46 protein-coding genes and 3 pseudogenes are annotated in these 57076 nt (G+C 73.2%); 30 read left to right on the plus strand and 19 right to left on the minus strand.

The window, feature by feature from the left end; genetic code table 11:
- The first annotated feature begins 299 nt into the window (after nucleotides 1-299).
- From ACH5AO_RS01735 to ACH5AO_RS01755, 5 genes and pseudogenes are all read left to right on the plus strand, one after another.
- Nucleotides 300-1097: a pectate lyase gene (locus tag ACH5AO_RS01735; protein WP_398920686.1), complete on the plus strand. Its 798-nt coding sequence runs from the start codon at nucleotides 300-302 to the stop codon at nucleotides 1095-1097.
- Nucleotides 1098-1244: 147 nt separating this feature from the next.
- Nucleotides 1245-1422: pseudogene (locus tag ACH5AO_RS01740) on the plus strand (DNA alkylation response protein); the annotation flags it as partial.
- Nucleotides 1423-1725: 303 nt separating this feature from the next.
- Entirely contained in the window at nucleotides 1726-2403 is a 678-nt protein-coding gene (locus tag ACH5AO_RS01745) for a uracil-DNA glycosylase (protein WP_398920688.1), read from the plus strand.
- On the plus strand, nucleotides 2400-3407 hold the full coding sequence (locus ACH5AO_RS01750) for an N-acetylglucosamine kinase (protein WP_398920689.1): 1008 nt from the start codon (nucleotides 2400-2402) through the stop codon (nucleotides 3405-3407). The genes ACH5AO_RS01745 and ACH5AO_RS01750 overlap by 4 nt, the downstream gene beginning before the upstream one ends.
- A gap of 84 nt (nucleotides 3408-3491) precedes the next feature.
- On the plus strand, nucleotides 3492-4415 hold the full coding sequence (locus ACH5AO_RS01755; protein WP_398920691.1) for a sirohydrochlorin chelatase: 924 nt from the start codon (nucleotides 3492-3494) through the stop codon (nucleotides 4413-4415).
- A 64-nt stretch (nucleotides 4416-4479) separates the two neighbouring features.
- On the opposite strand, the gene ACH5AO_RS01760 is transcribed toward ACH5AO_RS01755, so the two are convergent.
- On the minus strand, nucleotides 4480-5532 hold the full coding sequence (locus ACH5AO_RS01760; protein WP_398920694.1) for a lactonase family protein: 1053 nt from the start codon (nucleotides 5530-5532) through the stop codon (nucleotides 4480-4482).
- A gap of 94 nt (nucleotides 5533-5626) precedes the next feature.
- A complete protein-coding gene (locus ACH5AO_RS01765; RefSeq protein ID WP_398920696.1) occupies nucleotides 5627-7114 on the minus strand; it encodes an FUSC family protein in 1488 nt (495 codons plus the stop codon).
- 206 nt (nucleotides 7115-7320) lie between these two features.
- On the opposite strand from ACH5AO_RS01765, the gene ACH5AO_RS01770 reads away from it, so the two are divergent.
- From ACH5AO_RS01770 to ACH5AO_RS01785, 4 genes and pseudogenes are all read left to right on the plus strand, one after another.
- A complete protein-coding gene (locus ACH5AO_RS01770; protein WP_398920698.1) occupies nucleotides 7321-7797 on the plus strand; it encodes an Lrp/AsnC family transcriptional regulator in 477 nt (158 codons plus the stop codon).
- A 20-nt stretch (nucleotides 7798-7817) separates the two neighbouring features.
- A complete protein-coding gene (locus tag ACH5AO_RS01775) occupies nucleotides 7818-8513 on the plus strand; it encodes an HAD family hydrolase (RefSeq protein ID WP_398921074.1) in 696 nt (231 codons plus the stop codon).
- Nucleotides 8514-8534: 21 nt separating this feature from the next.
- A pseudogene (locus ACH5AO_RS01780) lies at nucleotides 8535-9235 on the plus strand (glycosylase); the annotation flags it as partial.
- A 92-nt stretch (nucleotides 9236-9327) separates the two neighbouring features.
- Nucleotides 9328-10077 (plus strand): DUF4142 domain-containing protein, encoded by a 750-nt coding sequence (locus tag ACH5AO_RS01785; protein WP_398920700.1) that lies wholly within the window; start codon nucleotides 9328-9330, stop codon nucleotides 10075-10077.
- A gap of 5 nt (nucleotides 10078-10082) precedes the next feature.
- On the opposite strand, the gene ACH5AO_RS01790 is transcribed toward ACH5AO_RS01785, so the two are convergent.
- Entirely contained in the window at nucleotides 10083-10856 is a 774-nt protein-coding gene (locus ACH5AO_RS01790) for a LysR family substrate-binding domain-containing protein (RefSeq protein WP_398920703.1), read from the minus strand.
- Nucleotides 10857-10914: 58 nt separating this feature from the next.
- Here ACH5AO_RS01790 and ACH5AO_RS01795 point away from each other — a divergent pair, with 58 nt between their 5' ends.
- On the plus strand, nucleotides 10915-11313 hold the full coding sequence (locus ACH5AO_RS01795; protein WP_398920705.1) for a DUF5997 family protein: 399 nt from the start codon (nucleotides 10915-10917) through the stop codon (nucleotides 11311-11313).
- A gap of 101 nt (nucleotides 11314-11414) precedes the next feature.
- A complete protein-coding gene (locus ACH5AO_RS01800; RefSeq protein ID WP_398920707.1) occupies nucleotides 11415-11903 on the plus strand; it encodes a hypothetical protein in 489 nt (162 codons plus the stop codon).
- On the opposite strand, the gene ACH5AO_RS01805 is transcribed toward ACH5AO_RS01800, so the two are convergent.
- A complete protein-coding gene (locus ACH5AO_RS01805) occupies nucleotides 11869-12204 on the minus strand; it encodes a hypothetical protein (RefSeq protein WP_398920709.1) in 336 nt (111 codons plus the stop codon). The genes ACH5AO_RS01800 and ACH5AO_RS01805 overlap by 35 nt on opposite strands.
- A gap of 175 nt (nucleotides 12205-12379) precedes the next feature.
- On the opposite strand from ACH5AO_RS01805, the gene ACH5AO_RS01810 reads away from it, so the two are divergent.
- Nucleotides 12380-13465: a MerR family transcriptional regulator gene (locus ACH5AO_RS01810; RefSeq protein ID WP_398920710.1), complete on the plus strand. Its 1086-nt coding sequence runs from the start codon at nucleotides 12380-12382 to the stop codon at nucleotides 13463-13465.
- Nucleotides 13466-13495: 30 nt separating this feature from the next.
- Here ACH5AO_RS01810 and ACH5AO_RS01815 read toward each other — a convergent pair whose 3' ends face one another.
- Together ACH5AO_RS01815 and ACH5AO_RS01820 are read right to left on the minus strand one after the other, a co-directional pair.
- On the minus strand, nucleotides 13496-14743 hold the full coding sequence (locus tag ACH5AO_RS01815; protein WP_398920712.1) for a cation:proton antiporter: 1248 nt from the start codon (nucleotides 14741-14743) through the stop codon (nucleotides 13496-13498).
- 4 nt (nucleotides 14744-14747) lie between these two features.
- Nucleotides 14748-15218, minus strand: a complete 471-nt coding sequence (locus ACH5AO_RS01820) for a cation:proton antiporter regulatory subunit (protein ID WP_398920714.1) — start codon at nucleotides 15216-15218, stop codon at nucleotides 14748-14750.
- A 286-nt stretch (nucleotides 15219-15504) separates the two neighbouring features.
- Here ACH5AO_RS01820 and ACH5AO_RS01825 point away from each other — a divergent pair, with 286 nt between their 5' ends.
- From ACH5AO_RS01825 to ACH5AO_RS01865, 9 genes are all read left to right on the plus strand, one after another.
- Nucleotides 15505-16341 (plus strand): universal stress protein, encoded by an 837-nt coding sequence (locus tag ACH5AO_RS01825; RefSeq protein WP_398920716.1) that lies wholly within the window; start codon nucleotides 15505-15507, stop codon nucleotides 16339-16341.
- Nucleotides 16342-16384: 43 nt separating this feature from the next.
- A complete protein-coding gene (locus ACH5AO_RS01830) occupies nucleotides 16385-16531 on the plus strand; it encodes a hypothetical protein (RefSeq protein ID WP_398920718.1) in 147 nt (48 codons plus the stop codon).
- Nucleotides 16532-16697: 166 nt separating this feature from the next.
- A complete protein-coding gene (locus tag ACH5AO_RS01835; RefSeq protein ID WP_398920720.1) occupies nucleotides 16698-18110 on the plus strand; it encodes a cytochrome P450 in 1413 nt (470 codons plus the stop codon).
- Nucleotides 18094-19095 (plus strand): (-)-alpha-amorphene synthase, encoded by a 1002-nt coding sequence (locus tag ACH5AO_RS01840; RefSeq protein WP_398920722.1) that lies wholly within the window; start codon nucleotides 18094-18096, stop codon nucleotides 19093-19095. Before ACH5AO_RS01835 ends, ACH5AO_RS01840 begins: the two co-directional genes overlap by 17 nt.
- Nucleotides 19096-19268: 173 nt before the next feature.
- A complete protein-coding gene (locus ACH5AO_RS01845; RefSeq protein WP_398921077.1) occupies nucleotides 19269-22178 on the plus strand; it encodes an ATP-binding protein in 2910 nt (969 codons plus the stop codon).
- Between the two features lie 358 nt (nucleotides 22179-22536).
- Nucleotides 22537-22941, plus strand: a complete 405-nt coding sequence (locus ACH5AO_RS01850) for a hypothetical protein (protein WP_398920725.1) — start codon at nucleotides 22537-22539, stop codon at nucleotides 22939-22941.
- Entirely contained in the window at nucleotides 22931-23056 is a 126-nt protein-coding gene (locus ACH5AO_RS01855) for a hypothetical protein (RefSeq protein ID WP_398920726.1), read from the plus strand. The genes ACH5AO_RS01850 and ACH5AO_RS01855 overlap by 11 nt, the downstream gene beginning before the upstream one ends.
- Nucleotides 23057-23058: 2 nt before the next feature.
- Entirely contained in the window at nucleotides 23059-27831 is a 4773-nt protein-coding gene (locus ACH5AO_RS01860; protein WP_398920728.1) for a putative T7SS-secreted protein, read from the plus strand.
- Between the two features lie 29 nt (nucleotides 27832-27860).
- Nucleotides 27861-28298: a hypothetical protein gene (locus ACH5AO_RS01865; protein WP_398920730.1), complete on the plus strand. Its 438-nt coding sequence runs from the start codon at nucleotides 27861-27863 to the stop codon at nucleotides 28296-28298.
- A 446-nt stretch (nucleotides 28299-28744) separates the two neighbouring features.
- Here ACH5AO_RS01865 and ACH5AO_RS01870 read toward each other — a convergent pair whose 3' ends face one another.
- The 6 genes from ACH5AO_RS01870 to ACH5AO_RS01895 form a co-directional block, all read right to left on the minus strand.
- Complete coding sequence (locus ACH5AO_RS01870; RefSeq protein ID WP_398920732.1) at nucleotides 28745-30703, minus strand: hypothetical protein; 1959 nt, start codon at nucleotides 30701-30703, stop codon at nucleotides 28745-28747.
- Nucleotides 30700-31860 (minus strand): VWA domain-containing protein, encoded by a 1161-nt coding sequence (locus ACH5AO_RS01875; protein WP_398920734.1) that lies wholly within the window; start codon nucleotides 31858-31860, stop codon nucleotides 30700-30702. The genes ACH5AO_RS01870 and ACH5AO_RS01875 overlap by 4 nt, the downstream gene beginning before the upstream one ends.
- Nucleotides 31857-34190, minus strand: a complete 2334-nt coding sequence (locus ACH5AO_RS01880; RefSeq protein WP_398920736.1) for a DUF5682 family protein — start codon at nucleotides 34188-34190, stop codon at nucleotides 31857-31859. Before ACH5AO_RS01880 ends, ACH5AO_RS01875 begins: the two co-directional genes overlap by 4 nt.
- The gene (locus tag ACH5AO_RS01885) at nucleotides 34187-35284 is read right to left on the minus strand and encodes an AAA family ATPase (protein ID WP_202274100.1); all 1098 of its coding nucleotides are present in this window, start codon (nucleotides 35282-35284) and stop codon (nucleotides 34187-34189) included. Before ACH5AO_RS01885 ends, ACH5AO_RS01880 begins: the two co-directional genes overlap by 4 nt.
- Before the next feature lie 8 nt (nucleotides 35285-35292).
- On the minus strand, nucleotides 35293-38592 hold the full coding sequence (locus ACH5AO_RS01890) for a DUF4132 domain-containing protein (RefSeq protein ID WP_398920739.1): 3300 nt from the start codon (nucleotides 38590-38592) through the stop codon (nucleotides 35293-35295).
- 429 nt (nucleotides 38593-39021) lie between these two features.
- A complete protein-coding gene (locus ACH5AO_RS01895; RefSeq protein ID WP_398920741.1) occupies nucleotides 39022-39444 on the minus strand; it encodes a secondary thiamine-phosphate synthase enzyme YjbQ in 423 nt (140 codons plus the stop codon).
- Nucleotides 39445-39527: 83 nt separating this feature from the next.
- Here ACH5AO_RS01895 and ACH5AO_RS01900 point away from each other — a divergent pair, with 83 nt between their 5' ends.
- Nucleotides 39528-40607: an NAD(P)-binding domain-containing protein gene (locus ACH5AO_RS01900; RefSeq protein WP_398920743.1), complete on the plus strand. Its 1080-nt coding sequence runs from the start codon at nucleotides 39528-39530 to the stop codon at nucleotides 40605-40607.
- Between the two features lie 18 nt (nucleotides 40608-40625).
- Here the strand turns inward: ACH5AO_RS01900 and mltG are convergent, their stop codons facing one another.
- Both mltG and ACH5AO_RS01910 read right to left on the minus strand, forming a co-directional pair.
- Nucleotides 40626-41519 carry an endolytic transglycosylase MltG gene (mltG, locus tag ACH5AO_RS01905; protein WP_398920745.1) on the minus strand — a complete coding sequence of 298 codons (894 nt, stop codon included), beginning with the start codon at nucleotides 41517-41519 and terminating at the stop codon, nucleotides 40626-40628.
- A 43-nt stretch (nucleotides 41520-41562) separates the two neighbouring features.
- Nucleotides 41563-43365: an ABC transporter ATP-binding protein gene (locus ACH5AO_RS01910; protein WP_398921079.1), complete on the minus strand. Its 1803-nt coding sequence runs from the start codon at nucleotides 43363-43365 to the stop codon at nucleotides 41563-41565.
- 102 nt (nucleotides 43366-43467) lie between these two features.
- Between ACH5AO_RS01910 and ACH5AO_RS01915 the strand changes: the two genes are divergently transcribed.
- The 5 genes from ACH5AO_RS01915 (at nucleotide 43468) to ACH5AO_RS01935 (ending at nucleotide 48901) form a co-directional block, all read left to right on the plus strand.
- Entirely contained in the window at nucleotides 43468-43941 is a 474-nt protein-coding gene (locus ACH5AO_RS01915; protein WP_398920747.1) for a MarR family winged helix-turn-helix transcriptional regulator, read from the plus strand.
- Between the two features lie 185 nt (nucleotides 43942-44126).
- Complete coding sequence (locus ACH5AO_RS01920; protein ID WP_398920749.1) at nucleotides 44127-45935, plus strand: ABC transporter transmembrane domain-containing protein; 1809 nt, start codon at nucleotides 44127-44129, stop codon at nucleotides 45933-45935.
- Nucleotides 45932-47713 carry an ABC transporter ATP-binding protein gene (locus tag ACH5AO_RS01925; RefSeq protein ID WP_398920751.1) on the plus strand — a complete coding sequence of 594 codons (1782 nt, stop codon included), beginning with the start codon at nucleotides 45932-45934 and terminating at the stop codon, nucleotides 47711-47713. Before ACH5AO_RS01920 ends, ACH5AO_RS01925 begins: the two co-directional genes overlap by 4 nt.
- Nucleotides 47714-48154: 441 nt before the next feature.
- Nucleotides 48155-48631, plus strand: a complete 477-nt coding sequence (locus ACH5AO_RS01930; RefSeq protein ID WP_398920753.1) for a DUF5709 domain-containing protein — start codon at nucleotides 48155-48157, stop codon at nucleotides 48629-48631.
- A 15-nt stretch (nucleotides 48632-48646) separates the two neighbouring features.
- Nucleotides 48647-48901 carry a type B 50S ribosomal protein L31 gene (locus ACH5AO_RS01935; protein ID WP_085572959.1) on the plus strand — a complete coding sequence of 85 codons (255 nt, stop codon included), beginning with the start codon at nucleotides 48647-48649 and terminating at the stop codon, nucleotides 48899-48901.
- Nucleotides 48902-48921: 20 nt separating this feature from the next.
- Here ACH5AO_RS01935 and ACH5AO_RS01940 read toward each other — a convergent pair whose 3' ends face one another.
- Complete coding sequence (locus tag ACH5AO_RS01940; protein ID WP_398920755.1) at nucleotides 48922-49716, minus strand: metal-dependent hydrolase; 795 nt, start codon at nucleotides 49714-49716, stop codon at nucleotides 48922-48924.
- A gap of 145 nt (nucleotides 49717-49861) precedes the next feature.
- On the opposite strand from ACH5AO_RS01940, the gene ACH5AO_RS01945 reads away from it, so the two are divergent.
- Both ACH5AO_RS01945 and ACH5AO_RS01950 read left to right on the plus strand, forming a co-directional pair.
- Nucleotides 49862-52375, plus strand: coding sequence for a DEAD/DEAH box helicase (locus tag ACH5AO_RS01945; protein WP_398920757.1), 2514 nt, complete (start codon nucleotides 49862-49864; stop codon nucleotides 52373-52375).
- A gap of 19 nt (nucleotides 52376-52394) precedes the next feature.
- On the plus strand, nucleotides 52395-53261 hold the full coding sequence (locus ACH5AO_RS01950; protein ID WP_398920759.1) for an acyl-CoA thioesterase: 867 nt from the start codon (nucleotides 52395-52397) through the stop codon (nucleotides 53259-53261).
- Between the two features lies 1 nt (nucleotide 53262).
- Here ACH5AO_RS01950 and ACH5AO_RS01955 read toward each other — a convergent pair whose 3' ends face one another.
- The 3 genes and pseudogenes from ACH5AO_RS01955 to ACH5AO_RS01965 all read right to left on the minus strand — a co-directional run.
- Complete coding sequence (locus tag ACH5AO_RS01955; RefSeq protein WP_398920761.1) at nucleotides 53263-54183, minus strand: DUF6397 family protein; 921 nt, start codon at nucleotides 54181-54183, stop codon at nucleotides 53263-53265.
- A 127-nt stretch (nucleotides 54184-54310) separates the two neighbouring features.
- Complete coding sequence (locus ACH5AO_RS01960) at nucleotides 54311-54718, minus strand: roadblock/LC7 domain-containing protein (protein ID WP_398921081.1); 408 nt, start codon at nucleotides 54716-54718, stop codon at nucleotides 54311-54313.
- Between the two features lie 180 nt (nucleotides 54719-54898).
- Nucleotides 54899-55172 (minus strand): annotated as a pseudogene (locus ACH5AO_RS01965) (ATP-binding protein); the annotation flags it as partial.
- A gap of 313 nt (nucleotides 55173-55485) precedes the next feature.
- Here ACH5AO_RS01965 and ACH5AO_RS01970 point away from each other — a divergent pair.
- Nucleotides 55486-56085 carry a class I SAM-dependent methyltransferase gene (locus tag ACH5AO_RS01970; protein WP_398920763.1) on the plus strand — a complete coding sequence of 200 codons (600 nt, stop codon included), beginning with the start codon at nucleotides 55486-55488 and terminating at the stop codon, nucleotides 56083-56085.
- 24 nt (nucleotides 56086-56109) lie between these two features.
- On the opposite strand, the gene ACH5AO_RS01975 is transcribed toward ACH5AO_RS01970, so the two are convergent.
- Nucleotides 56110-56991, minus strand: coding sequence for an oxygenase MpaB family protein (locus ACH5AO_RS01975; RefSeq protein ID WP_398920765.1), 882 nt, complete (start codon nucleotides 56989-56991; stop codon nucleotides 56110-56112).
- Nucleotides 56992-57076: the final 85 nt, after the last annotated feature.

Genomic DNA, 57076 nt, shown 5'->3' on the forward strand with positions numbered 1-57076 from the left:
CCCGGGGCCGGTGGGGGGGGCGGGGTGGTCCCCGGCCGGCCCATTACCACCGGCTGGGTTTGCCCCCTACCGCCATGCGGGCGGGGGGCGGGGGGTGCCCCCCCCCGGGGGCCCCCCCGGCGCCGGTCTTTCCTGGCCGAATGTGATGCGCGCGAGACGTTGACTAGAAAGCGCTTACCCCATACCTTCCGTTCAGCAGCATGACCCGCTCACGTCAATTCGGCGGGCCGACTGCGCACCATCCCGAACGTCGTTCACGTACATGGCTCACACCCCCACACCACGACAGAAGGAACGACATGACCTCCGTGAAACGACCACGCGCCCGCGCGCTGACGGGCGCACTCGCCACCCTCGGCCTCTCCGTTGGCATGCTCATGACCACCGGTGCGTCCCCGGCGAGCGCCGCCACCTGGCCGACCGCCAACGGCAGCCAGGGCGTCTCCTCCACCATCTCCGTGTCCGGCACCAAGGACTACGGGATGAAGCGCCTGTACGGCACCGGCGACCTGGGCTCCGGCAGCCAGGACGAGGACCAGGGCCCGATCCTGGAACTGGCGGACGGCGCGGTCCTGAAGAACGTCATCCTGGGCGCCCCCGCCGCCGACGGCGTCCACTGCAAGGGCTCCTGCACGCTGCAGAACGTCTGGTGGGAGGACGTCGGCGAGGACGCCGCCACGTTCAAGGGCAAGTCGTCGGGGTCGGTCTACACCGTCAGCGGCGGCGGCGCCAAGGAAGCCAGCGACAAGGTGTTCCAGTTCAACGGCGCCGGAACGCTGAACGTGTCGAACTTCGCGGTCAAGAACTTCGGCACCTTCGTCCGCTCCTGCGGCAACTGCTCCACGCAGTACAAGCGGACGATCAACCTCAACACCATCGAGGTGAACTGGAAGGGCAGCAGGCTCGCCGGCATCAACACCAACTACGGCGACAGCGCGACCCTGCGGAACATCACGATCATCGGGGACAGCAGCAAGAAGATCGTCCCCTGCCAGAAGTACATCGGCAACGACGACGGTGACGAGCCGAGCAGCAACGGCTCGGGCGCCGACGGCACGTACTGCAAGTACTCGTCGTCCGACATCACCTACAGGTAACCCCCCACGGGCAACGGCCGTACGAGGCGTCCCACGCGGCGTCTCGTACGGCCGCCGCCCGTGTACGCCCCCATGCCCCCGCGCGGGAACGCACCTCTCCCGCCGGTACTCCCCGCGGGCGGATCGCGGCACGTCTCCCGGCCCGGTCGGCGGCTGGTGGAGCGGACGGCCCCGGCCCTCCAGGGCTCCCTCCTCGTCCGGCACGCCCCGCCCGCCGTCGCCGACGCCTTCCGCGCGACGCGGCTGGACGGCTCCCGGGAGGCAGGCCCTCGGCGCCCTGCCCACGACGGCCGACCCGGACGCGGTCCTCGGCCGCGCACCGCCGGACGGCGGCCGGCCTGCGGGCGTCCGGATCTTGCCGGAGTCGCGGGGTCCGGAACCGCACCTCGCCGCGTCGTCGTCGGTCACCGGGACTCCGCACAGGCCCCGACCTGCGGCGACGCTGACCCCGGGGTGACTGTCAGTGGTGGGGTGCAGACTGGCCGGTGTCCTGGATCGAGGGCGTCGACGAAGACGTCGCGGAGGTAGTCGACATGAGCCACCTGAGCCACCCGAGCCGTATGAGGATCCCGTCCGGTCCCGGCCACTGGTTGATCTCCACCGACGTCGCGGCAGTAGGGTGACGCCCGTGGCACCACGACCCTTGAATGAAATCGTCGAAGCGGGCTGGGCGAAGGCCCTGGAGCCGGTGGCCGAACGGATCGCCGGGATGGGGGACTTCCTGCGCGCGGAGATCACCGCGGGACGCACCTACCTCCCGGCCGGGGCGAACGTCCTGCGCGCCTTCCAGCAACCCTTCGACGAGGTACGCGTTCTGATCGTCGGGCAGGACCCGTACCCCACCCCGGGGCACGCGGTGGGACTGTCGTTCTCCGTCGCGCCCGAGGTGCGGCCGCTGCCGGGCAGCCTCATCAACATCTTCCGGGAGCTGAACACCGACCTGGGCCTGCCCCAGCCGTCGAGCGGCGACCTCACTCCGTGGACCCAGCAGGGCGTGCTGCTGCTGAACAGGGCGCTGACGACGGCCCCGCGCAAGCCGGGCGCCCACCGCGGCAAGGGCTGGGAGGAGGTCACCGAGCAGGCGATACGGGCGCTGGCCGGGCGGGGCAAGCCCCTGGTCTCCATCCTGTGGGGGCGGGACGCCCGCAACTGCCGTCCGCTGCTGGGCGATCTGCCCGCGGTGGAGTCGGCCCACCCGTCGCCGATGTCCGCCGACCGCGGCTTCTTCGGCTCCCGCCCGTTCAGCCGGGCCAACGACCTGCTGATCCGCCAGGGCGGCCAACCGGTGGACTGGCGCCTGCCGTGACCGGACCCGGCTTCCTCGCCGTGGACTCCGGGGGCTCCGGCCTGCGGGTCGCCGTCGGGGCCGCCGGGCGCGGGCCACTGGCCCGGGGCGCCTCCGGGGAACCGGTGCGGACGGGGGCGCGGGGCCTCGACCCGGGGCACCTCATGGAGCAGCTGGTCCCGATGGCGCGGTCCCTGTGCGCGGAGGCCGGGGTCGAGGGGCTGGAGGCGGCCGTCGTCGGGGCCGCGGGACTGGCCGGCCTGGGGGACGCGCTGCGCGCGGAGCTGCCGGACGCGCTCCACCGTGAGCTGGGCGTACGGCGGGTGGTGCTGGCCGCCGACGCCGTCACCGCGTACGTCGGCGCCCTCGGGGTGCGGCCCGGTGCCGTGATCGCCGCCGGTACGGGGGTGATCGCGGTCGGCACCGATCTGACCGGCTGGCGCCGGGCGGACGGCTGGGGGCACCTTCTGGGCGACTGCGGCGGTGGCGCCTGGATCGGGAGAGCCGGTCTCGAGGCGGCGCTGCGCGCGCACGACGGGCGGGAGGGCGGCTCCGCGCGGTTGCTGGCGAGCGCCGAGGACCTGTTCGGTCCGGCGGCCGGACTGCCCGGCCGGCTGTACCCGCGGACCGACCGGCCGGCCGTGCTCGCCTCCTTCGCGCCCCGGGTCGGCGCGTGCGCGGCCGACGGCGATCCCGTCGCCGTGGCGGTGCTACGGGTCGCGGCCCGGCACCTGGCCGACTCCGCCGCGGCCGTGTGCCCGGCCGCGGACGCACCGGTGATCGGTCTCACCGGAGGCCTGTTCCGGATGGGTGCCGTGCTGCTCGGCCCCCTGGACGAGGAGCTGGCCGAGCGGCTGCCGGGGGTGCGGCGGATCACGGCCGCAGGGGACCCCCTGCACGGGGCGGCCCGCATAGCGGAGGACCTCACCACCGGCTCGTTCACTCTTCCGGGTGACGAGAAGATGTTGTGGGTGACGGGTCCGGCAGGTGAGGACGTCACCCGCGCGGCCGACGTCCGTACGTAACTCATCAGACAAAACCGGACGGATACCGCTCACCTGCACCCTCCCCGAACAGGGGAGCCCAGGAAACCACTAACATGCGGCAGCATGAGCACCCCCACTGGGCCCGCGTCCGGCCTGCCAGTACGAATGCCGCGCCCCCGTCAGCCGGGGCGGCACCGCCGTCCCGAGCCGCTGGTGGCTCCCGAGGACGCGCCCGCGCTCGTCCTCGCCGTGCCGGGTGCGCCCAGTAGTGCCACCCGCTCGCTCTCCGACGAGGTCGTGAGCATCGCCCGTTCCGAGCTGCCCGGCCTGGACGCCCGGATCGGTTACCTCGACGGCGACGACGAGGAGTTCCCGACGCTGCGGTCCGTCCTCGCGTACGCGGCCGAGGAGCGCACCGCCCGCTTCGAGCAGGCCCGCGCCGCCGGCATGGACGTCAAGGAGCCCGACGGTCCCGTCGCCGTCGTCGTGCCGCTGCTCGCCGGCCCGGACAGCTCGCTGCTGCGCCAGATCCGCCAGGCCGTGATGGACAGCCGTGTCGCCGCCGAGCTGACCGATGTGCTGGGCCCGCACCCGCTGCTCGCCGAGGCACTGCACGTGCGGCTCTCCGAGGCCGGTCTGGCCCGCGCCGACCGTGCCCGCCTGTTCACCGTGGCGACCGCGGCGGACGGCATCATCCTGGCCTCCGTGGGCGGTGACGAGGCCGTGCAGGCGGCCGGGATCACCGGCATGCTGCTCGCCGCGCGCCTCGCCGTGCCGGTGATGGCGGCGGCCCTGGACCAGGAGGGTTCCATCGCCTCCGTGGCCGAGCAGCTGCGGGACTCCGGTTCGCAGCAGCTGGCGCTCGCGCCGTACCTGATCGGCCCGGAGATCGACGCCGGCCTGATCGAGGAGGCCGCGAAGGAGGCGGACTGCTCCGCCTCCGAGGCGCTCGGCCCGTACCCGGCGATCGGCAAGCTGGCGCTGGCCAAGTACACAACCGCGCTGGGCATCGCCCCGCAGCAGGCGCAGAGCACCCCGGCCCACTGACCCGGCCGCCTCTCCCTCACGACGCCGAAAGGGCCCGCTCCACGTACGTGGAGCGGGCCCTTCGTCATGTCCCTTCGGGCTCCGGCCGGCCGGTGACCACGCAGGACGCCGCGGGCACCGGGACCGAGCCGGCGCGCCGCGGCACTCCCGTGTCCGGGTCGAGCGCGAACCAGGTCACGTCCCCGGAGCGTTCGTTGGCGACGTACAGGACGCCGTCGAAGACGGTGATCGCGCGGGGCCAGTGACCGCCGCAGGGGACGGTGGTGAGCGGGGTCAGCGCCGTGCCCTCCCCCTCGACCGCGAACACCGACAGGACGTCCTCGCCGCGGGTCGCGGTCCACACGAAGCGGCCGTCGGGCGAGACGGCCACCCCGGACGGATAGGCGTCGCCGGCCGGGGCGCCGGGCAGGACCGGGATCTCGGCGAGCGGCCTGAGCGTGCCGCCGGCGGCGTCCCAGCGGCAGACGACGAGGGTGGGGCTGAGTTCGTTGAGGACGTACGCGTGGGTCCCGTCCGGGTGGAAGGCCAGGTGCCGGGGGCCCGAGCCCGGGCGCAGGGCGATCTCCCGGTGCGGTGAGAGCGTGCCGTCGGCCAGGGTGCAGACCCGTACCGAGTCCGTGCCGAGGTCGACCGTGACCGCCCAGCGGCCGCTCGGGTCGGGCTGCACCTGGTGGGCGTGCGGGCCCTGCTGGCGCTGTGGATGGGGACCGGAGCCGCTGTGCCGCAGCACCCCGGAAGCCGACCGCGCGAGGCCGCCGTCCGGGCGGACGGGGACGGCGCTGACGCTGCCGGAGCCGTAGTTCGCGGTGAGGACGTGTCCGGCGAAGAGGCTGAGGTGGGTCGGCCCGTTGCCGTCCACCCGCACCTCGCGCCCGGCCGGCACCAGGCCCTTCCCGGTCACGCGGAACGCGGCCACGGCGCCCTCGGCGGTCTCGCTGACCGCGTACAGTGTGCGGCCGTCGGGCGCCAGGGCCAGGAAGGACGGGTCGGGTACGGCGTTCACGGTGCTCAGTACGGTCAGCGCGCCGCTGCCGGGGGCGACGGCCGCGGTGACGACGCCCGGGCCCCCCGCCGCCGTGAACGATCCGATGTACGCCCGCCGTCCGCCGTCCGCCACGACTGTCCCCTCTCGTCCGTCACCGACCGGGGCGACGGTAGCAGCCGGCCACGCCAGGTCTAGACCAAAACCCCGTCCGGTGCGTCCGCGCGGGTCAGGCCCCGACCAGCGGGGAGCCGGACGGCGCCCGCAGCGGCGCGGCCAGCTCGGCGAGGGCGCGTTCCAGACCGTGCAGATGGGCCAGGGCGGGTTCCGTGCCGGCCGGGGAGGTCCGTACGGGGATGTCCCGGCCGCCGGTGAGCGCCTCGACGGCGGCCTCGACCCGCCAGCAGGCGGCGGCCAGCCGGGCGTCGTGCGAGGCCTCCGGGTCGGCGGCGACGGCGACGAGGCCGCGGATCTCCCGGGCGCAGTCGTCGAGCAGGGCGAGCACCCGCCGGGCGCGCCGTTTGCGGCCGAGCATGGGGTTGAGCGGATGCACCAGCGGGGCGACCGAGAGCCGTACCCGGGCGAGCAGCCGCTCCAGCTCCGCCACCACCGGCGCCGGGTCGGCGTCCGCGGTCCCGGCCAGCCGTGCGGCCGCCTGGGCGGTGCACGCGTGGACGCAGCGCAGGGCCCGCTGGATCCAGGCGTCGGTGACGCTGTGCGTGGTCACGGGCAGGACGAACACCACCGCCAGCACGGCGCCGAGCGCGCCGACGGCGGTCTCCGTGAGCCGGAGCGCCAGCAGACCGGGGGTGAGCACGCCCAGCAGGCCGTAGAGCATGGCGGCGAGCACCGTCACCCAGAGCATCATCCAGGTGTAGGACACGGCGGCCGTGTAGAAAACGCCGAAGACGGCGACGGCGACGACCAGCGCGGTCACCGGTCCGTTCCCGTGCGCGGGGACGGCGACGAGGAACGCGAGCCCGACGCCGATGACGGTGCCGAGCACCCGCCGGAAGCCGCGGACCAGGGTCTCGCCGCGCGAGGCGGTGTTGACGAAGACCCACCAGGTGGCGCCGACGGCCCAGTACCAGCGCTGCCCGGACACCAGCTGGCCCACGACCAGGGCGAAGCCCGCGCCGGCGGTCGCCTGGACCGCCTGGCGGGTGGTCACCCGGGCCAGCCCGGTGCCGCCGGGCGGCGCCGGCACGACGGCCGGGGGCAGCCGGCGCTCGTAGCACCACAGCCCGAAGCGCACCGCGGCCGCGGCGAGCACGGACAGCAGGACGGAGGCGTACAGCTCGGGCAGCTGGGCGGTCCTCGCGTGCAGGAACTGCGCCACGAAGTAGGTCATGAAGGCGAAGACGCCGAGGCTGTGGCCGCGCGGGCCCCAGCGGCGCGCGTACACGCCGAGTCCGACCACGGCGAGGAAGGTGAGGTCGCGGGCGACCGGGTGGTCGTGCAGCACGGCCGCGGCGGCGAGCACCGGCAGGCCGACGGCGGGCAGCAGCGCCGTGGTGAGGGCCTGTCCGCGGACGGTGGCGTCGGTGACGGTGAACAGGGCGAGCAGCGCGGCGAGCCCGCCGGTGACGGCACCGGTGAGCGAGTGCCCGGCCAGGCCGCAGACGACGACGGCCAGGCCGATGCCGAGCACGGCCCGCGCCGCGAAGCGCAACCGGATCCGGCCCGGGTCCGGAGCCATGAACACCCTCTTCAGCACGTACCGCCCCCTGGGATTCGTTGGTGTGTGCCGTGGCACGAAAAAGGCGCCGCGGAGGTCCGCAGCGCCATCGACGCCTCCATATCAGCATCTCCTCCACCAGTGGCTCAACCGAGCCTTGCCGGAGTGGGCCGTTGGTACAGTGTTCGCGGCATTCCTACGGCCACTGAAGTGCCAATGGCCGACGCGAGGACACTTCGGATCCCATGGCCGTGGACGAGCTCGACACCCGCATCCTGCGGCTGCTGCTGGAGCAGCCGCGCACCAGCGTGCGGGAGTACGCCCGGATCCTCGGCATCGCCCGCGGCACCCTCCAGGCCCGCCTGGACCGCATGGAGCGCGAGGGCGTGATCACCGGCACCGGCCCCGCCCTCTCCCCCGCCGCGCTGGGCCACCCCGTCCTCGCGTTCGTGCACATCGAGGTCACCCAGGGGCACCTGGACGAGGTGGGCGACGCGCTGGCCGCCGTACCGGAGATCGTCGAGGCGTTCTCCACCACGGGCGGCGGCGATCTGCTGGCCCGGGTGGTGGCGCGCGACAACGCGCACCTGGAGGACGTGGTCCAGAAGCTGATCAGCCTGCCCGGCGTGGTCCGCACCCGCACCGAGGTGGCGCTGCGCGAGCGCGTCCCGCACCGGCTGCTGCCGCTGGTGGAGTCGATCGGCCGTACGGCGCGGAAGTGAGCCCTGCCATCCTGGAGCCCATGAACACCCTCGGCGCCCTCTCGGTCATCTTCGATCTCGACGGAACGCTCGTGGACAGCGAGCCGAACTACTACGAGGCGGGCCGGCGGACCCTCGCCGCGTACGGGGTCCCGGACTTCTCCTGGGCCGAGCACGAGCGCTACGTGGGGATCAGCACCCGGGAGACGCTCGCCGACTGGCGGGAGCGGTACGGGCTGTCCGCCCCGGTGGAGGAGCTGCTCGCGGTCAAGGACCGCCACTATCTGGAGCTGGCCCGCGCCGCCACGCGGGTGTACCCGCAGATGCGGGCGTTCGTCGAACTGCTCGCGGCCGAGGGCGTGCCGATGGCCGTGGCCTCGGGTTCCTCGCCCGCCGCCGTCAAGGCGGTCCTGGCCGGCACGGGCCTGGACGCGCACCTGCGCACGGTCGTCCCGGCCGACGAGGTCGCGCACGGCAAGCCGGCCCCCGACATCTTCCTGGAGGCGGCCCGCAGGCTCGGCGCGGACCCGGCCGACTGCGTGGTGGTCGAGGACGCGGCCCCGGGCGTCGTCGCCGCGCACGCGGCCGGGATGCGCTGCATCGCGGTCCCCTACGTCGCCGCCCAGGCCGACGCCCCCGAGTTCGCCACCGCCGGTCTGCTGCTGCGCGGCGGGCAGGAGGAGTTCACTGCGCGGGCCGCGTACGCCTGGCTGGTGGACTCCGCCCGGCACCCCTGACCGGCTCCCGCCGTCCGCACGTCCCGGCTGACCCGGGCCGAGAAGGGCGTCACGGTCACGCGGACCACCCGCTGCCCCGAGGAGCAGGGCAGCACGCTCACCACCGGCGGCGGCCGGGCCTCCTCCACCCTGCTGCCGCGGGTGCCGTCCCGGGCGACCGCAGGTTTCCGGGTGACCGTCAACGGACGTGCCGTGCCGGGCACTCCGGTTCCCGGCCGCTGCTTCGGGGGCGCGCGGAACCGGCGCGACGGCGACACCGTACGGATCTCCGTGCCCTTCCGGCCGCGGGTGGAGCCGGCCCCCAACGATCCCGCGCTACAAGCCCTGTTCCACGGCTCGGGCTGTACCGCGCTGCCGGCCTCTCCGGCGATCTGCCGCCCTCCCCCACCCCGGTCCCGGACAAGCCCCTGCACTACACCCTGGACGGCGTCGAGCCGGCGCCCTTCGCGGAGGGGACCGAGGACCCGGCCCACGTCTGCTTCCGGCGCTCGGAACCACGTGTGATCTTCGGCACGTCCGACTCCGGAGTCGCCGGCCCGGCCCGGAGCGACGGCACGACGCCGCTCGACGGGATCTGGGCCGGGGCGCCCTTCCGCGACTAGGGAGCGCCGGTGACACGGGTGCGGTCCACCGTGGCGGCCTGGGTGTCCGAGGGTCTGCTGAGCCGCGCCGACGGCGACAAGGTGGTGAGCACGGCGCGGAAGGCCGTCCACGCCCGCTGACACCGGCCGAAAATTCTTTCCCGGACGGTGATTGTCTCGCGCCCGGCGTCCGTACTTCCTGCTGTTGGGCCGTTCACATCCCAGGAGGCACGATGCGCATCTCGCGCAGCACGGCAGGAACCGCGTTCGTGGGCGGAGCCATGATCCTCACCCTCACCGCGCTCGCCTATCCCACCATGCTGGGCGTACAGAACACGTCGACCAAGCAGGACCGGGTGGTGGCCAACACGAACTACGGCCCGCTGACCGAGGCGGACCGCGACTTCGTGGTGAAGGTGCGCGCGGCGGGGCTGTGGGAGCACCCGCTGGGGCTGCTGGCGATGGAGCGGGGGACGACTCCGGAGATGAAGGAGGCGGGCGAGCACCTGGTCGTCGGTCACGGCCGGCTCGACGAGAGCTGCCGCAAGATCTCCCTGGAGCTCGGCATCACCCTGCCGAACCAGGCGTCACCGCAGCAGCAGGGGTTCGTGGAGACCGTGAAGTCCACCAGCGGCAAGGAGTTCGACTCCACGGCGGTGAACATCATGCGCGTGACGCACGGGCAGATCTTCCCCGTCATCGCCAACATCCGGGCCAACACCAGGAACACGCTGGTGCGGCAGCTGGCCGACCAGGCCAACGACACGGTCCTCGACCACATCACGGTGCTGGAGAAGACGGGTCTGGTCAATCAGGAGCAGGTCAACTTCCAGCAGACCAGCCCGCCCAAGATGCCCGCGGAGCAGGTGACCCCGCCGGCTCCGCAGGCGGGTGCGCCGGTCCTCGCGCTGGAGATCCCCAAGAACCTGGAGGACCTCGACACGGCGTCCCCGGCGCCGTCGCCGTCCCCGACGGTCAGGTAGCCGGGTCACGACCCGCGGCGGGGCCTGCCCCGTCGCGGGTTCCTCGTCGCGCCGCCGGTGCTTCCCCGGCGGCCGCGGCCGGCCGATCCGCCGGCCGGCTGCTGCCGCCGGGCGGTGGGTCCGGGCTTCTTCTCCCGCGCCGGCTTCTTCTCCTGCGCCGGCTGCTGGGTGCGGCCCCTGGTGCTGTTGACGGTCCGGCCGCGGACGATCCCGATGAAGTCCTCGACCCGGTCCGTCGTCGCCGCCTCGGGCCAGGACAGCGCCACGCCCGACTCGGGGGCCCCTTCGAGCGGCCGGTGGGTGAGGTCCTTGCGGTGGTGCAGCCGGGCGAGCGACAGCGGGACGACGAGCACGCCGATCCCGGCCGCGACGAGCTCGATCGCGTCGGCGGTGGTCGCGGGGCGTTCCAGCGCGGGCCGTCCGGGCAGGCTCTCCCAGGTGAGGACGTCGTCCAGGGGGTGCAGCACGATCTCGTCGGCCAGGTCCTCCGGGGACACCGTGTCGACCGCCGTGACGAGGTGGTCCTTGGGCACCACGACGACCGTCCGCTCGGTGTAGAGGGGGATCGCGCTGAGGACCGTACGGTCGACGGGCAGCCGGACGAGGCCCGCGTCGGCGTCGCCGCCCAGCAGCAGCCCCTGCGCCGATCCGGCGGGGACCTGCGTGAGGGTCAGCGGGACGTCGGGCAGCCGCTCGTTCCAGATGCGCACCCATTTGTCGGGCATCACCCCGGGTACGTACACGAGCCGGAACGGGGAGGACACTTCCGAGCCTGTCACCCGGCCAGGTTACCGGCCGTGGTCGGCGGCCGCGCACACGCTCGATACCCTGGACGCCATGACGCAGCACCAGAGCACCCAGACGATGAAGCCCGCGACCGCGGCGAAGAAGCTGGGTGTGTACCTCGACGCCACCCCCGCCGACTTCCGGGACGGGGTCGTCTCACGCGCCGAGCTGAACGCGCTCCAGGCGGACCCGCCGCAGTGGCTGCGGGACCTGCGGCGCGACGGCCCCCACCCCCGCCCGGTGGTCGCGGCGAAGCTGGGCGTGTCCATCGCCGGCCTCGCGCGCGGCGGGGTCACCGAGGCCCTCACCACCGAGCAGATCGAGGCGCTGAAGGAGGAGCGCCCCGAGTGGCTGGAGCGGGAGCGCGCCACCCAGGCCGAGGTCCGCAAGGAGGCCGCCCGGATCAAGAAGCGGGACGCGGAGCGCGCGGCGGGCGACGACACCCCCTAAACGCCAGCCCGCGCCACCCTTCCGGTGGATAGAAATATCTACCAGCATGTCCGTACCTCACGCGCCCGCAGCGGCGCAGCCGACCGTGCCCGGGGTGGGACATGCACAGCGCCATGTGGAAGCAAGCCGTCGAGTGGCTGGCCGCGGCGGCCACGGACCCGCAGGAGTGCAAGCGCGAGTGGGACCACGGCAGGGGCACGGCGCTGCTCGCGGCGGGCCGGTACTGGGACGTGCTGAGCGTGCCCGACCGCCTCGGGCTGCTCGCCCTGGACATCCTGTGGCGTGACCCCCTGAAGGTGCCCGGACCCACGCTGGTGGACGTCACGGCCCGCAGGGTGGGGTTCTTCCTGCCGCCCGACCCGGTCAGCGAGTGGGTCGGCTTCGGGGTGCGGCACGTGGGCCGGGGGTCCTGGGTCGCCGTACCGCCGCCGTACCGGCCGGCCGGGCGCCTGGAGTGGCTGGTCCCGCCGGACGGCACCGGCGCCCTGCACGCCCCCGGCCCGCTCGAACGGGCGCTGCGCGGGGCGACCGGCACGCTCGCCGTGCTGGCGCCGGTCAGCGCGGAGCCGGCGGGTCCGGAGGGCTGGTGAGTTCCTCGCGGGTCTCCTCGGCGGTGTCCTCGCGGGTGTCCTCGGCGGGCGGCCGCAGCAGGGGGACCGGAACGGGGAAGGGCACGGGCAGCACCGTCGCGCGCTCGCCGACCGTGGCGGCGGCGAAGGAGGCCCACAGGCCGTCGCGGTGTTCCGGAACCGTGTACCCCCTGGCCCGCCACTCCGCGACGAGGGCCGTGTAGATCGGCGTGTGACCGCCGTACCCGCTGGTGAGTTCGGCGTACACCCGGCCCGCAGCGTCGTGCCCGAGAAGGCGCCGCGCCGTCTCAGTGCTGTCCATGCCGGTCCAACGCGCCCCCGTGCGCCGGTGGTGCGCCGGTGGCCGCGGGTCCCCCGGGCCGGGTGAAGCCGTCACCCGTACGGCCCTGGCCGGACGGCCGTCGCCGGGCAGGAAGCGGGCCGGGATTGACCCTCGACCTGGTCGAGGGACCAGGGTCACGGGTGTGGAGAGCGAGATGCGCAGCATTGGTGAGATGGCCCGGGACAGCGGGCTGGGCGTGAGCGCCCTGCGGTTCTACGACCGCGCCGGTGTCCTGGTCCCCGACCGGGTGGACCCGGTCAGCGGCTACCGCTGGTACGCCCCCGGGCAGCTGGAGGAGGCCCGGCTGCTGGCCCGGCTGCGCCGGGCCGGGATGCCGCTGGCGGACATCCGGCTGGTGCTGGCCGGCTGGGCGGGCGCCGACACCGATCTCGTACGGCAGCTCCTCCAGGCGCATCTGCGCCGGCTGGAGCGGGGGCTGTCCGATGCCCGCGCCGAGTTCTCCGCGCTCCGAGTCCTGCTCGATCACAGGGAGAACCCCATGACCTCGCTCCGCACCGACACCGCCGTACGGCTGTCCCTCTCCGGCACCGGGCTGGCCGCCGCGCTGGACGCGGTCCGGTTCGCGGCCGCCACCGACCCGGAGCTGCCGATGCTCGGCGGGATCCTCTTCGACGTCGAGGCCGACGCGCTGCGCCTGGTGGCCACCGACCGGTACCGGATGGCCGTGGCGCGCGTCGCCGCCGACGGACACGACGGGTCCCGCGTCCAGGTCACCGTGCCCCTTCCGCTCGCCGACGCGATGCGGGCGCTGCCGGCCGGCGAGGAACGGGTCCGGCTCACCGTGGACGGTGACCGCGTGACCCTGGAGGCCGGGGACCGGCAGACGGCCGGCCGGTGCCTCGGCCACGACTTCCCGGACTACCGGCGTCTCCTCCGCCTCCCGGCCGGGCGGCGCGCCGTGGTGGACGTGCCGGCCTTCCGGGAGGCGGTGCGCACCGGTCCCGTCCGCGCGAGCGAGGCGGGCGGGGAGGGCGGGACGTCCTGCGACCTCAGCGTGCTGGAGGTGGCGGAGGACGGCTCGGTCGCCCTGGCCGGGGACGGCGCCGACGGCCGGGACCTCGTCGCCGTGAACCGCGCGTTCCTGCTGGAGGCACTCGCCGCGGGAGCCGCCGACCGGCTGGTCCTCGAGTTCGGCGCCCCCACGGCGCCCCTCGCGATCCGCCGGCCGGACGACTCGCACACGTTCTCGCTCCTGATGCCGGTGCGGCTGGAGGACTGACCCCTTCCGCCGGTGGGGGCGGCGGCCGGTTCAGCGTTCGGACCGGCTCTCGTCCACCGGTTCCAGCGTCTCCGCGGCCGGCGCCGTGGCCCGTGCGGGCACGGTGCCGGCGGACGCGGCGCGACGGGCGGTCAGGCGCAGCGCGACGGGCTCGGTGTAGCGGGCCGTGAGCGGGCCCAGGACGACCAGGACCAGGACGTACGCCGTGGCCAGCGGGCCGAGGTCCGGTTCGATGCCCGCGGTGACCGCGAGACCGGCGATGACGATGGAGAACTCGCCGCGGGCGACCAGGGTGCCGCCGGCGCGCCAGCGGCCCTTGGGGGAGATCCCGGCCCGGCGGGCGGCCCAGTAGCCGGTGGCGATCTTCGTCAGCGCGGTGACGACGGCGAGTCCGAGGGCGGGCAGGATCACCGGCGGGATCGACTGGGGGTCGGTGTGCAGTCCGAAGAAGACGAAGAACACGGCGGCGAACAGGTCCCGCAGCGGCGCCAGCAGGTTGTGCGCGCCCTCGGCGACCTCACCGGACAGGGCGATGCCGACCAGGAACGCGCCCACGGCCGCCGAGACCTGCAGTTGCTGGGCGAGTCCCGCGACGAGCAGGGTGAGGCCCAGCACCACCAGCAGCAGCTTCTCCGGGTCGTCACTGGAGACGAAGCGGGAGATCACCCGGCCGTAGCGGACGGCGACGAACAGCACGAGCCCGGCGACGCCCAGCGCGATGGCCAGCGTGACGCTGCCCGCGGCGAGGCTGACGCCGGCCAGCAGAGCGGTGATGATCGGCAGGTAGACCGCCATGGCCAGGTCCTCGAGCACCAGGATGCTGAGGATGACCGGGGTCTCGCGGTTGCCGAGCCGTCCGAGGTCGCCGAGGACCTTGGCGATGACGCCGGAGGAGGAGATCCAGGTGACGCCGGCCAGTACCACCGCGGCGACCGGTCCCCAGCCGAGCAGCAGGGCCATGGCGGCACCGGGCAGGGCGTTCAGCGCCATGTCGACGAGGCCGGCCGGGTACTGGGTCTTGAGGTTGGAGACGAGGTCGCTGGCCGTGTACTCCAGGCCGAGCATGAGCAGCAACAGGATGACGCCGATCTCGGCGCCGATCGCGACGAACTCCTCGCTCGCGCCGAGCGGCAGCAGCCCGCCCTCGCCGAAGGCGAGGCCGGCCAGCAGGTAGAGGGGGATCGGGGAGAACCGGAGGCGCCCGGCGAGCCGCCCCAGCAGGCCGAGCCCGAGGATGATCGCGCCGAACTCGATCAGGAAGACCGCTGAAGAATGCACGCGCTCACTCCCTGCCGAGTATCTCGGCGGCGGCGTCGATGCCCTCGCGGGTACCGATCAGGATCAGCGTGTCACCGCCGGCCAGCCGGAAGTCCGGCGCGGGGGACGGGATCGCCTCGGCCCGCCGCAGCACGGCCACGATCGAGGCGCCGGTGGCGGTGCGCATCCGGGTGTCGCCCAGGAGCCGGCCGTTCCAGTGGGAGACGGCGGACAGTTCGATGCGCTCGGCGACCAGCCCCAGGTCGGTGGTGTGCAGCAGGTTGGGGCTGTGGTGGGCGGGCATGAGCGCGTCGATCAGCGCGGCCGACTCGGCGACGGTCAGCCGCATCGAGCGGGCGCAGGCGTCCGGGTCGTCGGAGCGGTAGACGTTGACCGTGCGGGCACCGTCGCGGTGCGCGATCACGGACAGGTGCTCGTGCTCACGCGTGGTGAGGTCGTATTTCACGCCGATGCCCGGCAGCGGCGTGGCGCTCATCCGTGGAGCAGGCACAGCCCGTCCCCTTCCCGGTTCTCTTGTCGATGTCGTTCGAGGTGGGGTGTCGGCCGGGCCGTCGGACGGCACGGTGATCCACCCCCACGAGGGCAATGGTGCCATTCCGCCATTCGGCCGGAACATGGGTGTTGTGACCGATGGACAGGAGGCGCGCCGAGGGCCGAGGATGCTCGGGGAGTCCGTATCACCACAGGTCGGAAGGCCGGGTACGGGTCCTCTCCCCGCGGGTACCCGGAGGTGACGCCACGGCCGGGGACGGGAGCGAGTGGTGAACGACACGGTGATCGCAGGAGTGGACGGCTCGCCGTCCAGTCTTGCCGCGGTCGACGTCGCGGCCCGTGAGGCGCTGCTGCGCGGCGCGTGTCTGCGGATCGTGCACGCCTTCAGCCGCCCTGCCGATCTGGACCCGATGGTCCACGGCGTGCTGGCGCGGGCCGAGCGGCGTGCCCACGACCGCGCGCCCGGGCTGGAGATCGCCCGGACGGTGGCGTCCGGCGAGACGCTGACGGTGCTGCGGAGCGAGTCGCGGCACGCGGTGCTGACGGTGGTCGGCGGGCGCGGGCACGGAGGGTTCGGGGATCTGCTGCTGGGTTCGACGGTCGTGCAGCTGGCCGCGCACGGGCACGGTCCGCTGATGGTGGTCCGCGGCCGTCCGGATCCCGAGGGACCCGTGCTCCTCGCCGTGGACGGCTCACCGGCCGGGGACGCTGCGGCGGAGTTCGCCTTCGCCGAGGCCGCGCTGCGCGGGGCGCCACTGGTCGCGATGCATGTGTGGAACACCTGGAGCGAGCCGACGCCGTACGAGGGTCCCGCCGATCCGCTGAACGTGGTGGTGGATCTCGACCGGCTCCGTCAGCGGCACCGGCGGCTGCTGGAGGAGACGGTGGCGCGGCACCGGGACGGGCGTCCCGGTGTCGCCGTGGAGCCGAGGCTGGAGCGGGCGCGGGTGCGGCACGCGCTGCTCGACGCGAGCCGGGAGGCACAGCTCGTGGTGTCCGGGGCCCGTGGCCACGGCGGTTTCACCGGGATGCTGCTCGGTTCGGTCAGCCAGGCGCTGCTGCACCACGCGGACTGTCCCGTCACCGTCGTCCGCGGCGCGGAGTGAAGGAGGTCCCCGCTCCTCGCGGGGGCTTCCTCGCCGCGGCACGGTGACGATCACCGAAGCCGGCGGCCCGGACGTGCCGGTCGTCCGCGTGGGCGTCCCCGGCGCGGTGTCCGCCGCCGGCGACGAGGCGGGCACGGGTCCGGTGTCGGCACCGGGCCGGTTCGCCCGTTCCGTGGAGAGGAACGCCTGAATTCCTGTGCTCCCCCATGCACCCGTGCGCCCCTTGGCGGTGGCATTCGGTACGTCGGGTGCCGGTCCGGCACGGGCAGGACAAGGTTCGAGTGCCACATGTATGTGGACTCGTATATGTGGACTCGCTGAATTCCGTTTGTGTCGCTCGAGACAGGTGGTATTCGATGAGCAATTGCGTCCATGAACCGGCACCGGCGTGGCGGTCGGGAATCGCGCCGGGCATATTCCCGTCCGTAGGACACGGTATCGCCTTGTTCCGGCGCCCGCTGGAGTTCCTGAATTCCTTGTCCGCGTACGGAGATCTGGTGGAGATACGCCTGGGTCCCATGCGTGCCTGGATGGCCTGCCACCCGCGGCTGGTCCACGAGATGCTCAGGGACACCCGCACCTTCGACAAGGGCGGCCCCCTCTACGAGCGGCTCCGGGCCCTCATGGGGGACGGGGTCGTCACCTGCCCGCACGTCGATCACCGCAGGCAGCGCAGGCTGCTGCAGCCCGCCTTCCGCCCGTCCCGCGTCGCCGGTCTGACGGAGGCGATGGGCGAGGAGGCCGAGTCGGTGTGCCGCGCGTGGCGGCCGGGGCGGGAGGTCGACGTCAGCGCGGCCATGATGGCCCTGACCACGGGGGCGATCAGCCGGGTCCTGCTCTCCGACTCGCTCGACGCGGCGAGGGCCGCCGAGGTGCGGGACTGCCTGGCCGGGATCGTCCACGGCCTGTTCGTGCGTACGGTCGTCCCGGTCGACGTCCTCTTCCGGGTGCCCCTGCCCGCCAACCGCCGGTACCGGGACGCGGTCGCCCGTCTGCACCGGCTCGTGGACGCGGCGATCGCCGAGCGCCGTGCGGGCGAGCCGCGCGACGATCTGCTGGGGGCCCTGCTGGCGGCGGACGACGCCGGGGAGCACGGGGTGACCCCCGGTGAGGTGCACGACCAGCTCGTCTCCCTGCTGCTCACCGGGTCGGAGAGCCCCTCCCTGGGCCTGTCCTCCACGTTCAGCCTGCTCGCACAGCACCCGGAGGCCGAGCGCGAGCTGCACGCCGAGGTCGACTCCGTACTGGCCGGGCGCACCCTCCCCACCTCCGACGACCTGCCGCGCCTCCCCTACACCCGGGCCGTGGTCAGCGAAACCCTGCGCCACTCCCCGCCCGGCTGGCTCTTCACCCGGTCCACCACCAGGGACGTCGAGTTCGGCGGGCGCCGCCTGCCGCGCGGGACCACCGTTCTCTACAGTCCGTACCTGCTGCACCACGCGCCCTCGTCGTTCCCCGACCCCGAGCGGTTCCGGCCCGAGCGGTGGCTGTCGGGCGAGCACACCGACCAGCCGTACGGCGCGATGGTCCCGTTCTCCGCGGGCAGCCGGAAATGCCTCGGGGACTCCTTCGCCATGGCACAGAGCACGGTGGCGGTCGCGACCATCGCCCGGCGCTGGCGGCTGCGGCACCCCCCGGGGCCCGTCGCGCCGGTGCGCCCCGCGGTGACACTGGGCCCCAGGTCTCTGCGGATGATCTGCGAACCGCGCGGTGGCGGGCTCGGCCGGCGGTCCCGAGGGGCGGGTGACAACCTTGTCGACCCCACATGAGGACATCACGTCCGGTATACGGTACGGAATTCCCGGCGCCGATCTCAGGGACCTGATCGACACCCATCTGCACATGCCGTTCCCGTTCCGGGCCAATCCGCACGAACACCTGGTCACGGCGGGCGTCGAGAAGTGGCTGCGGGAAACGGGGCTGGCGGACGAAAGCTGGATTCCGGAAATGATCGCCCGTACCCGTCCGGCCCAGCTCGCCTCCTACAACGGTCCGGAGATGGATTCCGGCCTGCTGCAGATCGTCGCCAATCAGATCGCCTATCAATTCGTCTTCGACGACCGGGCGGAGGAGGTGGGCCGGCGGGGGCCCGGCCGGCTGCTGCCCATGCTGGACGAGAGCATCGCCGTGCTGCGGGACGACGCGTCGCCGTCGACGCCGCTCGGCGCGGCCCTGGCCGATCTGCACCGGCAGGTCCGCGAGCGGTGCACGCCCGCCCAGGCGGCGCGCTGGTCCGTCAAGAGCCGTGAGTACGTGCACGGCCTGCTGTACGAGGCGGTGGCACAGGCCGACACCGCCCCGCTGCCGACCGGGCTGTGCACGTCGATCCGGTCGCTGACCGCGGGGGTCGAGCCCTTCCACCCGCTGTGCGAGGCGGCACAGCCGTGCGAACTGTCCGACGCGGAGCTGCAGCACCCGGTGATGCTCCGGCTGACCCGGCTGTCGGCCGACGCGGCGGTGTGGATCCCCGATCTGTACTCCGCGGTGAAGGAACGGCAGGCCGGCGGGATGATCAATCTGGCCCTCGCCCACCAGCGGGCCCACCGCTGCTCCCTGCCGGTCGCCGTCCTGCTGGCGATCCGGCAGATCAACCGGACGATCGACGAGTTCGTCGGCCTCTTCGAGGAGATCAGGCCGCGGCTGAGTCCCTCGGCCGTCGGCTATGTGGAGGGCCTGGCCGGCTGGATCCGCGGGTGCTGCCACTGGTCCCGCACCGTGCCGCGCTACGCCGACACGACGGCGGTGCCGGTCTGACCCGGGCGCCGCCCATTCGAGTGGCCCTACCCACGGGAGGGATGCCCCAAGCCGTCGCCACCTCCGATTCACCCGTCCTGTCGTGGCCGTACCGGAATGCGGACACGGTGCGCCGCGACAGGCATACGCTCGTCCACCACCCGTTGGCCGAACGACAGGAAGCGGTACGGCACATGACGATCGAGCGGCGGCAGCACGCCACGGAGTCCCGGCCGTTGCTGGAACGCCGACGGGAACTGCGGGCGCTGGACAAGGCGTTGGCGGCCCTGCTGGAGACCCGGGACGGGGTGCCGCAGGTGCCGCGCGGCGGGCTCCTCGTCTTCACCGGGCCGGGCGGGATGGGCAAGACGGCGCTGCTGGCGCAGGCCCGCTCCCGCGCGCTGGCCCAGGGGGTCACCGTGCTGTCGGGCTGCGGCGGCCGGAACGAGCAGGAGCTGGCGTTCCGCGTGGTGCGCCGGCTCCTCCAGCCCGCGCTGGCCGCGATGGACGGCGACGAGCTCCGCGCGTTCCTGGGCAGCTGGTACGACGTCGTCGCCACCGCCCTCGGCCTGGAGGCGACGCCCGGCCCCCACGTGCCCGACCCGTCCGGGGTCCGCGAGGGCCTGGACTGGGTCGTGACCCGGCTCGCCGCGCGGAAGGCACCCATGGTGCTGCTGCTCGACGACCTGCACTGGGCGGACGTCGAGTCCCTCGACTGGATCACCTCCTTCGCCCCCCGGGCGGCGGACCTGCCGCTGCTGATCGTCCTCGCCCACCGGCCCGACGACCTGCCGCGCGAGGCGGAGCCGCTGCGCGCCCTGCCGGGCAGCCTCGGCACCCGCCCCTACGCGCTGGAGCCGCTCACCGCCGAGGCGGTGGCGCGGATCGTCAGGGACGAGGTGGGGGACGGGGCCGAGGACGAGTTCTGCGAAGAATGCCGCCAGGTCACCGGGGGAAACCCGTTCGAGACCGTCGAACTCGCCATCAGCCTGGGCGAACGCAATCTGCGGGGCGCCTGGCACGAGCTGAGCGCGATGCGGGACCTGGCCGCGGCGCTCAAGGGCAGCGGACTGATCGAACGCCTGCACGCCCTCGGAACGTCCACCGTCCGTTTCGCCTACGCCGCGGCCGTACTCGGCGAGTCCGTGTCGCAGGAGCTCGCCGCCACCATCGCCGTGGTCGGCAGTGAGGCGGCCGCCGAGGCGACGGAGCGGCTGCGCGCCGCCCGGATCCTGGCCGAGGGCGACGGCACCGGGGAGCAGCTCGCCTTCGTCCACCCGCGGATCGCCACCACCGTCTACCGTTCCATCCCCTCGGCGCTGCGGGTCGGACTGCACAACAGGGCCGCCGAGGCCGTCCGCGCCGCCGGGTTCGGGCCGGCGGCGGCCGCCCGTCACCTGCTGGAGGTTCCCTGCGACGGCCGCGCAGAAGCGGTGGCGTGTCTGCGCGAGGCCGCCCGCGAGTACATGCGCGCCGGCGCCCCGGAAGCGGCCCGGCGGCTGCTGACACGAGCGCTCCAGGAGCCGCCGCCTCCGGAGCAGCGCGCCGAGCTGCTGCACGAACTCGCCTCCTCCACCTTCCTCATCAAGCCCACGGCCACGGTCGCGCACCTCCGTGAGGCGCTGACGGAACCCGGCCTCGACCCGGAGCTGCGGGCGTCCATCGTCTACCGGCTCACGCAGGCGCTGGCGCACATCGACCAGGTGGCCGAGGCCGCGGCCGTCGCCGCCGACGAGGCTCGGCGCACCCCGAACCCCCGGATCAGGCTGCGGATGCTGGCCGACCACTTCGTGTGGAGCTCGTACCGCACCGACGAGCCGGACCCCGCCGCCCGCTCGCGCAAGCTCGCCAGGCTGGCCGCGAAGGTGTCCGGCCGCGGCCTGGAGGAGCGGTACGTCCTGGGCCTGCGGGCCTGGGAGGCGGTGGTGTGCGGCGAGCCGCGGCGGACGGCCCTCGAGTACGCCGAGCGGGCCCTGCGTGGCGGGCTGAGCTGGACCGACGAGAACCGGGGCTTCGAGGTGCCGGTGGCGGTGGCGATGGTGTTCCTCTACGCCGACCGGCCGCGGCGGGCCGAGGAACTGTTCGGCAAGGGCATGGCGGAGTGCGAGGCGAAGGGCTGGCGCGGCTCCCACCTCGCCCTGGGCCAGACCCTCGCCGGGTACATCCGCTACCGCCGGGGCTCCCTGGCCGAGGCCGAGAATCTGGTCCGGGAGGGGCTGCGCATCGCCGACCGGGTGGAGGGGGCGGTGCCCGCCCAGTGGTTCGCCGTCGGCATCCTCATCCAGATCCTGCTGGCCCGCGGGCGTACGGCGGCGGCACGCCGGATCGCCGACCACCACCGCTACGGCGGGCCGGCCCCGAACGCCGTCATCTACCCCGACCCGCGCACGGTCTACGCCGAGCTGCTGCTGGCGGAGGGCCACGCGGACGAGGCCGCCGCGCTGCTCCGTGCCGTCGGGGACTGGCTGGACGGGCGGGAGTGGCGCAATCCCTCCTGGTGCGCCTGGCAGTCGGGGCTGGCGTCCGCGCTCGCCCGCAGCGCGCCCGACCGGGCGGTCCGGCACGCGCGGGACGCGGTCAAGCGGGCCCGGGACTTCGGGGCGGCCTCGGCGATCGGGCAGGCGCTGCACACCCTGGCCGAGGTGACCGGCGGCCCGGCCGCGCTCGACCTGCACGCGGAGGCCGTCGGCCATCTGGAACAGTCCCCCGCGGCCTACGAACTGGCCCGCGCCCTGGTCGGCCACGGGACGGCGCTGTCCCGCACCGGACAGGTGCAGGAGGCCGCCGACCTCCTCTACCGCGGGCTGGAGGGCGCCGTGCACTGCGGCGCGGAGGCGCTGGCGGCACGGGCCAGGGACGAGCTCGCCGCGGCCGGGCTGCGGCCGCTGCCCCTGCGTTACGCCCAGACGGACACGCTCACCGCGCCCGAACGGGAGGCCGCCGAGCTGACGGTCCGGGGAGCGTCCACGGCGGTGGTCGCCGAAGGGCTGCGCCTCACGGAGCAGGGCGTACGCCATCTGCTCTCGTCGGTCTACCGCAAGATCGGCACGGATGCCTCCGGCCTGGCGGCCGCGCTGGAGTCGTTTCCCCGGCCCCGGCCGTGAACGGGCAGCGGCCCGGGGCGGCCGTACTCCCCACGGCTCTTCGGACCCGCCCGCGTACGACGCGCCGGACGCGGCCCTTCCGGTCTACCGGGGCGGCCGACGAGGCCTTCCGGGACGGCCGACGCCGGCGGCCCGGACGGGCGCCGCAACCGGCTTCGTGTCGGCCGCGTGTCCGCGGGGTCCGGCCCGCAAAGGCCCGGTTCAGCCCAGGAAGTTCAGCCGCACCCGGCGGTCGGGGTTCTCGCGGTCGGTGTCCGCCGACCTCCGTCAGGACAACTTCGGTCACAGACGCGAACCATCCCTTCCGAACGTACGTCCTGTTCTAGGGTGCCGATAGTGATCCAGGAGGTGGGGGCCCGTGGAGCAGGCAAGGACGGCGCTCGCCGAGCGGAGGGCGGGAGTTGGTGATCCGCGGGCGTTGGTCGGTGGGATGCGGCGGTCGGTTCTTCCGGTGCCGTCGGTGGGCGGTGGTCCGTGGTCGGCGCGGTCCGGTGGTGTGCGGTGGGTCTGTGCGTCCACGGACGAGGTGGCGTTGGCCCGGTTCGCGCTGCCACACGGTCCGGGTGACCGGCCGATGGGCCACGCCGCGCTGCTGGGCGCGCGCATCGTGGACAAGATCGTGCCAGGTCCGGGTGAGTCGGCCGGGCCGGCGGTCGACATCGCGACGGAGGACGGGGCGATGTTCTTCCCGCCGGTGACCGGCGTCGTCCCGGACACACCAGCTGTGGATGCCGAGGTGGAGGGGGACGGTCATGGGTGGTGACGGGGTGGATCTCAGCTTCGACCAGGCGTCGGTCGTCAAGTTCACGCAGGGCGTCGGTGTCACCGAGGAACGCGCCCGGCAGGCGCGGCAGCAGGGCGACGGCGGGGGTGACTGAGCGTGGGCATCGGCGACTTCATCAAGGACATCACGCCGGACTCGGTGGAGGACGCGGTCGAGGACGGTGTCGAGTGGCTCGGTGACCGGGTCGAGGGCGCGGGGAACTGGACTGCGGACCGGCTGGACGACGTCGGCTGGGAGTCCGGCGCGGACTGGGTGCGCGAGCAGTCGCGCTCGGTGGCGAACCGGATGGGCGCCGAGGTCGACGAGATGGACCTCGGGCAGACCGAGGACAAGACCAAGCTCGTCTACGGCAGTGCGGAGAAGATCCGTTCCACCGCCGAGAAACTCCGCGCCTTCCAGAAGGCGTTCGACGACGCCGGGGAGGGCCTGAAGGGCCTGGACTCCTCCCAGCTCAAGGGCAAGGCGGCCGAGGCGCTGCGCAAGGCGGTGAGCACACAGCCGCCCAAGTGGTTCAGGGGCTCCGACGCCTGCGAGAAGGCGGCCGGCGCGCTGGAGTCGTTCGCCTCCACCGTGACCTGGGCGCAGGGGCAGGCGCAGACGGCGATCGAGAAGTGGAAGGAGGGGGTCAAGGCGTCCGAGGAGGCCGCCGACGCCCACCGCAAGAAGGTCGACGCCTACAACAAGGCCGTCGACCGCTACAACGCCCAGCCCGCCGACCGGCGCGACCCGTCCACGCTGCCGCCCTGTCCGGCGCCGACGTTCGACGATCCGGGCAAGAAGCTGATGCAGGAGGCGCAGGAGATCCTCGCCGACGCCCGCAAGCAGCGGAACACGGCCGCGGAGACCGCCCGCAGCGCGGTCCGCGCGGCGCGGGACCTGGCCCCCGAGAAGCCGTCGTACGCGCAGCAGGCGGGGCAGGGTCTGCAGGAGCTGCAGATCATGGGGGACCACGTCGGCGGCGGGATCATCAAGGGCACCGCGGGGCTGGTGAACTTCGTGCGGGGGATCAACCCGCTGGACCCGTACAACATCACCCACCCCGCCGAGTACGCGACGAACCTCAACAGCCTGGCCTCCGGCCTGGTGCTGGCCGCCAACGACCCGGTCGGCACCGGCAGGCAGATGGTCAGCGACTTCATGAAGGACCCCTACGAGGGCTTCGGCCGGCTCGTCCCCGACCTCGCGCTGACCGCGGCCACCGGCGGGGGCGGTGCCGCGGTCAAGGGCGTGCGCATCGCCGCCGACGCGGCCCGGGCACGCAAGATCCTCGACGACGTTCCGGACGGCACCCACAACCGCCCCGACGGTACCCGCACCACCGACGGCACCGACCCCGTCGACCTCGCCTCCGGCCGCATGTTCCTGCCCCAGACCGACATCGAACTGCCCGGCATCCTGCCCCTGACGTTCACCCGCCGCACCGAGTCCGGCCTCACGGCCGGCCGCTTCCTGGGGCCGTCCTGGACCTGCACCGTCGACGAGCGGCTGGAGATCGACGCGGTCGGCGTCGTCCACGTCGGCGCCGACGGCCTGCTGATCACCTATCCGCATCCGGTACCGGGCTCCCCCACCCGCCCCGAGTCGGGAACGGCCCGCACGCTGCTCACGCGCGACGGTGACGGCGACTACACGGTCACCGACCCCGACACCGGCCTGACCCGCCACTTCACCGCCCCGCCCGGCGCCGAGCCCGGCGGCGACGGCGACGCCTGGCTGACCTCCCTCACCGACCGCAACGGCCACACGATCACCGTCGACCGCACCGAGGACGGGCTGCCGCTGGCCCTGGTCCACTCGGGCGGCTATCACGTGAAGCCGACCTGCGCCGACGGCCGGATCACCGCCCTCTCCCTGGCCGGGGCGGGCGAGGCGGGCACCGACCTGCCGCTGATGGCCTACGGCTACGACCGGAACGGCGACCTCACCGCCGTCACCAAGCCCTCCGGCGCCACCACCACCTTCCTCTACGACGACCGCCACCGCGTCACCGCCTGGATCGACTCCAACGACAGCCGCTACGACTACACCTACGACCACCACGACCGCGTCGTCGCCGAGGGAGGCGAGGCCGGCCACGTCCGGATCACCCTCGCCTACACCGACCCCGACCCCGAGACCGGCCACCGCACCACCACCCTCACCACCGCAGACGGCCGCACCACCCGCCACCGCATCGACGGCCACTGCCGGGTGATCGCCACCACCGACCCGCTCGGCCACACCACCCGGTACGGCTACGACGCCCACGGCAGTCTCGTGAGCCGTACCGACCCACTGGGGCGAACGACCGCCTTCACCTACGACAAGGACGCTCGTCTCGTCTCGACGGTCCGCCCCGACGGCAGCGGACACACCCTGAGGCCGGGGCGTTTCGGGAGGCACACGGAACTGGTCGGACCCGACGGGGCGCGATGGTTCCAGGAGTTCGACGAACGCGGTAACCGCACCTCCGTCACCGACCCCGGCGGTGGCACGACTCGCTTCACCTACGACACCCGAGGTCACCTGACGTCGGTCACCGACGCACTCGGCGCCGTCACCACGGTGCGGTGCGACGATGCGGGGCTGCCTGTACAGGTCACCGACCCGGCAGGGGGCGAAGTCCTCCTGGAGCGCGACGCACTGGGCAGCGTGGTCCGTGTCACCGACCCGGGCGGCGGGGTGACCCGCCTCGAGTGGGACGCTGACAGGAATCTCGTCCGACGCGTCGCACCGGACGGCACCGTCGAGTCGTGGACCTACGACGGGGAGGGCAATCAGCTCACGCACACCGACCCGGTCGGCGGTGTTTCCCGCTGCGAGTACAGCCACTTCGATCTGCTGACCGCCCGAACCGCTCCCGACGGCGCTCGATACACATTCGCGTACGACGCCGACCTCCGACTCGTCGAGGTCACCGATCCGCAGGGCGCACGGTGGACGTACGAGTACGACGCGGCAGGTCACGTGGCCGCGGAGACCGACTTCGACGGCAGGACGCTCCGCTACCGGTTCGACCCCGCCGGGCTGCTGCTCTCCCGCACGGACGCGCTCGGGCAGACCATCACCTTCGAGCGTGACCAGCTGGGACGGGTGCTGCGGAAGGACGCCGCGGGGAAGGTCACCACCTACGAGTACGACCCGGCCGGCCGCCTTCTGCGTGCGACGGGGCCGGACAGTGAACTGCTCTGCGTGTACGACCGCCGTGGCCGGCTCAAGGCCGAGATCGTCGACGGCCGCACCATGAGCTACACCTACGACGTCGTGGGACGCAGGACCCGCCGCATCACGCCCACCGGGCATGTCACCACCTACGGATACGACACGGGCGGCCGCCCCGGACGACTGACCACCGGCCGGAACTCGGTCGTCTTCACCCACGACGTCGCGGGCCGTGAAACGGCCCGGGTCTTCGGTGACATCGAGGGCGCTCTCACCATCACCTCCGCCTGGGACGCAGCCGGTCGTCTTGCCGCCGAACACATGAGCGTCGGCGGCCGGACGCTCAACCGGCGTGCCTACACGTACCGCCCGGACGGCTATCTCAGCGCGGTCGACGACCAGTTGGCCGGAAACCGTTCCTTCGACCTGGATGCCGTCGGCCAGGTCGTCGGCGTCCGGGCGCAGAACTGGTCCGAGCGGTACGTGTACGACGCGAGCGGCAGCCAGGTGGAGGCCGTCTGGCCCGTCTCCCATCCGGGGAGCGAGGCGATCGGACAGCGGACCTACGCCGGCTCGGCGATCCTCCGTGCCGGAGCCGTCCGCTTCGAGCACGACGTGCTCGGCCGCATCACCCTCCGTCAGAAGCGGCGTCCGTCCCGGCGCCCGGACACCTGGCGCTACACCTGGGACGCGGAGAACCGCCTCACCTCGGTCGTCACTCCGGACGGAACCCACTGGCGCTACCGGTACGACGCGCTGGGCCGTCGCATCGCCAAACAGCGGCTGGCCGACGACGGCGAGACGGTGGCCGAGGAGATCCGGTTCTCGTGGGACGGGATGACGCTCTGCGAAGAGGCCATCCTCCAGGAGGATCTCCGAACCACGGTCGCCCTCACCTGGGACCACCGCTCCGGTGTTCCCCTGTCCCAGACCGAGCGCGTCCTCGGCGCGGGCACCCGCCAGGAAGAGATCGACCGTCGGTTCTTCGCCATCGCCACCGATCTGGTCGGCACGCCCACCGAGCTGATCGACGAGGACGGCGCCGTCGCGTGGCGCAGGCGGGCCACCCTGTGGGGCACCACTGCCTGGGCGAAAGACAGCAAGGCCTACACTCCGCTGCGCTTTCCCGGCCAGTACTACGACCCCGAGACCGGCCTCCACTACAACCTGTTCCGTCACTACGATCCCGAGACAGCCCGCTACATCACGCCCGACCCCCTCGGTCTTGCTCCCGCGCCCAATCCCGTCACCTACGTACGCAACCCCCACACCTGGTCCGATCCGCTTGGGCTCAGTCCTTATCCGCGCGGCGAGCGAGGCAACCCGTTCGACCACCGTGCCGACGCTGAGCGGGCCGCCTACGAACTCGCCGGCGTGCGGTACGGCGAGGAACCGATCGCCGAATGGACCGTGACCGGGGATCGGCACCTCAAGCACGCCCCCGGGTACATCTATTCGTCCGACCCGGCCCACTGGGGTCACTTCCGCCAGTTCGAGACGGACAACGGCTCACGCGTGGTGGTCGAGCACACCCACGATCCGGCGGGCCCGCACTTCCATGCCGGCAAACCGAAGAACGACGACACTCGAAGCCTGGTCAACTTCGGCTGGGACAACACGCAGATCCAACGGCCGGACGGCACCGTCGGCTATCCGGAGTCCATGGAGAGGTATGCCAAGATAAACAAGCCAGGCGGTGATCATCACCTTTTCTATTCGGGCGGCTGAACCCGGCGAACCGACGGAGGGCAAGCGGTATGAACGACCGGCTGACGCCACACTGGCTGGAGATCTTTGAGAAGTGCGGTCTCGAGATCGTGGAGGACCAGACGCACGACGGACCTCCCGTCGATGCCGCGCTCCATGCGGTGAACGGGGTCGAGGTCCGGCCGTCGGCCGAGGTCTCCGACTCGGACCCTCAGGCCCTGGAGAAGCTGAGCGGGGAGTGGCACCGGCGGGCCGAGCCTGCGCGCTTGTTCACGGAGAGCGGCGATTTCCTGATCCTGGCCCCTGGATCCGGCGGGAGCAAGGTCGGCTGGGTGCGGGTGAGGGACCGGGTCGGCGAGAACCTTCCCTTGCGTGTCGCCGCAGCGACGGGCGCCCCCGAGTTCATCGCCGTTTCGGTGGACGGACGTCATCTGTGTGCCTCCACGGTGGAGGACGACGGCTACTGGGTGGTCGTGCACGAGTTCTGAGGCCCGGAACCTCGCCGCCGACCTGGGCACGCGCATGAGGTCCCCACGTTTCCTGCTGCGTGATCGCGACGGCGAGTACGGCCAGTCGTTCGATGCTGTCTTCGAGGCCGAGGAGATCACGATCCTCGTGAGCGCGCCGCAGGCCCTCGGGTGAGCATCCACTGCGAGCGGGTGATCGGCACCATACGGCGCGAGGCCCCGCCCCGCTCGGTCTCGGGCCCGCGACCGACCCCGCGCCCCATGTCGACGCCCCGCACACACGGTGTGATGCTGTGGGGCTCGTGAAGTCATCGAGATCCCGGGCTCCGTCGTGCCCGTACGTGACGAGCGTCTTCTTCTCGTCCCGCATCTTGTAGCCGGTGTTCAGGCAGTCGACGACATCGCGGCCGAGCCGTCGTACGGGCCCCTTGGGGCTCGACGTGAGCGCACCGGACCGTCGTTTCCGGTCACGGCGATGCGTACGGGCCGGTCCGGTGGAGTTCCAGGGTCGTGGCGAGGCGGATGACGGCGGTGTGCCAGTGAGAAGCGGCGGGGGCCGGGCCGTGGGTGCGGAGGGTGGTCGTCACGGCGGAGACCTTGTCCGCGGTGGTGTGGAAGCCGGTGCGGTGCAGGAGGGCGGCTGCCGATTCGAGGATGTCGTGGTCGGTGGCGGTCAGGTTCTTCAGACCGTGGTGGGCGGCCTCGGCGAGGGCTGCGAGGGCCTGTTCCAAGGCGGTGGTGAGGGGGTCGTCCGGGGGGTGCGGGGCGACGGGGAGGGCGGTGTCGCCGTCGCCGGGGGCGAGGTCGGGGACGAGGGCGCCGCGGGAGGTGCGGACGGCGAGAGGGGCGAGGAGGACCCTGCCCCGGTCATGGCGGAGGGAACCGCTGATCCGGTCGGCGGTGCCGGAGGCGAGGGCGTCGGCCAGGGCGTCCAGGGTGCCGGGACAGTGGGGGTTGTACGCGGTGCTCAGCAGGGCCTCGTTGCCGGCCGGGTCGTGAAGGACGGCTTCGAGGCGCTGCGCGGCCGGGTCGTACCGCACGGGTCCGGCCTCCGCGACGGCGAGGACGCGCACGGACTCGGCCTCCACCCGAGGGCGGACGAGGCGGGGAGGAAGGGCACCGGGGGCGGGGAACTGTGCGGCGAGGTCGGTGACCAGCAGCCCGGGCGGCAGGTCGTCCCAGGCGGCGCCGACGGGGGTGACGGACGTGGTGGCGATCCGGCCGCGGGAGATCTCCACGGCGCGGCCGGCCGTGCGGGAGGTGGCCTCGCTGACCACGTTGGCGGCGGCAAGGGTGCGCAGGTTCGTGCCGAGGATCCTGCGGGATCCGAGGTCGTGGCCGGTGGGCGCCTGGCCGTCGGGCAGCTCCCAGCGTTTGTGCAGAACGAGGACGACACCGGCGTCGGGGTGGGCGAAGAAGACGTGGGCGGTGCGGTCGCGGGCGGAGCCGTCGACGTGGCAGCCGAGGGCGACGAGGCGGACTCGGCGCAAGGCTGTGCGGGCCGTCTCGGCGGTGCCGAGGACGGCCGCGGGGTCGGTGGGGGCGGCGCGGTGGCGGGCGTGGAGTTCGGCGAGGAGCAGGGCGTGGGTCTCGCGGTCGTGGCGGGCGCCGCGGACGGCGTGCTCGGCGAGCTGGTGGCGTATCTCCTCGAGGGCCGCGGCGGGCCAGTGGCGGCCGGCGGCCGTGAGGGCGGCGCCGGCACGGCGGAGGGTTCCGTCCAGGACGGGGCCGGCCTGGGGGACGCCTTCGACGAGGAGTTCGTCGACGAGGTCCATGGCCGCGCGGTGGGCGCTGTCACCGTTGTCCGGGGTTGTTTCCCTTCCTCCGACGGTGACCCGGTCGCTGCCCTCGGTGTCGGCTGCCCGGAAGGCCCAGACGGCGAGCACGACCGTCGCGCCGCGCAGCGGCTCGGCGGCGTCGGTGACGGCGAAGCCGGGGCGGTGGGGCACGGGGAAGCGGACGGTGCAGGCGGGGAGTTCGACGGCGGGAACGGGGTCGGCGGGGGTGGGGCGGTGGAGGACGGCCTGGTAGCCGCGGTCGCGGGTGCGACGGGCCGCGGCGAGGGCGGGACGGCCGAAGGTCTCGGCGAGGGCGGTGTCGTCGATGCTTCCGGGGGACCAGTCGGTGAAGGGCGGCGGGGTGTTGGATGCGGTCGCGGTGCGCTGGTAGGCGAGGACGAGGCCGATGCGGTGGCGGCAGACTCCGTGGGCCTCGCAGCTGCAGTGGGCGTCCTGCAGGGTGGCGCCGGGCGGCAGCCGGGTCTCGGTGCCGTCGGGAAAGCGGCCGTGCACGGTGTGGTCGCCGGTGACGTCCAGGTCGGGGCCTGTTCCGGCGTCGAGGTCCTTGGCGGCGCGTTTGACCAGGCCGCGGTTGGCGAGGGCGGCGAGGGTGTCGGGGGTGAGGGCGAGCAGGTCGGTGCGGGTCATGCCGTTCGTCCTCCGTGGGCCATTCTCTCGGCGACGAATTCGGCCAGGTGGCCGGGGGTCATGGCGCCGATGTGCGCGCCGGCCTCGGCGAGGCGGCCGGCCAGGTCGCGGTCGTAGGAGGGGGCGGCCTCCTCGTCGAGGGCGGCGAGGCCGAGGACGGTGACGCCCTGTCCGGTCAGGTCGCGGACGGTGCGGGTCAGGCGGTGGGCGTCGCCGCCCTCGTAGAAGTCGGTGATCAGGGCGACGATCGTGCGGCGCGGGTTGTCGACGAGACCGGCGCAGTAGTCGACGGCGCGGGCGATGTCGGTGCCACCGCCGAGCTGGACCTTCATCAGGAGTTCGACGGGGTCGGTGACGTCGGAGGTGAGGTCGACGACCTGCGTGTCGAAAGCGACCAGGTGGGTGCGCAGTCCGGGCAGGCCCCACAGGCAGGCGGCGGTGACGGCGGAGTGGATCACGGATCCGGCCATGGAGCCGGACTGGTCGACGAGGAGGATCAGCTGCCACTGCTCGATGTGGCGGCGGGTGCGGGAGTGGAAGTGCGGCCGCTCGATGAGGATGTGGCGGTCCTCGGGCCGGTAGTGGGCGAGGTTGGCGCGGATCGTGGCCCTGAAGTCGAAGTTCCGGGCGCGGGGGGTTCGGCTGGGGCGGCGGGAGCGGGCTCCGGTGAGGGCGCGCCGGATCTCCGGCCTCAGCCGCTCGGTCAGGTCGCGCACGACGGCTTCGACGATGCGCCGGGCGGCGGCCAGGATCCGCGGGTCCATCAGGTGTTTGGTGCGCAGCACGGCCCGCAGCAGGCTGGTGCTGGGTTCCACGCGGAGCAGAACGTCGGGATCGGTGACGATCTCGTCGATGCCGTAGGTCTCCACGGCGTCGCGTTCGAGGCGTTCGACCGTCTCCCGGGGGAAGAGCCGGTGGATGTCGTCGAGCCAGTCGACGACGGTGAGCGTGGAGGGGCCGTCGCCGCCCTCCCGGCCGTCGGCGGTGCCGCGGCGTTCACCACGGCGGGCGAGGTCGTCGTCACGGCCGTAGAGCCACTGGAGGGCGGTGTCGCGGGCGGCGTCCGGGCCGTCGAGTCCGCCGGTGCGGCGTTCGGCGGGGGCGCCGAGGATCAGCCGCCAGCGTTCCAGTCCCGCGCGGGGGTCGTCGGGGGTCATCGGGGTGCTCCGAGGGCGTGCCGGTCGAGCAGGAGGCCGGTGTGTTCCTCGAGGGCCGCGGCGCAGGCGAGGAGCAGCGGGTCGGCGGTGGTGCGCAGCAGGGTGCGGGCGGAGCCGTGCAGGTTCCGGCGGTCGAGGAGGAGTTGTGCGACGCGTTCGCGTTCCCGGGGCGGGAAGAAGGCGAAGGCCTGGCGCAGGGCGGGCAGGGCGCGGAGGAAGACGTCGTCGGTCATGGTGGTGACGACGCCGTCCAGGGTGTCGAGCAGGGACCGTTCGCCCTTCGGGGCGGGCCGCAGGATCTCTTCGCGGGCGAGGGCGAGCAGGCCGGCCAGCCAGTCGCCGAGGACGGCGGGGTCGGCCGCGCCGGCGAACGCTTCGGCCTCGCCTGCGGATTCGGCCGGGGCTCCGAGGGCGCGGCACAGGCCGAGGGCGGCGCCGCGCAGGTCGGCGGGGGCGTGCCGGTCGCGGGCGATGCGGGCGGCGGTCGCGGCGGCGGTTTCCGGGGTGAGGGCAAGGGCGGGTGCGGCGTGGAGGAGGGCGTCGCGGGCGGCGGTCAGGGCGCGCAGGCGGGGGACGTCGACGCCGGGCAGGCCGCCGTGGAGGCCCTCCACCAGGTGGAAGAGCCGGTCGACGGCGTGGTCGAGGACGGTGCCGAGCAGTGGGTCACGGGCGGTACCGAAGACGCGGTCATGGCGCCAGAGGCCCAGGACCACGGCGAGGGCCCGCCCGAGGGGTCCGGGGTCGGCGGTGGTGCGGATCCGGTGGGCGAGGCCGTCCAAGAGGTCGCGGGAGAGGGTTCCGGCTCCGCAGAGGACGGCGTCGAAGAGAAGGTCGGCGGTGGTCCCGGCGTCGGCGGACGTACCGGTGTCGCGGAGGCGGCGGGCGAGGAGGGCCGTGGCGGCCTCGTCGGGGCGGGCTCCGTAGGCTCCGGCCTCGGTCAGTGCGGCGTCGCGGCCGGAGCGGGGGCGAGGTTCCCAGGTTTCGTGGTCGCGGGGATCGGCCCCGTGGTCGGGGCCGGTGAGGCGGGTGTGGCCGGGGATGCCGAGGATGCGCAACTGGTGGAGGAAGCGGCTGCGTTCGAGCCCTCGGGGGCTGGTGAGATCGAGGTGGAAGGTGCGGTCGCCGTCGAGGCCGAGGCGGATCTCCTCGGCGGTCACGTGGTGGACCAGGGGTGGCAGCGGGGTGTCGGGGTGGAGGCGGCCGGTGCGGTCGCCGGTGCAGGCGACGACCGTTTCGACGACGGCGGGGTGGGCGCCGGGCCTCAGGGGGCCGTCGGTGTTCCAGGGGAGCGGCTGGTCGAGGTCGTCGGTGATCAGTGCGGCGGCGAGGCCGTCCAGGACGTCGACGCGGGCGGGGCGGGGGTGTCCGCGGAGCGCGGCGAGGCCTTCGGTGAGGGTGTGGGCGGAGATCAGGGCGGCGGTGGAGGCGGGGAGGCGGCGGGCGCGGAGCCGTTCCACGACGGTGCGGCGGAGGGTTTCCGCGGCCGCGTCAGGGCCTTCGTCCCACAGGTGCTGGTAGTAGCCGGGGGACGGCATGCCGGACTGGTAGCCGGCGAAGGCGTCCATCTGGCGGAAGGAGTAGGGCACCAGGAAGCTGCCGCCCGCGGCCCCGTCGGGCGGGGCGGGCACCGGGGGCCATGCGGTGGGTTCCGCGCCCGGAGACGTGCCGGGGGCGGCGGTGAGGGCGCGCAGGGCGGGCTGGTGGAAGCCGCCGGTCACCACCAGGACCGGCCGGCCGCCGGCGTGGGCGACTGCGGCACGGACCCAGGAGGCCATGTACTGCTCGCGGGCGCGGTCCCCGTCGTCGGCCTCGGTGTCGCCGCGCACCAGGGCGAAGTAGGCGTCCAGGCGGTCCCGCAGGCCGTCCGGATCGGCGATCTCGAAGACGCGGTCCCACAGGGCGTCCACGGTGTCGACCCGGTAACGGGCGCGGAGCCGTTCGGTGGCGCGGCTGTAGCGGGCCTCGGCATCGGCGTAGCGGTTGGCCGCGCCGTCGGGGCGGTCGGTGAAGGCGCGGTGCCAGGCGGGCAGGTCGATGAACCGGACCTCGGCGCCCGCGGTACGGCCCTCGGTGAGTGCCACCCATTCCGGGGAGTACGCGCACAGCGGGGTCCAGGAGGTGGCGACCCGTTCGGTGTCGCGGTAGTGGCTGAAGACGGCGATGGGCAGTTCGTGTCCGAGGAGCAGTTCGCCGATCCGGTCGTTCATGTCGGCGGGGCCCTCGACCAGGACGTGTGCCGGGCGCAGTTCGCGGATCGTGCGGCGGACGAGGCCGGCGCAGGCCGGTGAGTGGTGGCGCACCCCCAGGAAGGTGACGTGGGCGGTGCTCACCGTTGGTCCAGCAGGTGCCGGGCCTCGTGGAGGGCCTGCCACTGGGGGCCTCGGCGCAGGCGGGCCTGCTGTTCGAGGAAGCGGCGCAGGCGGGCGAGGTCCTCGGGGCTGTCCTTGGCGGCGGTGCCGGCGAGACAGGAGACGATGTCGGCGGCGTTGCCGGCCTCGCCGCGCAGGAACCAGCCGCGCAGGCCGACGGCGTGGGCCGTGGAGACGGCTTCGGCGGTGCTCATCACCGCGGAGGGCCGGTCGCCCTGGCCGGGTGCACCGCGCAGTTCACGGAAGGTGCCGACCAATACCTCGAGGACGTCCCGGTCGGGTGCCCGCTCGACTCCGGACTCGCGGAGCAGGGCGGTGGACTCGGCTTCGACGAGGGCGAGTTCGGTGTCGAGGTCGGGTATCGGGAAGACGGTCTCGAAGTTGAAACGGCGTTTGAGTGCGGCGCTCATCTCGTTGACGCCACGGTCGCGGGTGTTGGCGGTGGCGATGACGTTGAAGCCCTGGCGGGCGAAGACCATGCCGTCGTCGCCGTCGAGTTCGGGGACGGCGACGACGCGTTCGGAGAGCAGGGAGAGCAGGCAGTCCTGGACCTCGAGGGGGCAGCGGGTGATCTCCTCGAAGCGGACGATGCGTCCCTCGGCCATGCCGCGGAGCATGGGGGCGGGCACCAGGGAGCGGCGGGAGGGGCCTTCGGAGACCAGCAGGGCATAGTTCCAGGAGTACTTGATCTGGTCCTCGGTGGTGGCCGCGCCGCCCTGCACGGTGAGCGTGGAGGTGCCGCTGACGGCTGCCGCGATGAGCTCGGAGAGCAGCGACTTGGCGGTGCCGGGTTCGCCGACGAGCATCAGACCCCGGTTGGTGGCCAGGGTCACCAGGGCCCGTTCAACGAGCGAGGGGCTGCCGACGAACTTGCGGCTGATGCCGGCGTCGGGGTCTCCGACCACGAAGCGGAGGGCGGCACGGAGGCTGAGCTGCCAGCCGGGCGGCCGCGGGTCGGTGTCCCCGGCACGCAGCTCGGCGAGTTCGTCGGCGTGACGCACTTCCGCGGGCGGGCGCTGCAGGCGGGGCGGGTGCGGGTCGCTCACTGTGGTCATGGCGGGGCTCACTTGGCGGTGATGTCGGTCAGGTCGGCGAGAATCTCGGAGGCGACGACGGGGTCGATCTCGCCGAGGCGGTGCGGGTACGTGTGGCTGCCCCAGTAGTCACCGGGGGCGGTGTCGATCCATATGGTCTCGAGGGTCTGGTCGGGAAACTCGTTGACCATGCCGACGGCGATGCCGTCGTCGAGGGCGATGACGAGGTGGCGGTCGCGTGCGATCGGGCGGGAGAACCAGCGTTCCACGCCGTTGTCCTCGGGCGTGCCGCGTTCCCAGCCGCGCTTGGTGAGGCCGAGGAGTTTGCCGACGGGGACGGTGACGCCCTCGAAGCGGGTCAGCCGGTGGCCGGTGGCCTCCGCGTCGGTGAAGGCGTGCACGGGGCGCCCGAGCTGCGGGAAGGGCTGGAGGATCTCGTAGTCGGCGAAGAGGTCGGCCCAGGCCTCGAGTTCGTCTCCCAGATGGAGGGGGTGGGCGAGGCGCACGGTGGCGTCGGCGGGGAGGGACCACGCGTCGTCGTGGACGTCGGCGAGGGTGAGGTCCTCGGCGACACGGAACGCGGTCACCGTGCCGTCGCTGTCGCCGAGCCAGACCAGGCGGCGCACCAGGTGGCGCAGAAGGGGGTGTGAGACGAGCAGTTCGCGGAACTCGGCGGCGGTCCAGGAACGGCCGGTGACCATGGCGGCCTCCAGGCGGCGCAGTTGGTCGGAGGCGATCGTCCGGACCTCCTTCTTGAGGGCGGCGAACCGCTTGCGCTCGGCGGGGGCGAGTTCCGGGTCGTCCTTGACGCCCGGGGCCGGCAGGGCCTTGAGGAGCTTGCCGGTCTCGTCGCGGACACAGGGGCGGAGCTGTTCGTCGAAGGTGACGGTGAAGCGGCGCGGGCCGTAGTCGATGACGGTGCTGCCGTCGTCGGCGAGGCCGAGGTCGGGGACCAGCCGGTCGGCGAGCTGGTCGGTGGTGAGGCCGAGTCCTTCGGCGACCTCGTCGATCTTCTCCCGGGCCCGCTTCTTGAGGGCCTTGAACGGCACACGCTGGGAGATGCCGTGCAGATGGCGCAGGGCGGTGTCGGTGCCGATCGCGGCAAGGACGGTGAGGCCCTCGACGGCCCGGTGGTGGGCGTTCTCACCGGGCCAGGCACGCACGAGGGGGGTGAGACGGCGGACGGTCTCGTCGTCCCCGAGGAGGCCGAGGGCGTGGAGGGCCCAGCTGTCCTTGGCCGGCATGCCGTGGAACCGCCACGCCGTGAAGAGGGCCCAGGCGAACTCGGCGAGGGAGCCGGCGTCGCAGTGCTCGGTGACGGTGGCGAGGCCGGGGTAGGCGTCACCGGGCTTGGAGATCTGCAGCATGGTCGTCACGTGGCGGACGGCGTCGGCGGGCAGGGCGCCGCGGCCGCCGGTGAGCCGGATCTGCGGGAACAGGGCGGGGTCGGCCCAGGTGCAGGGGGACGGCATCCTCGCCGGGAGGGCGGCCTCCAGCGGATCGCCGGCGAGGAGGTCGGCGACGATCTCCTCGGCCTCGGCGCCGCAGCCGGCGGCGCTCTCCCGCACGGCCTCGGCGCCCACCTCCGCGGCGAGTTGCCGCAGGGCGTGTTCGGCGTGGGTGCGGGACGTGCCCGCCGGGCCGACGGCGTCGGGCACGAGGAAGGCGGCCGCGGCCCGGCCGTGGCGGCGGAGCCAGGCGAGAACCGTGGGCCTCAGCGACTGGCGGCGCACCAGCCACTCGGCCATCTGCCGGGCCACCTCGACGCTGCGGTAGGGCAGCAGCAGGCCGCAGACGGTGGCCGGGTAACGGGCGGCGAGCCGGCTCAGCATCGGCAGGGCGTGCAGGCCGTGGCGGGCGGCGACGGGCCTGAGGTAGCTCTCGGTGTCCCAGACGCGCTCGGGGGCGAAGGCGTCGAGCAGTGGGCGTACGACGTCCTCGGGGCCGGTGACGAAGAGGCGGGCGGCGTGGATGTCGCCCCGCCACGTCCCCTGCTGCATCTGCTGGATCTCGCGGGACCAGTCGTACTCGCGCCACCAGGGGGTTTCGGCGATGGCGGTGGCCGCCCAGTCCTCCTGTTCCCCGGGCTTCCAGGCCATCTCGGCCTGCGGCGCCCCGGGGACGTCGCGGGCCACGCGGGCCTTGCGGCTGGTGCGCTTGCGGGTCCACGGCGGGGCGACCAGCAGAGCGGGGAGCGCCTCCGCGGGCGCTTCCGCGTCCCGTTCGCCTCGCTCCAGCAGTGGGGCGACGACGGCTGCGGACGTCTCGGGCAGGGCGGGCAACGTCTCCTTCGTGAGCTCCGGGTGGGTCGCCACGTGCAGGGGCAGCAGCATCTGGGAGAGGGACGCCTGTTCGCTGTCGCCCGCCGCGGCGGCGGAGAGCAGCCGCAGGGCCCGCCGAGGGTAGCGGTTCATGGCGTCGAGCAGGGCGGGGCGGACATTGCGGTCGTCGCCCTTCTCCAGCAGCAGGCGGAAGGCGTCGTCGGTGGGCAGTTCGACGGCCCAGCCCGCGACGGCCCGGTGTCCGTCGGATCCGTAGGCTCCGTCGAACGCGTCCTCCAGCAGGGACCCGACGACGGGACCGAGCCGGTTCGCGAGGGTGGCGAGCAGTCGGAGGTTCCAGCCGTTCCAGCCGAGTCGTGCTCCTTGGCCGATGCGGGCGATCTGCTCCGGCCGGTACAGGGAGAGAAGGAGCATGCGCCGCAGGGCGGAGTCGTTCGGTATCGGGCCGTCGCAGCACTCGTCGACCCAGGCATGCTCCTCGGGTACCAGGTAGGAGACCACGATGCGGCGCTCGGCGCTGTCCCGGAGGCCGGCGAGGGCCTCGACGGCCCGCCGTCGGGTCTCCTCGTCGGCCGCCGCGAGCAGGTCCCGGACACGGGCGGCGGGTTCCCACACGTGGTAGGTCAGGTAATCGGCCGTTCTCCGCAGCGCCGCGTCGTACCGCCGGGAACCTGCCTGCATGTAATGGGGGTTGACGCATCCCAGCTCCACGACGGCACGAGCGGTGAACGGCAGGCCGTGTTCGGTCACGCAGGCGTCGACGAGCACGTCCACCATCGCGTGGTGCCAGCCGACGGCGATCTCCACGGCGGCTCCGAGCGGAGAGGGACTGCCCGCCCGGTGGGCCCGGCCCTCCTCCACCAGCTCCGGGTCGCTGCCGGAGGAGGAGAGCATCTCCTCGAACCAGGCCGCCTCCTGCGCGTAGTGGCGAGCGGCCTTCTCCATCGCGTCCCCGGCCGGCTTCGCGTCGGCCCGGAGCACGGGCAGGGCCCGCAGCCAGGTGGCGGGCATCTCGAACCGGTCCTCGTCGGCGATTTCCTGGTGCATGGCGCTGTCCTCCCCGTCACCCGTCGCGCGGGGACCTCATGAGCAGTTGCCGATCACGTTAGACCCCGGCACTGACAACGGGCGGGCCCGTGCACGCCCGGCGGCGGCACATCCGCATCGCGGGATCCCCCGCCCCTCACGATCAACTCTCCTGCACTGTCCGCGCTTTCGACCTGCATCAGGAGTACGGGGCACGGTCTTCCCGCGGATCGCCTCCCGCACCGATCGCCGCACCGGCGAGGTGCTGTGCGACCGGAAGGCCGACGAGGGCTCCGGCACGGCCGTACGAGGCAGGTCCACGGGCCGACGAACGACTGCCACCGCCCCGCTCGGCCCTCGGCGCGACGACGCTCCGGCCGCCGCCGACGCGGGCGCACCCGCTCGTTCGACTCGCCCGGAACCACGCATGCGGTGACGGGAGCCGCGGAGCTACCCGAGGAACGACAACCGCACCTGACGGTCGTGGTTCGAGACGTTCGTGTCGACCAGGCACACCGACTGCCAGGTGCCCAGTTCCAGCCGTCCGTCCACCACCGGGAGCGTCGCGTGGGGCGGGACGAGGGCGGGCAGGACGTGGTCGCGGCCGTGGCCGGGGCTGCCGTGGCGGTGCTGCCAGCGGTCGTCGGCGGGCAGCAGGGTGTGCAGGGCGGACAGGAGGTCGTCGTCGCTGCCGGCGCCGGTCTCGATGACGGCGATCCCGGCCGTGGCGTGCGGCACGAAGACGTTCAGCAGGCCGTCCCGGCCGGCCGCCGTCTCCCGCAGGAAGGCTTCGCAGTCGCCGGTGATGTCGGCGACCCTCTCGTGGGAGCCGGTGGTGATGGTCAGGACTCGGGTGGTGAAGGCATCGGACATGGGCTCCATCCTGGCCCATGCGCCCGGCTTCCCGCGGGAGCGCCGACGGGAAGATCCACCACCTCCGCACGGTTGGTAGAAACGTGAACGACATACGCGAGGTCGAGGTGGTCGTCGTAGGCGCCGGGCAGGCCGGGCTGTCGAGCGCCCATCACCTGCGGCGGGCCGGGTTCGAGCCGGACCGCGGCTTCGTGGTGCTGGACCACTCCCCCGGTCCCGGCGGTGCCTGGCAGTTCCGGTGGCCGTCGCTGACGTACGGCAAGGTGCACGGGATGCACGCGCTGCCCGGCATGGAGCTGGAAGGCGCCGATCCGGCGCGGGCCTCCTCCGAGGTGATCGGCGAGTACTTCGACCGCTACGAGCGGACCTTCGACCTGCGGGTACGGCGCCCGGTGGACGTACGGGCGGTGCGCGAGGGGTCCGGCGGACGGCTGCGGGTGGAGACCTCGGACGGCGACTGGTCGGCGCGGGCGCTGATCAACGCGACCGGCACCTGGGACCGGCCGTTCTGGCCCCGCTTTCCGGGCCAGGAGACCTTCCGGGGGCGGCAGTTGCACACGGCGCGGTATCCGGGGCCCGAGGCGTTCGCCGGGCAGCGGGTGGTCGTGGTGGGGGGCGGCGCGTCGGGGACCCAGCACCTGCTGGAGATCGCACCGTACGCGGCGGCCACGACCTGGGTGACCCGGCGGCCCCCGGTCTTCCGTGAGGGCCCCTTCGACGAGGAGGCGGGCCGGGCGGCCGTGGCGCTCGTCGAGGAGCGGGTGCGGCAGGGGCTGCCGCCGCGCAGTGTCGTCTCGGTGACGGGGCTGCCGCTCAATGACGCGGTCCGCCGGGGTCTGGCGGACGGCGTGCTCGACCGGCAGCCCATGTTCGAGCGGATCACGCCCGACGGTGTGGAATGGGGGGACGGACGGCGGGTGGCGGCCGACGTCATCCTGTGGGCGACCGGCTTCCGGCCTGCCGTCGGGCATCTCGCCCCGCTGCGGCTGCGGGAGCCGGGGGGCGGGATCCGGGTCGAGGGGACGCGGTCGGTCGCCGACCCGCGGATCCACCTGGTCGGTTACGGCCCCTCGGCGAGCACCGTCGGCGCCAACCGGGCGGGGCGCGCGGCGGTACGGGACATCAGGCGGCTGCTGGAGCGGGAGGAGCGGGCCGCGGCGTGACGGCCGGACGCCGGCCGCTCACTTCTCGGACGGTGCGCTCGCCTTCCCGGTCGCCTTCCTGCTCTCCTGCCCGCTCGCCTTCCCGGTCGCCTTCTTCCGCTCGGCGTCGGACTCGGCGACGTTGCGCTGGTGTTCCGCGTAGTCGGCCGTGAAGCGGGTGTCGCCCGGCCTGACGGTGACGAAGTAGAGCCAGTCGCCCGGGGCCGGGTTGATCGCGGCGCGCACCGCGTCCTCGCCGGGGTTGCCGATCGGGGTCGGGGGCAGTCCCATGCGCCGGTAGGAGTTGTAGGGGCTGTCGACCTCGGTGTCGGCGGCCGTCGTGCGCGGTGCCCCGCGGTTCAGGGCGTAGTCGACGGTGGAGTCCATCTGGAGCGGCATCCCGCGCTCCAGCCGGTTGAAGATCACCCGGGCCACCTTGTCCATGTCGGCCCTGGTGGGCGCCTCCGCCTGGATGATGCTGGCGACGGTGACCGCCTGGTAGACGTTCATCGCGTTGCGCTGCGCACCGGCGGCGATCGGGGCTCCGTTGAACTTCTTGTCGGCGGTGTCGACCATGCGGGACAGCAGCTTCTGCGGGGTCGCCTTCTCCCGGAGCGGATAGGCCGCCGGGAAGAGGTAGCCCTCCGGGTTGCCCCCGGCCTCGTCGGGCAGCTTCAGGTCCGCCTTGGCAAGGGACTTCTCCGTACTGCCGGCGGGCAGGTCGAGGACCTCGTCGACGGCGGCGTACACCTGGCTCGCGCGCCAGCCCTCCGGGACCACCAGGGTCGTGGGGCGGGAGTCGTCGCCGCCGTTCATGATCAGCAGCGGCACCGCCACGGCGGTGCCGGCCACGACGGCCCCGAGCGCCGCGAGGGCGAGACGGCCCCGGCGCGTCAGTCGGATCGTGCTCCGTGACGGAGTGTTCGTCTGCATGCGGGCACGGTAACCCGCACATCATGACAAACCCGGCATATCTTCATTTTGTCGGCTCCAGTCGGGCGTCCCGGCGCACGAGGGCCGCGTAGCGCCCGCCGCGCTCCAGCAGCTCTTCGTGCGTACCGCGTTCGACCGCGCGGCCGGAGTCGAGGACCATGATCTGGTCGGCGCTCCGGACGGTGGACAGCCGGTGGGCGATGGTGACCGTGGTGCGGTCGGCCGACAGCGCGTCGATGGCCTCCTGGACGGCGGCCTCGGTACGGGTGTCCAGGGCGCTGGTGGCCTCGTCGAGCACCAGGACCGGCGGATCGCGCAGGATGGTCCGGGCGATCGCCAGGCGCTGCTTCTCACCACCGGAGAAGCGGTGGCCGCGCTCGCCGACCACCGTGTCGTACCCGTCGGGCAGGGAGGTGATGTGGTCGTGGATCTGGGCGGCCCGCGCCGCCGCGTGCAGCTCCTCGTCGGTGGCGTCCGGCTTGGCGAAGCGCAGGTTGTCCGCGACCGAGGCGTGGAAGAGGTACGTCTCCTGGGAGACGACGCCCACCGCGCGGGCCAACGTGTCGAAGTCGAGGTCGCGGACGTCGACGCCGTCGAGGGTGACCCGGCCGCCCGTCACGTCGTACAGCCGCGGCACGAGGTGGCCGAGGGTGGACTTGCCGGCGCCGGTCGGGCCGACCACGGCGAGGCTGCCGCCCGGGGGGACGGTGATGTCGATGCCGTCGAGGACGGGGCCGCTCTTGTCGTCGTAGCCGAAGGTGACGCCCTCGAAGCGGACCTCGCCCTTGATCCGGTCGAGGTGGACCGGGTCCGCGCGCTCGGTGATGTCGACCGGGAGGTCGAGGTACTCGAAGATGCGCTGGAAGAGCGCGAGCGACGTCTGGATCTGGACACCGGTGGACAGCAGGCTCACCGCCGGGCGGAACAGGCCCTGCTGGAGCGAGACGAAGGCGACGAGGGTGCCGATGGAGACCTCGGGACCACCCGTCCGCAGGGCGATGCCGGCCGTCCAGTAGATGATCGCCGGCATGGCCGACATGACGATCGTGATGACGGCCATGCGCCAGCGGCCGGCCATGTTCGACCGGATCTCCAGGTCGACCAGACGCTCGGACTCGTCCGAGAAGGCGCCGGTCAGCGAGTCGGAGCGGCCCATGGTGCGGCCGAGCAGGATACCGCTGACCGAGAGCGACTCGGTGACCGTGGCGGCCATCGCCGCCATCTGCTTCTGGCGCCGGGTGGTGATCCTCCTGCGTTCGTCGCCGACGCGGCGGCTGATCCAGACGAACACCGGGAGCAGGACCAGCGTCACGACGGTCAGCCGCCAGTCGAGCGCCAGCATCGCGACGACGGTGGCGACCACGCTGGTGAGGTTGGAGACCAGGGAGGTCGCCGTGGAGGTCACGGTGGCCTGCATGCCGCCGATGTCGTTGGCGATGCGGGACTGGACCTCGCCGGTGCGGGTGCGGGTGAAGAAGGCGAGCGACATGCGCTGGAGCCGGCCGTAGACGGCGGTGCGCAGGTCGTGCATCACGCGCTGGCCGACGGTGGTCGAGATCAGGGTCTGCAGCACGCCGAAGACGCTGGTGAGGACGGCGCTGAGGATCATGCCGAGCGCGAGCAGGCTGAGCAGTCCGGTGCGGCCCTCGGGGATGGCGACGTCGAGGATCGCCTTCAGCAGGAACGGGGTGGCCACCGAGACCAGTGAGGCGGCGCCGACGAGCAGGCCGACGATCGCGAGGCGGCCCCGGTAGGGACGGAAGAGCCTCAGGATGCGCCGCACCTGCCGGGGTTTCTCCTCGATGCCGGCAGGCGGCGTCCAATCGGGTTCGTGGTCGGGGTGCATGGTCTCCTCAAGGTCGGACGCCCGGGAGGCGCCCCGGAGCAAGCGGAACACGTTCATTGTTACCTATGCTCACAGTGAGCGGCATCCTGATATCGTTCCCGCATGACCGCCCCCGACCCCGACGGCCTGTTGGCCGAGCAACTGCTTCGGCTCACCCGCCGGGTGCACCGCATCCAGAAGCGTCATCTGGAGGAGCGCGAACTCGGTATCACCCCTGCCCAGTCACGGTTGCTGCGCACCCTCGCGCACTACGGTTCACCGCCCCGCATGGCCGATCTGGCAGAGCGGCTGGAGGTGGTCCCCCGCGCCGTCACCACACTGGTCGACGGACTGGAGGCGAACGGCAAGGTGCGACGGGTGCCGGATCCGGCCAATCGGCGGGTGATCCGGATCGAGCTCACCGACGACGGGCGCGCGGCCCTGCGGGAGCTGCGCGCCGCGCGCCGGTCCGCCGCGGAGGAGATCCTGGCCCCGCTGGGGGAGGCGCAGCGCGAGGCACTGGGCGAGTTGCTGGACACCCTGATCGACGGGACGGTTCCCGCGCGGTGCGGCGATGCGCCCGGGCGACCCGTGTGACGTGACGATACGGCGGTGCCGGCCGCCCGGGTCGCCGGTTCCGTGCGGTCGTGGGGAAAACCGTTTGCCTCCCGGCACGTAACGGGGTCAACCTGTCACGGTTTGCTGCCGCCGTCCTCGGACTGCGCACGCCGCCGCCTTCTCCCCCGTTTCCGCCGCCCCCTGATCCGAGCCACTGGGACGTCATGCAGATCCAAGACCTTCCGTTCCCCGACCCGGGGGTGCCCGACGCCCGCTCGGGCCCCCGATTCCTGTGGTGGCTCTTCCGGAACCAGCTGTCCGGGCAGCTCAAGTCGCTGGCCTGGGGCCTGCTGCACTTCGCCTCCGTGGCCTCGCTGCCGTTCTGCGTCGGCGTCGCCGTGCAGGCCGCGGTCGACCGCTCCGGCGGCCGGCTCGCGCTGGCCGGCGGCCTGCTGGCGCTGGCCTGCGCGGGCAACGCGATCGGCGACACCTTCCTGCACCGCGCCGCCGTCACCAACTGGATCACCGCGGCGGCCCGCGTCCAACAGCTGCTGGCCCGCAAGGCGGCGACGCTGGGCTCCGCGCTGACCCGGCGGGTCGCCGCCGGGGAGGTCGTGGCGGTCTCCACCGGTGACGTCGAGAAGATCGGGTGGTTCGTGGAGGCCCTGTCGCGGTTCACCGCGGCGGCGGTCACCGTCGTGCTGGTCTGCGTCGGCCTGGTCGTCTACCAGCCGGCGCTGGGGATCGTCGTCGCCGTGGGACTGCCGGTACTGGCGATCGCGGTGCTGCCGCTGCTGCCCCGCGCCACCCGACGGGCGGACGTCCAGCGCGAGAAGGCCGGCCGGGCCACCGAACTCGCCTCGGACACCGTCGCCGGACTGCGCGTACTGCGCGGCATCGGCGGCGAGGAACTGTTCCTCGACCGCTACCGCCGCGCCTCCCAGGAGGTCCGCCACGCCGCCGTGCGCAGCGCCAGGATGTGGGCCCTGATCTCCGCGATCCAGGTGATGCTGCCGGGAATCCTGCTGATCACGGTGGTCTGGTACGGCGTCCGTCTCGCCCACGAGGGCCGGATCGCCGTTGGCGAACTGGTCACCGTCTACAGCTCGGTCATGGTGCTCACCTACCCGCTACGGCACTTCGAGGAGATCGCGATGGCGTACTCCTTCTCGCGCCCCTCGGCGAAACGGGCCGCGCGGGTGCTGTCGCTGGAGCGGGCCACGGACACCGCGGGATCGCGCGCCACCGAGGACCCGTCCGGAGACCTGTACGACCCGGCGACCGGTCTGCTCGCCCCCGAGGGCCGGCTCACCGCCGTGGTGTGCGGGGACCCGGACGCGGCGGGACGGCTGGCCGAACGGCTCGGCGGACACGCCTCCGAGCAGGGCACCTCGGTGCTGCTCGGAGGCGTGCCGCTGGACGAGCTGCCGCTGGACTCCGCCCGCCGGGCCGTCCTCGTGCAGGACAAGGATCCGGTACTGCTCTCCGGCACCCTGCGCGAACTGCTCGACGTGCCGGCGTCCGGTGCGGTCGACCCGCGCGACGCACTGGACGCGGCACAGTGCGGGGACGTGCTGGCGGCGCTGGTGCAGGGCTCGGTGGACACCGCGGACCCGATGGACGCGCGGATCACCGAGCGCGGGCGGTCCCTGTCCGGCGGGCAGCGCCAGCGGCTCGCGCTGGCCCGGTCGCTGGTCACGGACCCGGAGGTGCTCGTCCTGGACGAGCCGACCTCGGCCGTCGACTCGCACACCGAGGCCCGCGTCGCCCAGGGCGTGCGTGACCTGCGGGCGCGGCGCACCACCGTGGTGTTCACCTCGTCCCCGCTGTTGCTGGACCGCGCCGACCGGGTGGTGTTCCTGCACGGCGACACCGTCGCGGCGACCGGCGAACACCGCGAACTGGTGCGCACCGAGCCCCGGTACCGGGCCGTGGTGACGCGCGAGGACGAGGCCGCGCCGGCCGAGGTACTGGGCGAGGACGAGGTCCTGCACCGACTGGAACAGCTGGAAGAGATCGAGGAGACAGCATGATCGGCGTGGCGCCACCGGCCTACGACCCGGCGGCCCCGACCACGGCCGCCACGCTGCCCGTGGGGGCGCCCGCGACCGTCCGCGCCTACGTGGGCGAGCTGCTGCGCAGGCACCGCCGGGCCTTCGTGCTGCTGATCACGGTGAACACGGTCGCCGTGCTCGCCTCGATGGTGGGCCCGTATCTGCTGGGCGGACTGGTGGAGCGGGCCTCGGACCGGGAGCGGGAACTGCACCTGGGGCTCACGGTCACGCTGTTCGTGCTCGCGCTGGCCCTCCAGGCGGTGTTCGTCCGGCAGGTACGGCTGCGCGGGGCGATGCTCGGCGAGCGGATGCTGGCCGATCTGCGGGAGGACTTCCTGGTGCGGTCGGTCGGGCTGCCACCGGGGGTGCTGGAACGGGCGGGCACGGGTGACCTGCTGTCGCGGATCACGACCGACATCGACCGGCTCGGCAACGCCATGCGCGAGGCCGTGCCCCAGCTGGCCATCGGCGTGGTGTGGGCGGCGCTGCTGCTGGGCGGACTGGTCGTCACGGCGCCCGAGCTGGCGCCGGCCGTGCTGCTCGCCGTACCGCTGCTGGTGATCGGCTGCCGCTGGTACTTCCGGCGGGCGCCGGCCGCCTACCGTTCGGAGGCCGCCGGGTACGCGGCCGTGGCCGCCGCGCTCACCGAGACCGTGGACGCGGGGCGGACCGTGGAGGCGCACCGCCTCGGCGCGCGCCGCGTGGCGCTGTCGGACCAGCGGGTCGCGGAGTGGACGGCCTGGGAGCGCTACACCCTCTGGCTGCGGTCGGTGCTCTTCCCCGTCGTCAACGTCACCCACGTCACCGTGCTCGGCTCGGTGCTGATGATCGGCGGGGTGTTCGTCCTGCAGGGCTGGATCGGCGTCGGCCAGCTCACCACGGGCGCGCTGATCGCGCAGATGCTCGTCGACCCGGTGGGGCTGATCCTGCGCTGGTACGACGAGCTGCAGGTGGCGCAGGTGTCGCTGGCCCGGCTGGTCGGGGTCCGGGACATCGAGCCCGACGCCGGTGACGCCGCGCTCGCCCCCGACGGGCGCCGGGTGCACGCGGACCGGGTGCACTTCGGCTACCGGGAGGGCGTCGACGTGCTGCGCGAGGTGTCCCTCGAGGTCGCCCCCGGGACCAGGCTGGCACTGGTCGGTCCCTCGGGCGCGGGCAAGTCCACCCTGGGCCGTCTGCTCGCCGGGATCTACGCGCCCCGGGACGGGCGGGTCACCCTGGGCGACGCCGAGCTGTCGCGGATGACCGCGGAACGGGTCCGGGAGCACGTGGCCCTGGTCAACCAGGAGCACCACGTCTTCGTGGGCTCCCTGCGCGACAATCTGCGGCTCGCCAGGACGAACGCGGAGGACGCCGAACTGTGGGCGGCGCTCGGGGCGGTCGACGCGGACGGCTGGGCCCGTGCGCTGGACGAGGGCCTGGACACCGAGGTCGGCTCCGGCGGGTTCGCGCTCACCCCGGCCCAGGCCCAGCAGATCGCGCTGGCCCGGCTGGTGCTGGCCGACCCGCACACGCTGGTCCTGGACGAGGCGACCTCGCTGCTCGACCCGCGCGCGGCACGGCACCTGGAGCGCTCCCTGGCCCGTGTCCTGGACGGCAGGACCGTCATCGCCATCGCCCACCGCCTGCACACCGCGCACGACGCGGACGTCATCGCCGTCGTGGAGGACGGCCGCATCAGCGAACTGGGCAGCCACGACGACCTGGTCGCGGCGGACGGAGCGTACGCGGCCCTGTGGCGCTCCTGGCACGGCTGAACCCGCACCGCCCCGGCGGGAGCGGGCCCGCGGACGAGGTCCCCCCGGATCTGCCGCGGTGACCCCGGGCCGGCCCGTGATCCCGCTGCCCTGGCCAGTGGCGCGGGGCCGTGCCGGCGATCGGCCGTCCGCTCGGGGCGTGCGGCACCAATGGGGCCGGGGAACGCGGCCCCACCGGCGACCGTGCCCGTGCGGGTCCGCGGGCTCGGGGGCGGTTCCGGGACGCGTGCCGGGGCAGTGACGGGACCGCCGGGCGCGCCGCACGCCGGTGGTGTGCCGTTGCGCGGTGGGGAACTCCGGTGGAAGGCTGGAATCAGGCACCGGCTCGGGGGAGCCCGGGGCCCGGCGGACCGGGCACGGACGGCGCCGGCGCCCCGTGCAACGGCGACCCGCCGCGGTCCGCGGTGAGAAGGGGCCCGTCCTCACCCCCTGGAGGTACCTGTGAACAGCGCCGACGGATGGGGAGACGACGTCTACCAGCCCGACGGTTCGGAGCAGAGGGAGGACACCGGGCTGCTCGACGCGGAGGACACCCTCGAGTACGACGGCGTCGACGATCCCCTCGACCGCGGCTGGTCCCCGCCGGAACGTCCCTGGGCGGTGGAGCACACCGGCGTGACGGCCGGGGAACGCCACCGGGGCGAGACCCTGGAGCAGCGGCTCGCCGAGGAGCAGCCCGACTCCCCCGCACCCGACGGCGACGGCGACGGCCTGGGTGATTCCCAGGACACCGACGGGGAACTCCTGGACAACGAGGTGGGCGCCGCACGCTCCGGCCGGCTCGTGGCCCCCGACGAAGGGGCGCACGAGGACGAGGAGGAGGCCCTGGTCGCCATGGACGTCGGCATCGACGGCGCGGCCGCCACCGCCGAGGAGGCCGCGATGCACGTCGTCGACGAGGACAATCTGCCGGGCTGACCCCGAGGAGCATCCATGCAGCAGGACAAGCACCCCGACTACCACCCGGTCGTCTTCCGTGACCGTGCCGCCGGTTACGCCTTCCTCACCCGGTCCACCGCGACCAGCGACCGGACCATCGAGTGGGACGACGGCGAGACCTACCCGGTGGTGGAGGTGGAGATCTCCTCGGAGAGCCACCCGTTCTACACGGGCAAGGCCCGGACCGTGGACACGGAGGGCCGCGTCGCCCGCTTCGAGCGCCGGTACGGCGGTGAGGGCTCCGGCTGAGCCCCGGACGGGCGCGCCCCTCAGATCACGTTGAGCGCCGCCGCGCAGCCCACTCCGCCCAGCAGCATGAACACGGGCATCAGCACCTTCAGCTCCACCCAGCTGCCCGCCCGGAACCGCATCGCCTTCGGCGGGCCGATCGGGTACCAGCGCTTGCGGCCCACCGGTATCGGCCACAGGATCGGGCAGCCGGAGACGGTCAGCGCGTCCCCGATGTCGTGCACCAGCGCGCCCAGCACGACCGGCAGCCCCAGCCACAGGTACTCCTGGCCCGGCTCGGTGAACAGCCAGTCGGAGCCGTGGCCCGGCTGGTCCAGGACGCCCGCGATGATCCAGGCACAGGCCGCGGCCAGCAGCCACACCAGGACGTCGCTGCTGGAGCCGCGCGTCGCCCGCCACAGCAGGCCCTCGATGGCCAGCACCATGTGCACGAAGAGGATGCCCAGCACCGCCCAGCGGCCGCCCGTGATCGCCAGGACCGCGGTGCCGGCACCGATCAGGACGGCCCACAGCCAGGTGTGCGTGAGCGTGCGGTGCCCGCCGGAGCGGCGCGGGTCGCCCTGCTTCTTGGTGGCCTTGTAGACGGCGTAGGACAGCTTGTCGACGATCTCGCACAGCCAGCGGGACACGGGGCCGAAGGCCCGTGAGATGGTGGCCGCCTTGTGGTCCAGGTCGGGGGCGAGCGCGGCGCCGGCGCAGATCAGGGCGCCGGCCAGGAGCACCGGCCAGGGCATGGGGTGTCCGGCGGCGGCCGTCGCCGCGCCGACCCCGAGCCAGGCCGCGGCGCCCGACAGTGAGTGTGCTGGTCCCATCATCGCCGTTGCCCGCCCCATTCCTCGTTCGCCACCGGCCGGTCGGCCCGGTGCGTTGACGCCCCGCCGGCGACACAGCGTAGCGTTCGCGATCTTCGCGCCCGCAGCCGATTCCCCCATCGGCCGGGTGGGCAGGCAAGATGGGGGCGTGACCCTCATCGATCAGCTGCCGCCGACCGCCGACCCCGACGCCCTCTACGAAGCCTTCGAGTCGTGGGCCCAGGAGCGCGGTCTCACGCTCTACCCGCACCAGGAGGAGGCGCTGATCGAGGTGGTCTCCGGGGCGAACGTGATCGTGTCGACGCCCACGGGCTCCGGCAAGAGCATGATCGCGGCGGGCGCCCACTTCGCCGCCCTGGCGCGCGACGAGGTCACCTTCTACACGGCGCCCATCAAGGCGCTGGTGTCGGAGAAGTTCTTCGAGCTGTGCAAGATCTTCGGCACGGAGAACGTCGGCATGCTCACCGGCGACGCGTCCGTCAACGCCGACGCCCCGGTGATCTGCTGCACCGCCGAGGTGCTGGCGTCGATCGCGCTGCGCGACGGCAAGGACGCCGACGTGGGCCAGGTCGTGATGGACGAGTTCCACTTCTACGCGGAGGGGGACCGCGGCTGGGCCTGGCAGATCCCTCTGCTGGAGCTGCCGCAGGCGCAGTTCGTGCTGATGTCGGCGACGCTCGGCGACGTCTCCTTCTTCGAGAAGGACCTCACCCGCCGCACCGGCCGCCCCACCGCCGTGGTCCGCTCGGCGACCCGGCCCGTGCCGCTGTCCTACGAGTACCGGTACACGCCTCTCACCGAGACGCTCACCGACCTGCTCGAGGCCCGGCAGGCGCCGGTCTACATCGTGCACTTCACGCAGGCGCAGGCGGTGGAGCGGGCACAGGCGCTGATGAGCATCAACATGTGCACGCGCGAGGAGAAGGACAGGATCGCCGAGCTGATCGGCAACTTCCGCTTCACCACCAAGTTCGGCCGCAATCTGTCCCGCTACGTCCGGCACGGCATCGGCGTGCACCACGCCGGCATGCTGCCCAAGTACCGGCGGCTGGTGGAGAAGCTCGCACAGGCCGGTCTGCTGAAGGTCATCTGCGGCACGGACACGCTCGGGGTGGGCGTCAACGTCCCCATCCGCACGGTGCTGTTCACGGCCCTGACCAAGTACGACGGCACCCGCGTGCGCACGCTGCGGGCCCGGGAGTTCCACCAGATCGCGGGCCGCGCCGGGCGTGCCGGCTTCGACACCGAGGGCTTCGTGGTGGCCCAGGCCCCCGAGCACGTCGTCGAGAACGAGAAGGCGCTGGCGAAGGCGGGCGACGACCCGAAGAAGCGCCGCAAGGTCGTGCGCAAGAAGGCACCCGAGGGCTTCGTCGCCTGGAGCGAGCAGACCTTCGAGAAGCTCATCGACTCCGAGCCGGAGCCGCTGACCTCCCGCTTCCGGGTCACGCACACCATGCTGCTGTCGGTGATCGCCCGGCCCGGCAACGCCTTCGAGGCGATGCGGCGGCTGCTGGAGGACAACCACGAGCCGCGCAGGCAGCAGCTGCGGCACATCCGGCGGGCGATCGCCATCTACCGCTCGCTGCTGGACGGCGGCATCGTCGAGAAGCTCGACCGGCCGGACGCCGAGGGCCGGATCGTCCGCCTCACCGTGGACCTGCAGCAGGACTTCGCGCTGAACCAGCCACTGTCCACGTTCGCACTGGCCGCGTTCGAACTGCTGGATCCCGAATCGCCGTCGTACGCGCTGGACATGGTGTCCGTGGTGGAGTCCACGCTGGACGATCCGCGCCAGATCCTCGCCGCCCAGCAGAACAAGGCGCGCGGCGAGGCGGTCGCCGCGATGAAGGCCGACGGGGTGGAGTACGAGGAGCGCATGGAGCGCCTCCAGGACATCACCTACCCGAAGCCGCTGGAGGAGCTGCTCTTCCACGCGTACAACACCTACCGCAAGAGCCACCCCTGGGTCGGTGACCATCCGCTGTCGCCGAAGTCCGTGATCCGGGACATGTACGAGCGGGCGCTGTCGTTCACCGAGCTGGTGTCCCACTACGAGCTGGCCCGCACCGAGGGCATCGTGCTGCGCTACCTCGCGAGCGCCTACAAGGCGCTGGAGCACACCGTCCCCGACGACCTGAAGTCGGAGGACCTGGAGGATCTGATCGCCTGGCTGGGCGAGACGGTGCGCCAGGTCGACTCCAGCCTGCTGGACGAGTGGGAGCAGCTGGCCAATCCGGAGGAGATGACCGCCGAGGAGGCGCAGGAGAGAGCCGACCAGGTCAAGCCGGTCACCGCCAACGCACGCGCCTTCCGCGTCCTGGTCCGCAACGCGATGTTCCGCCGGGTCGAGCTCGCAGCCCTCGACCAGGTGGACGAGCTGGGCGAGCTGGACGCCGAGGGCGGCTGGGACGCGGACGCCTGGGGCGAGGCGATGGACAAGTACTGGGACGAGCACGAGGAGCTCGGCACCGGTCCCGACGCCCGCGGGCCGAAGCTGCTGCTGATCGAGGAGCAGCCGCAGAACGGGCTGTGGCGGGTCCGGCAGATCTTCGACGACCCCGCCGGCGACCACGACTGGGGCATCAGCGCCGAGGTCGACCTCACCGCCTCCGACGCGGAGGGCCGCGCGGTCGTCCGCGTCACCGATGTCGGCCAGCTGTGAGCACAGGAGAACCCCACCCATGACGAATCCGGCCGAGAGCCTCGTCGCCCTGCTCGACCTGGAGCAGATCGAGGTCAACATATTCCGTGGCCGCAGCCCGCAGGAGTCCCTCCAGCGGGTCTTCGGCGGCCAAGTGGCCGGCCAGGCCCTGGTCGCCGCCGGCCGCACCACGGAGGGCGACCGTCCCGTGCACTCCCTGCACGCGTACTTCCTGCGTCCGGGCAGACCCGGGGTGCCGATCGTGTACCAGGTCGAACGGGTGCGGGACGGCCGGTCGTTCACGACCCGCCGGGTCACCGCGGTGCAGCAGGGCCGCACGATCTTCAATCTGACCGCCTCCTTCCACAAGCCTGAACAGGGGAGTTTCGAGCACCAGCTGCCGCCGGCCCGCGAGGTCCCGGACCCCGAGTCGCTGCCGACGGTCACCGATGAGATCCGTGGGCATCTGGGCGCGCTGCCGGAGCAGTTGGAGCGGATGGCGCGCCGCCAGCCCTTCGACATCCGCTATGTGGACCGGCTGCGCTGGGACGCCGACGACGTCAAGGACGCCGAGCCGCGCAGCGCGGTGTGGATGCGCGCGGTCGGCCCGCTCGGCGACGATCCGCTGGTACACACCTGTGCCCTGACGTACGCCAGTGACATGACCCTCCTGGACGCCGTGCGGATCCCGGTGGAGCCGCTGTGGGGGCCGCGCGGCTTCGACATGGCGTCGCTGGACCACGCGATGTGGTTCCACCGTCCGTTCCGCGCCGACGAGTGGTTCCTGTACGACCAGGAGTCGCCGATCGCCACGGGCGGGCGGGGCCTGGCCCGCGGCCGGATCTACGATCTGGAGGGACGGATGCTGGTGTCCGTCGTCCAGGAGGGGCTGTTCCGGGCCCTGTAGGTCACCGGTTCCCGCGCCACCACCGGCCCAGCAGTCCGCGGGACGTTCCGCGTACCGGCTCCGCGGCCTCCCCCGTCCGCCGGGCCGGTCCGGGGCGGCGGGGAGCGGGACGGGGCGCCGTCCGGTGTGCCCGCGCCTCCTCCGCCAGCCGGGTCAGGTCGGCCTGCAGCCAGGCGACCTCGTCCGGGTCCCGGGCGGTCATGAGCTCTTCCGCCAGTTCCGCGGCCGGTGAGCCGGGCGCGCCGGGGAACGCCGGCCGCCGGCGGAACCGGTTGAGGTGGGAGCGGTCGTGGGCGTCCGGGACCGCCTCCGCCACGTGCGGCGGGGCGAGCAGCGACGCCACGGCCCCGGCGCGCTCCCAGGGGTCGTCGACCCGGCGGAGCATGAAGCCCAGCTGCCGGGTGCGCCAGTTCCGCGGGCGCAGGTCGATGCCGGTGTCGAGCAGGCTTCTGAGACTTTCGGGCATGCGCCCCGTCAGCAGGGGTGTGTTCCTGTCGTCGGCCGCGAACAGCCGCAGTTCCTCGGCCAGGTAGAGCCAGACCACGGCGCGGTAGCGGTTCAGGGAGAACTTCACGGGCACCAGCAGTCCCAGCCTCGCGAGGCGGGTGAAACGGGTCTTCGTCACGTCGATGAGGGCGGCGCCCTCCGTGGTTCCCACGGCCCGCACGCTCCGACGCAGGGCTTCCGGGAACCCGGGTCCGGCGCGGAGCCGCTCGATCTCGGCCCGGTCGACCCGCAGGCCCCCTCCGCCGCCGTCGGGGAGCGCACGGATCCGCCCGAGCTGCACGGCGAGGTCGAACTCGGTTCCCTTGAGACCCAGTTCGCGTGCCGCACGGCCCGGGCCGACCCAAGCCTCCCGTGCCGTCGTGGTCCGCTCGGCGGTGATGGTGGTGTCATGCGCGCCGGTGTGCTGTCCGGGCATGTTCGTCCTCCCCCGTGGAGTGTGGGCGGCCGGCGCCGGGTGCGCCCGCTCGGAAAAACCGTAGCCGCTCTTTCACTCTCCGTGGCGACCCTGTGGATAACTCCGCAGTGGAGGACGAACTCGCAGGTCAGGCGTCTGTGCCGGGTTCCGACTGGCGGGCGTCCACGTCCAGGTGCTCGCCGACCCGGTTGACCAGCAAGGTCATCTCGTACGCGATCTGGCCGATGTCGGCCTCCGCCCCGCTGAGCACGCACAGGCAGCTGCCGGTGCCCGCCGCGGTGACGAAGAGCACCGCGTCGTCGAACTCGATCATCGTCTGACGTACCCCGCCCGCGCCGAAGTGCCGGCCCGAACCCTTGGCGAGGCTGTGCAGTCCGGACGAGACGGCGGCGAGGTGTTCCGCGTCCTCGCGTCGCAGCCCCGTGCTCGCGCCCGTCACCAGCCCGTCGTTGGACAGGACCAGCGCGTGCCGTACGTGTTCGACGCGTTGGGTCAGGTCGTCCAGCAGCCAGCCGAGTCCCTGGTTCTGCGTCATGTCGTGTGTCTCCCCCTGGTCTTCCCCGTGGTCTTCCCCGTGTGCCGTTCCCTCCTGGCGGGAGGGCCCTCGCGCCAGCCTTCCCCACGACCGGGCGCCGGGCAAGGAGGACGGGAGCCAAGGGGCGGAAGATGACCGAGGAACAGTGGCGCGAGCCGGATTCCGCAGTCGTCCCGCCGGGTCGGGCAGCCGGGCGGTGTGCGCGTCTCCGGCGTACTCGACGTAGCCTGACCAGCACCTCCTTCCCCGGGCCGCGCCCGCGTACGTCGCACGGCACGACGGGCGTTTTGCCGTCCGGGCCGAGCGCGCGGGAGTCCGGCCCCGTGTCGTGGCGCCGGGTTCCCGCGAAGCGGTCGACCGCGACGACGAACGGGATCCGCCGGTGCTCGAAGTGGTCCACGGCGGGGAAGCGGCCCTCCGGGCGCCGGGTGCCCGCGAGGGCCGCCGCGCCCACCAGGGTGGTCCCGCCCGCGCCGAATCCGCCCGCGACCGGCGTCTTCAGCGGCGGCGCGGCCGTCCCGTGGCCGGAGCGCCGGAGTGTTCGGGGAGCATCGATCACTTCTCTCCGGAGTGCCGGCTGGAGTGCCGGCCGCGGTCGGCGGGGGGCACGGGTGTGCCGTGGGCCGGGAGGCCGGGAGAAGCGGGTGCGCCGAGGGGCACGTTTCGGAGACGGCTGAATTGTGACGCGGCGATGCGGTGGAGGACCGCGTCACGCTCGCACGCGCGCACAAGGGCGTCTTCCCTTTCCGGTGGGGGATCATGCGGACATGAGCGACGACCACACACACGTCCAGGAGTTCTTCACCGCGCGTGCCGGCGACTGGGACCGCCGCTTCCCCGACGACGGTCCGGTCTATGCCGCCGCGGTCGCCGAACTCGGGCTGCGCGAGGGGGACCGGGTGCTCGACGCGGGCTGCGGCACCGGGCGCGCCCTGCCTCCGCTGCGTGCGGCCGTGGGGCCCTCGGGCGTGGTGCTCGGGGCGGACCTGACGCCGGCCATGCTGCGGGAGGCGGCACGGGCCGGACGGGACCGCGACGGGGCGCTGCTGCTGACCGACGTCACCGCGCTGCCGCTGCGCCCGTCCACGCTGGACGCCGTGTTCGCGGCGGGTCTGATCGCCCACCTGCCCGATCCGGCCGGCAACCTCCGGGAGATCGCGCGGGTGGTGCGGCCGGGTGGTGTGCTCGCGCTGTTCCATCCGATCGGCCGGGCGGCGCTCGCCGCCCGGCAGGGCCGCACGCTCACCCCGGACGACCTCCGCGCGGAGCCGAATCTCCGCGCGCTGCTGTCCCGTTCGGGGTGGCGCATGACGTCGTACGCCGACGAGGACGCGCGCTTCCTGGCGTTGGCCGTCCGTGCGGACTGAGCGCCCGGCCACGCGGCCGGGCGCTCAGTCCGGGTGCCGCACCGGGCAACCCCGCAGTCCCGGCACGGGGTTGGTGCCCAGGTCGGCCAACCGGTAGCCGTTCGGGTAGCTCTTGATCTCCCGGTTCTGCCAGGCGAAGTGCGGGGCGCGCCGCGGCGGCAGCAGTCGAACGGCGCGGCCCCGCAGCCGTAGCGCGCGGCGCACCCACGCGCGGGTGGCCGCGCTCGGCGGGGTGTAGCGGAAGGCGCGCAGAAGGGGTTCGTCGAGCAGCGCGAGCGTGGCGGTGCGCAGTACGGGGGCGAGCGGGCGCGGATACCAGGAGGTCATGAGGTCGAGCGTGGCGTCCGAGACCCGCCGCGCGCCCTCGTCCCAGCCGAAGTGGGCCTCTTCGTAGGCGTCCAGGCAGCTTTCGAACTCCTCGTAGGACCCGGGGATGTCCTTGATGCCCATGCACCGTCCCAGCGTCTGGTGGTGGACGACGCCGGCGACGATCTCGTGCCGCGACAGCCTGCGCCATCCGTAGGAGTCGATCCACCGCTTGGGCATCACCACGAACGTGCACAGGACGTACCGCATGTCGTCGTCGGGGATGTCGTAGGCGCGGTGCATCCGGTTGATGCGGCGGATCGCGGTCCTGCCCCGGACACTGCCGAATCCGTGCTCGACAACGGCGTCCAGGAGGAGGGAGGTGTCGTCGTAGCGCTTCTGGGTCCGGTCGGTGAGCTCCGCGGTCTCGGCGAGCAGGCGGCCGATCCGGGGAACGGCGTAGGTGCGGTAGAGGGCCAGTTCCAGGGCCCGGGTGAAGTCCCAGGGAAACTCGTACGCCACGCTGAGCCGGTAGATTTCCGTGGCCTCCCGGTAGGGGTCCATCCGCCGGATCCGTTCCAGCCGTTCGAAGCGTCGCACCGTGCTGCCCCCTTCTGCCGTCGAGACCGCAACCTTACTCTGAGTGGCCGTAGGCGAACGGTCGGCGACGACAACTTCGCCGGGG

It is taken from the genome of Streptomyces sp. NPDC018964 (assembly GCF_044390325.1).
In the GTDB taxonomy this organism is placed as follows: domain Bacteria; phylum Actinomycetota; class Actinomycetes; order Streptomycetales; family Streptomycetaceae; genus Streptomyces.

Excerpts from the sequence above, each read along its gene's own strand:
- ACH5AO_RS01970 (WP_398920763.1), top strand. The coding sequence starts at position 55,486 with ATGAGCGACGACCACACACACGTCCAGGAGTTCTTCACCGCGCGTGCC.
- ACH5AO_RS01735 (WP_398920686.1), top strand. The coding sequence starts at position 300 with ATGACCTCCGTGAAACGACCACGCGCCCGCGCGCTGACGGGCGCACTC.
- ACH5AO_RS01820 (WP_398920714.1), bottom strand. The coding sequence starts at position 15,218 with ATGAGCGCCACGCCGCTGCCGGGCATCGGCGTGAAATACGACCTCACC.
- ACH5AO_RS01795 (WP_398920705.1), top strand. The coding sequence starts at position 10,915 with ATGACGCAGCACCAGAGCACCCAGACGATGAAGCCCGCGACCGCGGCG.
- ACH5AO_RS01895 (WP_398920741.1), bottom strand. The coding sequence starts at position 39,444 with ATGTCCGATGCCTTCACCACCCGAGTCCTGACCATCACCACCGGCTCC.
- ACH5AO_RS01890 (WP_398920739.1), bottom strand. The coding sequence starts at position 38,592 with ATGCACCAGGAAATCGCCGACGAGGACCGGTTCGAGATGCCCGCCACC.
- ACH5AO_RS01835 (WP_398920720.1), top strand. The coding sequence starts at position 16,698 with ATGAGCAATTGCGTCCATGAACCGGCACCGGCGTGGCGGTCGGGAATC.
- ACH5AO_RS01915 (WP_398920747.1), top strand. The coding sequence starts at position 43,468 with ATGACCGCCCCCGACCCCGACGGCCTGTTGGCCGAGCAACTGCTTCGG.
- ACH5AO_RS01800 (WP_398920707.1), top strand. The coding sequence starts at position 11,415 with ATGCACAGCGCCATGTGGAAGCAAGCCGTCGAGTGGCTGGCCGCGGCG.
- ACH5AO_RS01910 (WP_398921079.1), bottom strand. The coding sequence starts at position 43,365 with ATGCACCCCGACCACGAACCCGATTGGACGCCGCCTGCCGGCATCGAG.
- ACH5AO_RS01950 (WP_398920759.1), top strand. The coding sequence starts at position 52,395 with ATGACGAATCCGGCCGAGAGCCTCGTCGCCCTGCTCGACCTGGAGCAG.
- ACH5AO_RS01855 (WP_398920726.1), top strand. The coding sequence starts at position 22,931 with ATGGGTGGTGACGGGGTGGATCTCAGCTTCGACCAGGCGTCGGTCGTC.
- ACH5AO_RS01805 (WP_398920709.1), bottom strand. The coding sequence starts at position 12,204 with ATGGACAGCACTGAGACGGCGCGGCGCCTTCTCGGGCACGACGCTGCG.
- ACH5AO_RS01885 (WP_202274100.1), bottom strand. The coding sequence starts at position 35,284 with ATGACCACAGTGAGCGACCCGCACCCGCCCCGCCTGCAGCGCCCGCCC.
- ACH5AO_RS01770 (WP_398920698.1), top strand. The coding sequence starts at position 7,321 with ATGGCCGTGGACGAGCTCGACACCCGCATCCTGCGGCTGCTGCTGGAG.
- ACH5AO_RS01960 (WP_398921081.1), bottom strand. The coding sequence starts at position 54,718 with ATGACGCAGAACCAGGGACTCGGCTGGCTGCTGGACGACCTGACCCAA.
- mltG (WP_398920745.1), bottom strand. The coding sequence starts at position 41,519 with ATGCAGACGAACACTCCGTCACGGAGCACGATCCGACTGACGCGCCGG.
- ACH5AO_RS01810 (WP_398920710.1), top strand. The coding sequence starts at position 12,380 with ATGCGCAGCATTGGTGAGATGGCCCGGGACAGCGGGCTGGGCGTGAGC.
- ACH5AO_RS01785 (WP_398920700.1), top strand. The coding sequence starts at position 9,328 with ATGCGCATCTCGCGCAGCACGGCAGGAACCGCGTTCGTGGGCGGAGCC.
- ACH5AO_RS01955 (WP_398920761.1), bottom strand. The coding sequence starts at position 54,183 with ATGCCCGGACAGCACACCGGCGCGCATGACACCACCATCACCGCCGAG.
- ACH5AO_RS01755 (WP_398920691.1), top strand. The coding sequence starts at position 3,492 with ATGAGCACCCCCACTGGGCCCGCGTCCGGCCTGCCAGTACGAATGCCG.
- ACH5AO_RS01925 (WP_398920751.1), top strand. The coding sequence starts at position 45,932 with ATGATCGGCGTGGCGCCACCGGCCTACGACCCGGCGGCCCCGACCACG.
- ACH5AO_RS01870 (WP_398920732.1), bottom strand. The coding sequence starts at position 30,703 with ATGACCCGCACCGACCTGCTCGCCCTCACCCCCGACACCCTCGCCGCC.
- ACH5AO_RS01940 (WP_398920755.1), bottom strand. The coding sequence starts at position 49,716 with ATGATGGGACCAGCACACTCACTGTCGGGCGCCGCGGCCTGGCTCGGG.
- ACH5AO_RS01935 (WP_085572959.1), top strand. The coding sequence starts at position 48,647 with ATGCAGCAGGACAAGCACCCCGACTACCACCCGGTCGTCTTCCGTGAC.
- ACH5AO_RS01845 (WP_398921077.1), top strand. The coding sequence starts at position 19,269 with ATGACGATCGAGCGGCGGCAGCACGCCACGGAGTCCCGGCCGTTGCTG.
- ACH5AO_RS01920 (WP_398920749.1), top strand. The coding sequence starts at position 44,127 with ATGCAGATCCAAGACCTTCCGTTCCCCGACCCGGGGGTGCCCGACGCC.
- ACH5AO_RS01875 (WP_398920734.1), bottom strand. The coding sequence starts at position 31,860 with ATGACCCCCGACGACCCCCGCGCGGGACTGGAACGCTGGCGGCTGATC.
- ACH5AO_RS01775 (WP_398921074.1), top strand. The coding sequence starts at position 7,818 with ATGAACACCCTCGGCGCCCTCTCGGTCATCTTCGATCTCGACGGAACG.
- ACH5AO_RS01865 (WP_398920730.1), top strand. The coding sequence starts at position 27,861 with ATGAACGACCGGCTGACGCCACACTGGCTGGAGATCTTTGAGAAGTGC.